52 protein-coding genes (1 of these 52 running past the window's edge) are annotated in these 57,671 nt (G+C 41.7%); 32 read left to right on the top strand and 20 right to left on the bottom strand.

The genetic code is table 11. The features are described from left to right. The coding region (locus tag B3Q63_RS00005; RefSeq protein ID WP_296172280.1) for an AMP-binding protein at window positions 1–1,092 on the top strand (1,092 nt) is incomplete at its 5' end. Window positions 1,093–1,823: 731 nt separating this feature from the next. Then, window positions 1,824–3,524, top strand: coding sequence for an AMP-binding protein (locus B3Q63_RS00010; protein ID WP_296172282.1), 1,701 nt, complete (start codon window positions 1,824–1,826; stop codon window positions 3,522–3,524). Between the two features lie 118 nt (window positions 3,525–3,642). On the opposite strand, the gene B3Q63_RS00015 is transcribed toward B3Q63_RS00010, so the two are convergent. The 5 genes from B3Q63_RS00015 to sohB all read right to left on the bottom strand — a co-directional run bounded on the left by B3Q63_RS00015 (window position 3,643) and on the right by sohB (window position 9,520). Then, window positions 3,643–4,512, bottom strand: a complete 870-nt coding sequence (locus B3Q63_RS00015) for an SDR family oxidoreductase (RefSeq protein WP_296172283.1) — start codon at window positions 4,510–4,512, stop codon at window positions 3,643–3,645. Window positions 4,513–4,775: 263 nt separating this feature from the next. Then, window positions 4,776–5,531, bottom strand: a complete 756-nt coding sequence (locus tag B3Q63_RS00020; RefSeq protein ID WP_296172284.1) for a histidine phosphatase family protein — start codon at window positions 5,529–5,531, stop codon at window positions 4,776–4,778. 78 nt (window positions 5,532–5,609) lie between these two features. After that, entirely contained in the window at window positions 5,610–6,893 is a 1,284-nt protein-coding gene (locus B3Q63_RS00025) for a phosphotransferase family protein (RefSeq protein ID WP_296172286.1), read from the bottom strand. Window positions 6,894–7,004: 111 nt separating this feature from the next. Beyond that, window positions 7,005–8,255, bottom strand: a complete 1,251-nt coding sequence (locus B3Q63_RS00030) for an acyl-CoA dehydrogenase family protein (protein WP_414706288.1) — start codon at window positions 8,253–8,255, stop codon at window positions 7,005–7,007. 278 nt (window positions 8,256–8,533) lie between these two features. Continuing rightward, a complete protein-coding gene (sohB, locus tag B3Q63_RS00035) occupies window positions 8,534–9,520 on the bottom strand; it encodes a protease SohB (protein ID WP_296172288.1) in 987 nt (328 codons plus the stop codon). Between the two features lie 465 nt (window positions 9,521–9,985). Between sohB and aspS the strand changes: the two genes are divergently transcribed. From aspS to B3Q63_RS00065, 6 genes are all read left to right on the top strand, one after another. Then, window positions 9,986–11,812 (top strand): aspartate--tRNA ligase, encoded by a 1,827-nt coding sequence (gene aspS / locus B3Q63_RS00040; protein ID WP_201563576.1) that lies wholly within the window; start codon window positions 9,986–9,988, stop codon window positions 11,810–11,812. A gap of 67 nt (window positions 11,813–11,879) precedes the next feature. Next, complete coding sequence (locus B3Q63_RS00045) at window positions 11,880–12,806, top strand: lysophospholipid acyltransferase family protein (RefSeq protein WP_296172289.1); 927 nt, start codon at window positions 11,880–11,882, stop codon at window positions 12,804–12,806. A gap of 269 nt (window positions 12,807–13,075) precedes the next feature. Beyond that, a complete protein-coding gene (locus tag B3Q63_RS00050; RefSeq protein ID WP_414706289.1) occupies window positions 13,076–13,792 on the top strand; it encodes a glycosyltransferase in 717 nt (238 codons plus the stop codon). A 78-nt stretch (window positions 13,793–13,870) separates the two neighbouring features. Further along, window positions 13,871–14,635 carry a glycosyltransferase family 25 protein gene (locus B3Q63_RS00055; protein WP_296172293.1) on the top strand — a complete coding sequence of 255 codons (765 nt, stop codon included), beginning with the start codon at window positions 13,871–13,873 and terminating at the stop codon, window positions 14,633–14,635. Window positions 14,636–14,653: 18 nt separating this feature from the next. Beyond that, window positions 14,654–15,427 carry a glycosyltransferase family 25 protein gene (locus B3Q63_RS00060; RefSeq protein ID WP_296172294.1) on the top strand — a complete coding sequence of 258 codons (774 nt, stop codon included), beginning with the start codon at window positions 14,654–14,656 and terminating at the stop codon, window positions 15,425–15,427. 55 nt (window positions 15,428–15,482) lie between these two features. Beyond that, entirely contained in the window at window positions 15,483–16,100 is a 618-nt protein-coding gene (locus B3Q63_RS00065) for a YrbL family protein (protein WP_296172296.1), read from the top strand. A 97-nt stretch (window positions 16,101–16,197) separates the two neighbouring features. Here B3Q63_RS00065 and B3Q63_RS00070 read toward each other — a convergent pair whose 3' ends face one another. After that, window positions 16,198–17,076, bottom strand: a complete 879-nt coding sequence (locus B3Q63_RS00070) for a glycosyltransferase family 2 protein (RefSeq protein WP_296172298.1) — start codon at window positions 17,074–17,076, stop codon at window positions 16,198–16,200. A 153-nt stretch (window positions 17,077–17,229) separates the two neighbouring features. Between B3Q63_RS00070 and B3Q63_RS00075 the strand changes: the two genes are divergently transcribed. The 10 genes from B3Q63_RS00075 (at window position 17,230) to B3Q63_RS00120 (ending at window position 27,446) form a co-directional block, all read left to right on the top strand. Beyond that, a complete protein-coding gene (locus B3Q63_RS00075) occupies window positions 17,230–18,156 on the top strand; it encodes a hypothetical protein (protein WP_296172299.1) in 927 nt (308 codons plus the stop codon). Window positions 18,157–18,462: 306 nt separating this feature from the next. Beyond that, window positions 18,463–19,488 (top strand): hypothetical protein, encoded by a 1,026-nt coding sequence (locus B3Q63_RS00080; RefSeq protein ID WP_296172302.1) that lies wholly within the window; start codon window positions 18,463–18,465, stop codon window positions 19,486–19,488. A 103-nt stretch (window positions 19,489–19,591) separates the two neighbouring features. Next, window positions 19,592–20,656 (top strand): dTDP-glucose 4,6-dehydratase, encoded by a 1,065-nt coding sequence (rfbB, locus tag B3Q63_RS00085; protein ID WP_296172304.1) that lies wholly within the window; start codon window positions 19,592–19,594, stop codon window positions 20,654–20,656. Between the two features lie 44 nt (window positions 20,657–20,700). Continuing rightward, complete coding sequence (rfbD, locus tag B3Q63_RS00090; protein ID WP_296172674.1) at window positions 20,701–21,609, top strand: dTDP-4-dehydrorhamnose reductase; 909 nt, start codon at window positions 20,701–20,703, stop codon at window positions 21,607–21,609. Next, on the top strand, window positions 21,606–22,496 hold the full coding sequence (rfbA, locus tag B3Q63_RS00095; RefSeq protein WP_296172306.1) for a glucose-1-phosphate thymidylyltransferase RfbA: 891 nt from the start codon (window positions 21,606–21,608) through the stop codon (window positions 22,494–22,496). Before rfbD ends, rfbA begins: the two co-directional genes overlap by 4 nt. A 27-nt stretch (window positions 22,497–22,523) precedes the next feature. Next, on the top strand, window positions 22,524–23,096 hold the full coding sequence (rfbC, locus tag B3Q63_RS00100; RefSeq protein ID WP_296172308.1) for a dTDP-4-dehydrorhamnose 3,5-epimerase: 573 nt from the start codon (window positions 22,524–22,526) through the stop codon (window positions 23,094–23,096). Between the two features lie 237 nt (window positions 23,097–23,333). After that, complete coding sequence (locus tag B3Q63_RS00105) at window positions 23,334–24,887, top strand: glycosyltransferase family 39 protein (RefSeq protein ID WP_296172311.1); 1,554 nt, start codon at window positions 23,334–23,336, stop codon at window positions 24,885–24,887. 62 nt (window positions 24,888–24,949) lie between these two features. Next, a complete protein-coding gene (locus B3Q63_RS00110; protein WP_296172313.1) occupies window positions 24,950–26,044 on the top strand; it encodes a glycosyltransferase family 2 protein in 1,095 nt (364 codons plus the stop codon). An 8-nt stretch (window positions 26,045–26,052) separates the two neighbouring features. Next, window positions 26,053–26,517, top strand: a complete 465-nt coding sequence (locus tag B3Q63_RS00115; RefSeq protein WP_296172315.1) for a GtrA family protein — start codon at window positions 26,053–26,055, stop codon at window positions 26,515–26,517. Further along, window positions 26,514–27,446 (top strand): ChbG/HpnK family deacetylase, encoded by a 933-nt coding sequence (locus tag B3Q63_RS00120; RefSeq protein ID WP_296172316.1) that lies wholly within the window; start codon window positions 26,514–26,516, stop codon window positions 27,444–27,446. Before B3Q63_RS00115 ends, B3Q63_RS00120 begins: the two co-directional genes overlap by 4 nt. A gap of 119 nt (window positions 27,447–27,565) precedes the next feature. Here B3Q63_RS00120 and B3Q63_RS00125 read toward each other — a convergent pair whose 3' ends face one another. Next, window positions 27,566–28,495, bottom strand: a complete 930-nt coding sequence (locus B3Q63_RS00125) for a branched-chain amino acid transaminase (RefSeq protein WP_296172318.1) — start codon at window positions 28,493–28,495, stop codon at window positions 27,566–27,568. 283 nt (window positions 28,496–28,778) lie between these two features. After that, window positions 28,779–31,628, bottom strand: coding sequence for a bifunctional [glutamate--ammonia ligase]-adenylyl-L-tyrosine phosphorylase/[glutamate--ammonia-ligase] adenylyltransferase (gene glnE / locus B3Q63_RS00130; protein ID WP_296172319.1), 2,850 nt, complete (start codon window positions 31,626–31,628; stop codon window positions 28,779–28,781). Between the two features lie 327 nt (window positions 31,629–31,955). Between glnE and tusD the strand changes: the two genes are divergently transcribed. The 4 genes from tusD (at window position 31,956) to B3Q63_RS00150 (ending at window position 33,624) form a co-directional block, all read left to right on the top strand. Next, the gene (tusD, locus tag B3Q63_RS00135) at window positions 31,956–32,399 is read left to right on the top strand and encodes a sulfurtransferase complex subunit TusD (RefSeq protein ID WP_296172321.1); all 444 of its coding nucleotides are present in this window, start codon (window positions 31,956–31,958) and stop codon (window positions 32,397–32,399) included. Between the two features lie 111 nt (window positions 32,400–32,510). Further along, window positions 32,511–32,834 carry a hypothetical protein gene (locus B3Q63_RS00140; RefSeq protein ID WP_201618608.1) on the top strand — a complete coding sequence of 108 codons (324 nt, stop codon included), beginning with the start codon at window positions 32,511–32,513 and terminating at the stop codon, window positions 32,832–32,834. Window positions 32,835–32,920: 86 nt separating this feature from the next. Beyond that, window positions 32,921–33,274, top strand: a complete 354-nt coding sequence (locus B3Q63_RS00145; protein ID WP_296172331.1) for a hypothetical protein — start codon at window positions 32,921–32,923, stop codon at window positions 33,272–33,274. Then, a complete protein-coding gene (locus tag B3Q63_RS00150; protein ID WP_296172334.1) occupies window positions 33,271–33,624 on the top strand; it encodes a TusE/DsrC/DsvC family sulfur relay protein in 354 nt (117 codons plus the stop codon). Before B3Q63_RS00145 ends, B3Q63_RS00150 begins: the two co-directional genes overlap by 4 nt. Window positions 33,625–33,717: 93 nt before the next feature. On the opposite strand, the gene B3Q63_RS00155 is transcribed toward B3Q63_RS00150, so the two are convergent. Further along, entirely contained in the window at window positions 33,718–34,290 is a 573-nt protein-coding gene (locus B3Q63_RS00155) for a tRNA (cytidine(34)-2'-O)-methyltransferase (protein ID WP_296172337.1), read from the bottom strand. 275 nt (window positions 34,291–34,565) lie between these two features. Here B3Q63_RS00155 and B3Q63_RS00160 point away from each other — a divergent pair, with 275 nt between their 5' ends. Next, window positions 34,566–34,706: an entericidin A/B family lipoprotein gene (locus tag B3Q63_RS00160; RefSeq protein WP_144296920.1), complete on the top strand. Its 141-nt coding sequence runs from the start codon at window positions 34,566–34,568 to the stop codon at window positions 34,704–34,706. Window positions 34,707–34,776: 70 nt separating this feature from the next. On the opposite strand, the gene hemW is transcribed toward B3Q63_RS00160, so the two are convergent. Beyond that, a complete protein-coding gene (gene hemW, locus B3Q63_RS00165) occupies window positions 34,777–36,159 on the bottom strand; it encodes a radical SAM family heme chaperone HemW (RefSeq protein WP_414706283.1) in 1,383 nt (460 codons plus the stop codon). Between the two features lie 266 nt (window positions 36,160–36,425). Between hemW and B3Q63_RS00170 the strand changes: the two genes are divergently transcribed. From B3Q63_RS00170 to accC, 5 genes are all read left to right on the top strand, one after another. Then, on the top strand, window positions 36,426–36,917 hold the full coding sequence (locus B3Q63_RS00170; RefSeq protein ID WP_296172341.1) for an EVE domain-containing protein: 492 nt from the start codon (window positions 36,426–36,428) through the stop codon (window positions 36,915–36,917). 136 nt (window positions 36,918–37,053) lie between these two features. Further along, window positions 37,054–38,094: a hypothetical protein gene (locus B3Q63_RS00175; protein WP_296172343.1), complete on the top strand. Its 1,041-nt coding sequence runs from the start codon at window positions 37,054–37,056 to the stop codon at window positions 38,092–38,094. A 351-nt stretch (window positions 38,095–38,445) separates the two neighbouring features. Continuing rightward, the gene (locus B3Q63_RS00180; RefSeq protein WP_296172346.1) at window positions 38,446–39,813 is read left to right on the top strand and encodes an MATE family efflux transporter; all 1,368 of its coding nucleotides are present in this window, start codon (window positions 38,446–38,448) and stop codon (window positions 39,811–39,813) included. Between the two features lie 251 nt (window positions 39,814–40,064). Then, window positions 40,065–40,493 (top strand): acetyl-CoA carboxylase biotin carboxyl carrier protein, encoded by a 429-nt coding sequence (gene accB / locus B3Q63_RS00185; RefSeq protein ID WP_296172350.1) that lies wholly within the window; start codon window positions 40,065–40,067, stop codon window positions 40,491–40,493. Window positions 40,494–40,651: 158 nt separating this feature from the next. Beyond that, window positions 40,652–42,013 carry an acetyl-CoA carboxylase biotin carboxylase subunit gene (gene accC / locus B3Q63_RS00190; protein ID WP_183617923.1) on the top strand — a complete coding sequence of 454 codons (1,362 nt, stop codon included), beginning with the start codon at window positions 40,652–40,654 and terminating at the stop codon, window positions 42,011–42,013. Between the two features lie 155 nt (window positions 42,014–42,168). Here accC and B3Q63_RS00195 read toward each other — a convergent pair whose 3' ends face one another. After that, window positions 42,169–42,786 (bottom strand): hypothetical protein, encoded by a 618-nt coding sequence (locus B3Q63_RS00195; protein WP_296172356.1) that lies wholly within the window; start codon window positions 42,784–42,786, stop codon window positions 42,169–42,171. A 307-nt stretch (window positions 42,787–43,093) separates the two neighbouring features. Further along, entirely contained in the window at window positions 43,094–44,878 is a 1,785-nt protein-coding gene (gene leuA / locus B3Q63_RS00200) for a 2-isopropylmalate synthase (protein WP_281491340.1), read from the bottom strand. Between the two features lie 229 nt (window positions 44,879–45,107). On the opposite strand from leuA, the gene B3Q63_RS00205 reads away from it, so the two are divergent. Next, window positions 45,108–45,596, top strand: a complete 489-nt coding sequence (locus B3Q63_RS00205) for an Lrp/AsnC family transcriptional regulator (RefSeq protein ID WP_201563473.1) — start codon at window positions 45,108–45,110, stop codon at window positions 45,594–45,596. 43 nt (window positions 45,597–45,639) lie between these two features. Here the strand turns inward: B3Q63_RS00205 and B3Q63_RS00210 are convergent, their stop codons facing one another. The 5 genes from B3Q63_RS00210 to B3Q63_RS00230 form a co-directional block, all read right to left on the bottom strand. After that, window positions 45,640–46,995, bottom strand: coding sequence for a YbfB/YjiJ family MFS transporter (locus B3Q63_RS00210; protein ID WP_296172365.1), 1,356 nt, complete (start codon window positions 46,993–46,995; stop codon window positions 45,640–45,642). A 133-nt stretch (window positions 46,996–47,128) separates the two neighbouring features. Further along, window positions 47,129–48,484 (bottom strand): ABC1 kinase family protein, encoded by a 1,356-nt coding sequence (locus tag B3Q63_RS00215; RefSeq protein ID WP_296172367.1) that lies wholly within the window; start codon window positions 48,482–48,484, stop codon window positions 47,129–47,131. A 67-nt stretch (window positions 48,485–48,551) separates the two neighbouring features. Continuing rightward, window positions 48,552–49,346, bottom strand: a complete 795-nt coding sequence (locus B3Q63_RS00220; RefSeq protein ID WP_296172369.1) for a HesA/MoeB/ThiF family protein — start codon at window positions 49,344–49,346, stop codon at window positions 48,552–48,554. 108 nt (window positions 49,347–49,454) lie between these two features. Next, window positions 49,455–50,360, bottom strand: coding sequence for a peptide chain release factor N(5)-glutamine methyltransferase (prmC, locus tag B3Q63_RS00225; protein ID WP_296172371.1), 906 nt, complete (start codon window positions 50,358–50,360; stop codon window positions 49,455–49,457). A gap of 66 nt (window positions 50,361–50,426) precedes the next feature. Continuing rightward, a complete protein-coding gene (locus B3Q63_RS00230; protein WP_296172373.1) occupies window positions 50,427–52,349 on the bottom strand; it encodes an AmpG family muropeptide MFS transporter in 1,923 nt (640 codons plus the stop codon). 475 nt (window positions 52,350–52,824) lie between these two features. Between B3Q63_RS00230 and B3Q63_RS00235 the strand changes: the two genes are divergently transcribed. The 3 genes from B3Q63_RS00235 to B3Q63_RS00245 all read left to right on the top strand — a co-directional run bounded on the left by B3Q63_RS00235 (window position 52,825) and on the right by B3Q63_RS00245 (window position 55,300). Further along, complete coding sequence (locus B3Q63_RS00235; RefSeq protein ID WP_296172376.1) at window positions 52,825–53,754, top strand: LysR substrate-binding domain-containing protein; 930 nt, start codon at window positions 52,825–52,827, stop codon at window positions 53,752–53,754. A 343-nt stretch (window positions 53,755–54,097) separates the two neighbouring features. Further along, window positions 54,098–55,099 (top strand): LLM class flavin-dependent oxidoreductase, encoded by a 1,002-nt coding sequence (locus B3Q63_RS00240; protein WP_349676418.1) that lies wholly within the window; start codon window positions 54,098–54,100, stop codon window positions 55,097–55,099. A gap of 48 nt (window positions 55,100–55,147) precedes the next feature. After that, complete coding sequence (locus tag B3Q63_RS00245; RefSeq protein ID WP_296172379.1) at window positions 55,148–55,300, top strand: hypothetical protein; 153 nt, start codon at window positions 55,148–55,150, stop codon at window positions 55,298–55,300. A gap of 113 nt (window positions 55,301–55,413) precedes the next feature. Here the strand turns inward: B3Q63_RS00245 and B3Q63_RS00250 are convergent, their stop codons facing one another. The 3 genes from B3Q63_RS00250 to B3Q63_RS00260 all read right to left on the bottom strand — a co-directional run. Then, the gene (locus tag B3Q63_RS00250) at window positions 55,414–56,433 is read right to left on the bottom strand and encodes an ornithine cyclodeaminase family protein (protein ID WP_296172382.1); all 1,020 of its coding nucleotides are present in this window, start codon (window positions 56,431–56,433) and stop codon (window positions 55,414–55,416) included. Between the two features lie 93 nt (window positions 56,434–56,526). Continuing rightward, entirely contained in the window at window positions 56,527–57,486 is a 960-nt protein-coding gene (locus B3Q63_RS00255) for an AEC family transporter (RefSeq protein WP_201618630.1), read from the bottom strand. 160 nt (window positions 57,487–57,646) lie between these two features. Continuing rightward, a protein-coding gene (locus tag B3Q63_RS00260) for a ChaB family protein (RefSeq protein ID WP_296172388.1) crosses the window boundary here: on the bottom strand, window positions 57,647–57,671 show its final stretch. It continues 182 nt past the right edge of the window; only the last 25 of its 207 coding nucleotides appear in the window; its start codon lies beyond the right edge, outside the window; it ends in the stop codon at window positions 57,647–57,649.

Raw genomic sequence — 57,671 nt, forward strand, 5'->3', positions numbered from 1 at the left:
CAAAAGCCAAAGATGTCATTGGATCAAAAAGCCTTTTTGCAATATACCGGTGGTACGACTGGACTTTCTAAAGGTGCGATTTTATCTCAGCGTAATATCGTCGCAGGAGCCATGCAGTCAGAAGCATGGACGCGCCCTATTACGTCAGAGATTAATGAGGTTTATATTAATATGGTCATGGCGCTCCCGCTGTATCATATTTTTGCCTTTATGCTAAGCTCGCTTGGTATGCGTGCAGGCTATACCTTTATCCTAGTACCCAATCCACGTGATATCCCAGGATTTATCAAAACTTTATCTAAACAACCGTTCCATATCTTCCCTGCGGTTAATACCTTGTTTAAAGGCTTGCTTGATAATCCAAACTTTAAAGACCTTGATTTTAGCTCGCTACGTATCTCACAAGCAGGCGGTATGGCGGCGACCGAACAGACGGCAGCACGTTGGCTTGAAACCACGGGTTGCGCCATGATTGAGGGTTGGGGCATGACTGAGGGCGTAGCTGTCGGCACTGCCAACGTGATTACTGACCGTAAGTTTAACGGCACCATTGGCGTTCCTGTCCCGAGTGTCGATGTCATCATCATAGATGATGACGGCAAGCGCGTCGGTGTCAATGAAGCTGGTGAGATGTGTGTTAAAGGTCCCAATGTCACCTCAGGCTATCTGAATAGAGATAGTAGTGATGACTTTACGAAAGATGGCTATTTCCGTACCGGCGATATCGTCAGCATGGATGAAAAAGGCTACTTTAGACTATTAGACCGTAAAAAAGACATGATTTTGGTCTCAGGATTTAATGTCTTCCCGAACGAGATTGAATCCGTCATGCTGGATTGTGAAGGTATTATTGATTGCGCTGTGATTGGCATTCCTGATGAGCGTCAAGGCGAGGCCGTCAAAATCTATGTCATTCCTGCCGATAATAACGTCACTAAAAACTCGATTAAAGAGTTTGCTTTAGATAATTTGACCGGTTATAAATGCCCGCGTCATATCGAATTCGTGACTGAATTGCCAAAAAGTAATGTGGGTAAAATTCTGCGTCAAAAGCTGCGTGAGAAACATATCGCTGATAATCCACAGCGCTAATTAAGGTAGAATTTCAATATCTTAGTCATAAAAAAGCGCCCTATCTTCACTATAGGGCGCTTTTTTTATGCTTTAATTATTCTTCTTTACTACTGCAACCTTACGCTTTGTAACTATTCAGTTAGCTAAACTAAGATGACATTAATAATGTTTTTAGTACCGTCTTACTGAAATTAATGACTTATATTTGTAGTACTATGTATTATATGATTTGACTGCCCTTTCATCTTACATTAATAACCACTTGTCTATTTTAGCTTGCAACACAGTTTTTTTATTTTATCAAACTGAATTATAAACTAACAAGTTCTTGTATAGGAATAACAGACTCAATTGCAGTTATGTTAATGTATTGCCAAAATATGTTACGCTATTATTTATTGAATGATATTAGATATTGATAGTCTCTTCAACTGAGGTTAATCGACTAACCTTGTCTGGATGCGATATTTTTTCAGTACTACCTTTTGCAGTACTACCTTTAGCATCAACAGCACTCACTAGCCATTTAATCTACTTAGGAGCTAATGCTTGGTAGTTAAATATTTTTTAATTAAATAATCTTGTAATCCATGATATTTGTATAAAGGTCACCGTATTTTAGCAGTCTGTGAATAAATAGGATAACACTCGGCAATCCATCGATTATAGGGCGATGATGGTATTGTTGACAGGGACGTGACTACTTTTTTATAGAACCTTAACTTATCGCACATTTAAGGACGCTAAGTATGACCACTGATAAGCCTTGGCTTGCTCAATATCCAGCAAACGTACCAAATACCATCAATCCTGATCAATACGAAAGTCTTATAGAGCTCTATGAAGAGTGCTTTAATCGCTTTCGTATGCACCCTATGACGATCTGTATGGGTGTGACCCACACGTATGGTGATGTTGATCAAGCCTCGCTTGCCGTTGCCGCATGGCTACAAGCGCAAGGTATTCCTAAAGGCAGTGTCGTGGCACTTATGATGCCAAACGTACCGCAATATCTGCCGACGATGATTGGTATTTTGCGTGCAGGCTACGTTTGTACGCCTATCAACCCTCTCTATACTGGTCGCGAGCTGCGCCATCAATTAAATGATTCCGGCGCTCAGGTTATCTTTGTGGTTGATAACTTTGCGCAAGCGCTTGAGCAAGTCATTGAAGAGACAGATATCAAGCGTATTGTCCTATCAAAAATGGGCGATATGATGGGTTTAAAAGGTATTTTGGTAAATACCGTTATCCGTCAGGTCAAACGCTTGGTGCCGAAGTACAATCTTAACGATCCTAAATACAACGTCACCAAATTCCCTGATGTGCTAAAAAAAGGCAAAAACTTACCTTTCCAAGCACCAAAAACGGCTTTGCAACACAAAGCTATTTTGCAATATACCGGCGGTACGACAGGCTTGTCTAAAGGTGCGATATTAACTCAGCGCAACGTCGTTGCCGCTGCGATGCAGTCGGAAGCTTGGTTTCGCCCGATTACCTCAGATATTAACGAGGCTTATATCAATATGGTGATGGCGTTACCGCTATATCATATTTTTGCCTTTATGCTGAGCCTGCTCGGTATGCGTTCAGGTTATACCTTTATATTGGTACCCAATCCACGTGACATGCCTGGATTTATCAAGACCTTATCAAAACAGCCGTTCCATATTTTTCCTGCGGTTAATACCTTGTTTAAAGGGTTGCTTGATCAGCCGAACTTTAAAGACTTAGATTTTAGCTCGCTACGTATCTCACAGGCAGGCGGTATGGCAGCGACCGAACAAACAGCAGCGCGCTGGTTAGAGGTGACTGGCTGTCCAATGGTTGAAGGTTGGGGTATGACGGAGTGTGTGGCAGTTGGCACCAACAACGTTATTACTGACCGCAAGTTTAATGGCACTATTGGTATCCCAGGTCCTAGCGTCGACATTATCGTGGTCAATGAAAATGATGAACCGGTCGGCTACAATCAGGCGGGTGATATGTGTATCAAAGGTCCGAACGTCATGTCAGGCTATTTTAATAAAGACAATACCAATGACTTTACCAAAGACGGTTACTTCCGTACGGGCGATATTGTGAGTATGGATGAAAAGGGTTATATCACCCTACTTGATCGCAAAAAAGACATGGTTTTGGTCTCAGGCTTTAACGTCTTTCCTAATGAAATCGAGTCGGTCATGCTTGATTGTAAAGGGATTGTTGAATGTGCAGTCATCGGCATTCCTGATGACCACCAAGGTGAGGCGGTTAAAATCTATATCGTGCCTGCTGATAACAATGTCACTAAAAGTGACATCAAAGAGTTCGCTATTGACAATTTAACGGGCTATAAATGCCCACGCCATATCGAATTTGTCAGTGAGCTACCAAAGAGCAATGTCGGCAAAATACTACGCCAAAAACTGCGTGAAAAACATATGCTAGACAATCCACAAACCTTGTAGCATTGAAGACTTAAAAGTTTCAAAAGTAATAAAAGCCCGCTATATAAAATGTAGCGGGCTTTTTGTTATTTTAATTCTGTCTGTACTGTTTTTAGCATAACCAGCAAAATAACTGATATCAGCTGACCTTATTAACCACTTGTAACGGCAAATGCTTCATGGCTTGACCGACAATCGACCACGGTAAACTTGGTACACAAGCTTCGTTTACTCTTGCCTCAATCGCGGCAACGATTGCTGTCGTGCCTGTCTCTGCATCGACTTCAAACGGTAAAGGTTTGGCATTTTCATTGATTTCGGTGCGCACATAGCCTGGATAAATGGTGGACACTTGAATCGGCAGCTTGGTTAAGAGCATATCAGCCCGGATACCCTCTGCTAAATGCGCCAAGCCCGCCTTACTTGCGCCATAAGCGGTCAAATGCTTAGGCAAGCCGCGCATCGCTGACATACTTGATATCACCACTAAATGACCGCTATTTTGTGCACGGAAGATATTCATCGCCGCTTCACATTGCGCGAGCGCAGAGACAAAGTTAATCTCAACGGTACGGCGGTTGGTATCAAAGCGCCCTTTACCAATACGGCGACTGTCGCCGATACCGGCATTCACCACCACGCGATCGATATGACCAAAATCCGCTGCAAAGGCATCAAACACTGTAAAAATCGCATCGTAATCGCTGACATCTAAGACTCGATATTCGATACGAATATCAGGATATTGAGCCAATAATTCTGCTTTTAAATCTTCTAAACGCTCGGTACGGCGGGCACAAATCGCAAGGTTATAACCGAGTTTAGCAAACAATCTTGCCATGCCCTCGCCCAATCCTGAGCTGGCACCGGTGATTAAAATCGTTTTACCACGTCCAACTTGCTGCTTATTTAAGCCTTTTAAGTAACGAGCTGGTTGAATCGCACTAAATAGCTGATTTTTACTTTGTTTGGCGCTGTTGGTGACCAAATTTATCAATGTATTTTTCATGGACTATCCTATCCTGTTGGTATCAATACAAAATGACGTCGATTGTCTATCATAGCGTAAATTTATATAATAAGTTTAGCACTTATACCGTAAACCAAACACGCAATCAATTTACAGCGCCATAAAACTAAAGCATTTTAACGATGCTACTTAATGATTTTAAATCCAAGCCATAAAAAGCGACTACCTATTTAAAGTAACCACTTTATGATGTTTTTAATTGGCTTTTTAATGATGGCTTTAATATTTTACTCATTTCTTTTTTATCGCCACGTCACAAAGCGCTTGCCTTCAGAAAACAGATGACTGTATTCATTGACAGACAATAAGCGCGTACGCTCATTTTTCATTGTAAGAGACGTTACGCCAGTATTGACCAAGCTTTTATTGATTTGATAAGCGGTTGAACTGCCTTGTTGCAATAACTGCGCGGTGATAGCAGCGATGATACCGCCCGAGGTAAAGACCAGCACTGTATCATCACGACCCAACTGTAAGTTAGCAACCTGTAGACGCACTTGCTCAAGCGCTTGCTTTGCTCGCTCACTAAACTGCACCCAGCTCTCGATATAGTCGCTGTCGTTATCACCTGCATGCCAGCGCTGCATCGCCGCATCAAACAGCTCAGCTAATCGCGTAGAGGGCACTTCTGCTTGCGCAATCTCAGCCGCGATTGCCGCGCGATTGCCAAAAGCCGGATTGGATTTTATTAACACATCTTTATGATTAAACTCATCAAATTGTGGCAGCACATAACTATCAGGCTGATTCATATCAATTGCAGGCGTGCGAAGCGTATCAGTATCAGCCACAGACGACTGATAACGCTCCCAAAAATGCCGTGCTGAGTCTTGTTGCCTAACCAAGCTACCAGTAAAAATCGCATTGATGCGGCGCTGCGTGCTTGCATAGTGTTGACCGAGCATTTGCGCTTGTATACCGCCAAGCTTTGAGAGCTGATCGTAATTTTCTTGTCCAAAGGACGCCTGACCATGACGGGCCAGAAGGATGGTTGTCATAAAACACTGCCTTTTATCATAATTTTTACATGCCGTTTTCTACCGCTTCTCTACAGTTTATTTATAAAGAATAAACTGTTACTCATCTGATGATTGCGGCGCTTTAGTAAAATAGCCTTTTGGCAAAATACCTTTGACCACTTTTTGTACGGGAGTTGGTAATTGCTCAATCGTAGCAGCGTCGATACCAATCTCTTTTAATTGTGGCTGTACATAAGTATTGAATAACGCCTCACCTTCGTACTGCGCAATCAGCTTGAGACATTTGGCATGTAGTACATGGACGATGAGCCAAAAGTTCTTAAACGCTGGATTGGTGGTTTGTTTATTATAATAACGATAGTAAATTTGCTGCACGATACCCGCTAGACGGAACAGACCGAACACTTCATAAAACGTCCAATTGTCTATCTTAAGACCCGATTGCTTCAGGTAGTAGTCAACCACTTCATCACGGGTCATCATACCTTTTAAATGCGTTGGCTGACGGCGTGACTGCTGCATGATGATGTTGTCATCTTCTTCGACCCAATAAGCCAATGCACTACCCAAATCCATCAAAGGATCACCCAAGGTTGCCATTTCCCAATCGAGTACACCAATGACCTTGGTTGGATCAGCAGCATCCAAAATCACATTATCAAAGCGCCAGTCATTATGAATGAGGCAAGTCTTACTATCAGCAGGCGTATGCTTACTTAGCCATTGACGAACTAAGCCAAAGCTTGGCACGTTTGGCGTTTTGGCTTTGATATAACGCTTATCCCAACCAGTTACTTGGCGCTCGCAGTAACCTTCACCGCGTCCAAGGTTGACCAAGTCAGGATGCTCTTTATAATCGACTTGATGTAAGTCAACCAACGCATCAATGACATTGGTACATAAGGCGCGCGTCTGCTCTACATCTAAATCGATACCTTTTGGCAAATTGGCACGAGGAATGATGCCTTCCATGCGCTCCATGACATAAAAGTCCGCACCGATGACATTTTCATCAGTACATAGCGCGACCATTTTTGGTACGTACGGATAAGCATCTTTTAAGGCTTTTTGCACGGTATATTCACGTACCATATCGTGCGCTGACTTAGCCTTAGTGCCTTTTGGCGGACGGCGTAAAATAAGGTCTTGGCTCTTACCTTCGCCTTCATATTGCAGCCGGTAAGTCCAGTTTGAAGCACCGCCAGAGAATTGAGTAACCGTTGGCTCGCCTTCTATATCAACACCTTGCTCGCGTAGCCAATTGCTGACTGCTTTTGCATCAAGCTCTTCGCCCTCTCGCACTTCGCCGCCTTTATCTAAGACTTTATTAAGTGTTTGATCGTTATTGTCAGTGTTGTTGGCATGATTGTCAGTTGCCATAAGATATTCCTTATCGTGTGGTCAGTTATTTTTATCAATAATTACAGTGATGAAAAATTCACTATTAACTGATTAATAGTGAATTTTTAGAGATGGTATTTTAACGTTATATTACGATTTAGCAGGTTTCAACGAACGGCTAAAACCTTGACGCTTAAGCTCTAGTTTCGCAATCATGGTTTTATGTACTTCATCAGGACCATCGGCTAGACGTAGCGCTCGAGCTTGAGCATAAAAGGACGGCAACATGGTATCTTGGCAAACGCCCATGCCACCATGGATTTGAATCGCCATATCGACCACTTCTTGTAATACAGTCGGTGCAACGACTTTAATCGCAGAGATTTCTGTGAGTGCTGCTCTGGTACCTTGGGCGTCCATTTTCTGCGCCGCGTATAGTGTCAATAAGCGTGCTTGGTCAATCTTAATACGCGCCTCAGCGATACGCTCAAAGTTACCGCCCAATTGTAGCAGTGGCTTACCAAAAGCTGTACGCTCCATGCCGCGTTTGACGGCCAGCTCTAGCGACTTCTCAGCAGCGCCAATACAACGCATGCAATGATGAATACGACCTGGCCCTAAGCGACCTTGCGCAATCTCAAAGCCCATACCTGGGCCACCGATAAAATGACTGACGGGCACACGTACATCATTAAAGCTGACTTCGCCATGACCGTGCGGCGCATCATAATCGCCAAATACTTTTAGCATACGCTCAATATTGACGCCTGCCGTTTTTGCTGGCACTAAAACCATCGAGTGCTGATGATGACGGTCTTTAGTGTCATCAGGGGTATAGGCCATGACAATCAAGACATCAACCGCAGGATCACCCAGACCTGATGACCACCATTTGCTACCATTGATGATAATCTCGTCACCATCGACGACAGCAGTCGCTTGCATATTGGTTGCATCACTTGAGGCAACATCAGGCTCAGTCATACAAAAGACTGAACGCGTTTTACCTTCTAATATCGGCGTGAGCCACTTGTCCTGCTGCTCCTGTGACCCATAACGCCATAGCAATTCCATATTGCCGCTATCAGGCGCATTACAGTTGAATACGTAAGGGGCAAGTAAGCTGCGGCCAGTCAGCTCAGCAATCGGTGCATAATCGGTAACCGATAACCCCGCGCCTAGCGTGTCATCTGGCAAAAATAAATTCCAAAGACCCGCTTCGCGTGCTTGTTTACGCAAGCTCTCATATTTTTCTGGCCAGTGCCATTTAGTCCAATCGCCGTCAGGATTTTGCCCATGACAATCCGCCCAAAACTGCGCTTCGATTGGCTCGATATAGGTTTCGATAAAGGCTTTAACTTTGGCATGCATGGCTTGACCATGTTCGGTGGCGGTAAACATTAATATATCGGTAGACATAGCTGACATCCTTTTCTGTTCTGCTGGTTAATTATTTTCATCACGCTCATACAAAGCTTTTATAAAAAACGCAATGAAATTCTTATAGTGTACGTGCGTATACTCTGTTCTGTATGCCACATTTATAACACAGCGTTTATCAATAAACAGCAAAAAGGCGCGACCCACTAGGACACGCCTTTTACAAAATACAAACAATGCACGATAAAAAAATGCAACGCCAAAACATCATCGACTAGATATCATGATGATATTTAAGATTATTTGAGGATATTTAAGCGACTGTTTAAATCGAAACGTGCCAAGGCATCTGGCAATTTATCAATCGCTATGCTGAGTGTCGCCTCTGCTGCTTGTGACAGCCCTAACTTTTCTGCAAGGGTTGGTTTTTGGCGTGAATGCAGCGCATACACTTCATTATTTTCCATACGCTCTAAAATATAGCTGTCTGAGGTTTGCAGGCTATCAATTAAATTAAGTTTCAGCGCATCTTCACCATACCAATGCTCGCCAGTTGCGACTTTTGCAACATCCAATGTTGGGCGATAAGTATTAACGAAGTGCTTAAATAACTCGTGTGTTTGCTCAAGTTCTTCTTGGTATTTGGCGCGGTCTTCAGCATCATTTTCACCAAATACGGTCACGGTACGTTTGTAATCGCCAGCGGTAAACATCTCATAATCGACATCATGGTTTTTCAGCCATTTATGGAAGTTTGGTAATTGCGATACCACACCGATAGAGCCAATCACAGCAAAGGGTGCCGCGACGATATTGTCGGCGACGCAAGCCATCATATAACCGCCGCTTGCTGCCACTTTGTCAACACAGACGGTGAGTTTTAGACCCGCGTCTTTTAAACGGGCTAATTGTGCAGCGGCCAAACCATAGCCATGAACCAAGCCGCCACCTGACTCTAGGCGCACCACTACTTCATCGCCTTTATTGGCAGTACTAATGAGCGTACTGATTTCTTCGCGGAGATGCTTCACCGCCGTGGCTTTGATATCGCCATCAAAATCAAGCACAAAAACTTGTTGCTTATCATCGCTATTATTCTTTTTCTTTTTGCTTTTACTTTTTACTTTTAATGCTTGTTTGGCCTTTTTAGCCATGGTTTTTTTCAGTTGTTTAAGCGCCGCTTTACCTTGCGTCGCCTCCATCAGGTCTTCACGACGTTGCTCTTGGCTTTTATTCAGGTGGATAACTCTTAGCTCAACAGGGTTTTTAGAAGGATGAAAAAGCATGAGCGGAATTCCTTGTTAGTGAAAATAGATAATCGAAATTGTTTTAATAAGGTTTTATAAGTTAGCCTGATATGTGCACAGTGGCTAGTATTTTCAAGCAAAATGACAATATTTAACTGACGCTCAATGTTATGGCATGAATACCATAAACAATGATGAACATCTTATAAACACCACATGCACACACAACGAACCAGTAAGATGCCATATTTGCTGAGCATTGCTTACTCTCAGCGCTTTGTATCGCAACCGCTGGTTGTATAACAAAGGCAGATTAGGCATAATATGTGTTTACACCAAATTTTCTGCAGCCAACGTGATGACCATTTGTCTTATATCGCGTTATTTGTGCTTTTTTAGCTAAAGGCTTGAATTGCACGGCGCTTGTATCACACGCTAGCGGCTGTATTATTGTATTTCGAATTGGGCTGACAACTGGATAATTATATTATGACGCAAAGCACTATGACGCATAGCGAATACCGAGACGAATATTGCGGCGCTGTAACCGAAAGCTTACTTGAGCAAACCATTAGTATCGTAGGTTGGGTACATCGTCGTCGCGATCACGGTGGCGTGATTTTCTTAGACATGCGTGACCGCGCAGGTATCTTGCAGGTCGTCGTTGACCCTGATACGCCAGAAGCGTTCGCTCTTGCTGATGCGGTACGTCCTGAATACGTGCTAAAAATTACCGGTCGCGTACGCCGCCGTTATGAAGGCACGGAAAACGCCAATATGACCAGTGGTCAGATTGAGCTATTGGGCAAAGAGATTGAAGTATTGGCGAAATCTGAAACCCCGCCTTTCCCATTGAATGATGAGAAAACCACGGTATCAGAAGACTTGCGTTTAAAATATCGCTACCTTGATATGCGTCGTCCGCAGATGCAAGAGCGTATGGTTTTCCGTGCTAAAGCCACTTCAACGATTCGTCGTTATCTAGATGATCATGGTTTCTTAGACGTTGAAACCCCTATCTTGACTCGTGCGACCCCAGAAGGCGCGCGTGACTATCTTGTGCCTTCACGTACTCGCCCGGGTAACTTCTTTGCTTTACCGCAGTCACCGCAGCTGTTTAAACAGTTATTAATGGTGTCAGGATTTGATCGTTATTATCAAATCGCTAAATGCTTCCGTGACGAAGACTTACGTGCTGACCGTCAGCCTGAATTTACCCAAGTCGATATTGAAACTTCTTTCTTAAATGAAGAAGAAATCATGAATATCAACGAAGGTCTTATCAAGCATCTATTTAAGACTATGATGGATGTTGAATTTGAGCAATTCCCACGCATGACTTACGCAGAAGCGATGCGTGACTATGCCTCAGACAAGCCTGACTTACGTATCCCATTAAAATTGGTCGACGTAGCCGATTTAATGAAAGACGTTGATTTTAAAGTGTTTGCCGGCCCTGCGAACGACCCTAAAGGTCGCGTTGCTGCCCTACGCATCCCTGGCGGCGCTTCATTAAGCCGTAAACAAATCGATGCTTATACTAAGTTTGTGAGCATTTATGGTGCACGTGGTTTGGCTTATATCAAAGTCAATGACGCCAGCAACATCAATAACGGTGTCGACCAAGAGTCTGGTCTACAGTCTCCTATCATCAAGAACATGACTGATGACGTATTGGTCAGCTTGATTGAACGTACTGGTGCCCAAAGCAACGATATTATCTTCTTTGGTGCGGATAAAGCCAGTATCGTCAATGACGCAATCGGCGCACTACGCCAAAAGATTGGTCTAGATTTAGAAATGACGACTTGTGAATGGGCGCCACTTTGGGTCACTGACTTCCCAATGTTTGAAGAAACTGACGATGGGAAATGGACGTCAATGCACCATCCGTTCACGAAGCCAAAAGGTTCTGTTGAAGAATTAAAAACCAATCCTGAAGCGGCACTTTCTATCGCTTATGATATGGTACTAAATGGCACAGAAGTTGGCGGTGGTAGCTTACGTATCAATACCTATGATATGCAGCAAGCCGTACTCGAAGCGCTTGGTATCGGAGAGCAAGAGGCTCAAGATAAGTTTGGCTTCTTACTTGACGCCTTAAAATTCGGTGCGCCTCCGCATGGTGGCTTAGCCTTTGGTTTAGATCGCTTAATTATGCTCATGGTAGGCGCAGACTCTATTCGTGATGTCATCGCCTTCCCAAAAACCAAAACGGCTGAGTGCCCACTAACCCAAGCACCTGCTGAAGTTGATAGCAAGCAGCTACGTGACCTTGGTATCCGTGTGCGCGAAAAAGCACAGGCTGACACCAACAAACCTGCGCAATAAATAGTCAGATAATGCTTAGTTACTTATTATCTGACTGGTTACGTGATTCATCACCGTGTGAACGGTCATGAATCCGTATCATATCTTTAAATTCGTGCCACTGTCTGTCTTACAGATGCTGGCACGTTTTGTTGCTTGGGTAATATTACGCCTACCAAATGCTAGCATTATGCGTACTGTCAGTATCAATATGGCACTGATTGCGCCGTCGTTATCTGAGCGACAAAAACAAGCCTTAACCAAAGACATTATTTATCATCAATGTTTAACCAGTATTGAGTCTATCAAGAGTTGGGCGATGCCACCTGAATGGAGTATTGCTCAAATTCATGACGTTTATAATAAAGATTTTTTATTAGAGGGGCTTGCCAATCCTAATGGCATGCTGGCGATTGTCCCACATCTTGGCACGTGGGAGATGATGAACGCTTGGCTTAATCAGTTTGGTTCGCCAACGATTATGTATAAGCCTGTTAAAGGCGATATTACCAATGACTTTGTCCTGCAAGGTCGCTCGCGTCTGAATGCAACACTGGTTCCGACCGATGGTAGCGGCGTAAAAGCCGTATTTAAGACCCTTAAACAAGGTGGCTTTAGTATTGTACTGCCCGATCATGTTCCCGATCCATCAGGCGGTGTGGTCGTACCTTTCTTTGGTGTTGAGACCTTAACCAGTACATTGGCATCCAAACTCGCTAGCAAGACCAAATGTGCGTTGGTCGGCTTATCCTGCATTCGCCGTGATGACGGGCGCGGCTTTGATATTTACTGTTATAAATTAGATGACCCCGCCCTATATGATCGCAATACTGAAACCGCTGCTTATGCGCTTAATCTGGCCATGCAACAGATGATTGAAGATAAATGCAGTCATTATATGTGGGGTTATCGCCGTTTTAAGCACATACCCGTTTTAGACAATCCTTATATCGCTGATAAAGAAGCATTAGCAGCGTTTATTCGTAATCAAAACTCTAAGCATACAAAATCGTAAGCTATGAATAATCAATAGCTGATAATAAGTAAAACAATACCAAGATCTAACCTCTAATACCTAACACTTAAGAAATAATGTGAATAATAGGTGTGTTAATATCAGTCAACGTTCGTATTATTTACATCCTTTTAAGTTCTAGTTTTTTAACATTCGTTCTTCATTTATATCAATATGAGTGCATGATGGCAACTGACGTAAAGCAAAACTTATCAATAGACTCAGCTCAAACAGACGGCAAAGACTATGCGCAACGTTATATTATTTGTATGAAATGGGGCGATAAATACGGTGCAGAATATGTCAACCGTCTTTTTAATATGGTTAGTCGGCATCTGACCTTAGATTTCCAAATGGTCTGTCTTACCGATGATAGCACCGGCATCGACCCTGCCGTTCAATGTTACCCGATTCCAGAAATGGATTTACCAGCAGGCCCTGAACGTGGTTGGAAAAAACTGACGACTTTTAAGCCGGAATTATATGACCTAAGAGGCGTTGCATTATTCTTAGACATCGATATCGTGATCGTCGATAATATCGATGCTTTTTTCACTTATAAAGCTGAGTATGAAGACAGCGTCGTCATCATTCGTGACTGGAAAAAGCCATGGCGCATGATTGGTAATAGCTCAGTTTATCGCTTTAATATTGGTATGGGCACTTATCCTGATTTGCTCGCAAATTTTGAGCGCAACTTCGACAGCATTCGTCAGCAAGTCCGCCACGAGCAAGCTTATCTCTCTAATTATCTGCGTGAGCATCATCACTTAGAATACTGGGATAAGGACTGGTGTGTCAGTTTTAAATATCAGTGTATTGCCCCTATCCCATTTAACTTAGTGCGCGCACCGACGTTGCCTGAGGGCGCAAAAATTGTTATTTTCCATGGCGAGATTAATCCACCAGATGCCATTAAAGGCGGCGGCGGTAAGTGGTATCGTCATGTAAAACCAAGCCCTTGGTTGAAGGAGCATTGGCATTGACATTTTCGAATTTTTACATAACATTTCAGGCTAAAAAACTGCAGATAGAAACCTTATCAATACTAGAGATAAAAAAGCATGAAAGTACAGACTTACCTAATTAATCTTGATGGTAGTGATGAACGCCTAAAAAGTGCCAAGCAACAGCTTAATAGCATAGGTTGGGATTTTGAAAAATTTTCGGCATTTGATGGACGAGGAAAAACACTATCTAGTTTTGAGAACTATGACGATCAGCAAGCGAAAAAGCTCTTAGGACGTAGTTTATTAAACTCTGAGATTGGCTGCTACTTAAGTCACTATAATTGTGCCCTGAAATTTTTAGAGAGTGATGCAGATTACTTAATCGTTTTAGAAGATGATATGCAGTTATCTGCTGATTTTAAACAAGTTATATCTCCACTATTAGATTACTTATTCTCTAACACACGCCCAGAGTGGTATCTGATAAATATTGCAGCAAATAAGAAGAAACTTGCTAAAGATATTACGGAGATAAATGGTCATACCTTATGGCATGCTTATTACTTCCCAGTGCTAGGATTAGGTTTGATATGGTCAAGAAAAGGAGCAGAAGCGTTCATTGAAAAAGGCAAGACTATTACAATGCCAGTGGATGTTTTTTTTCAGCGATGGTTGAGCGATAGTGGTAGAGGTTTAGGAGTTTGGCCGCCTTTGGTCACGCCTATGGGTTTGGATAGCGACATTTTGGGTACCGTAGCCTCCCAAAATATAAAGCGTAAAGATAAAGAAAATAGAGATTCTACTTACTTTATTAAAAAGCAAAAAAGAATGTTGCAAGATAAAGTATCTGCCATCAAAAACTTACTTACCATTAAATAGACCTTGGTTATCTAAATTATGAAAAACTTTGTCATCAGCTTACAGTCGGCTAAAGAGCGCAGAGAGCATATCAATAATGAGTTTGATGAGCATAATGTCAATTTCGAGTTTTTTGACGCTTTAACGCCAGACAGTGCTAAAGACTATGCTAAAAGTTTGGGTTTAAATATAGACGATGCTAGCCTAACACCAAGAGAGCTAGCTTGTATGATGAGCCACGTCGCAATATGGAAGAAGGCCATTGATGAAAATATTCATTACATCACTATTTTTGAAGATGATATCTATTTAGGTGAAGACGCCGAAAGCTTATTAAATAGCTCTGAATGGATAAAGCCTGATTGGAACATCATAAAGATAGAAGCTTTTTCAAAAAAAGTTTTTCTCTCTACTACTAGATACAACGTTTTATCAAATAAACGTCAAATCGTAGAACTCAGAGGAAAAAACTTAGGTGCAGCTGGTTATACTATTTCTTTGAAAGGCGCAAAATTATTTTTAGATTATATTGTGACTCATAAGATTCAACCAATTGATGAGATTATATTTGATATCTTTGTTAATAAAAAAATTGAACCGGTATATCAGATGATACCTGCACTGTGTGTACAAGAAATGATTCTTAAAGAACGCCAGAATGTATTTTCTTTACCTAGTTCACTAGAATGTGAACGTAGGGCTCGCATGAAGTTAGATAAGAAGAGAGGCTTATTTAAAGTAAAAAGAGAGGCGAATCGACTCATCTTACAAACAAAGGCAGCTCTATTTGCTAAAGAAGTATTCTTCAAATAAACATAGAAAAGCCAAGTTAAATATAAACTGATTTCAATTATAAAGGCTAAATAGCATGGTTTTAGTTGAGAAGCTTAAGTTTTTAGGTCAAGGGACTCAAAAACTCGTCTATGAGCATCCCGACGACCCTCAAAAAGTCATCAAAATAATGAAACCTGAGAACGCTACAATTGATGGTGGTAGAGCCAATCAACATCATTTACGCTCGCATCGCTCTCAAGGTATTTATAGACATTTCCGTCGGGAATTACTTCAGTATTTACAGCTATGTAAAAACAACTATAAAGATAATAATTTTACTTTCCCTATCGAAACGGTGCATGGCTTTATTGCTACCAATAAAGGCTTAGGATTGGTCACTGAAAAGATAACGAGCCCAAATGGAAATTCACTAACCTTAGAACACCTTCTCATTAATGGCGATTTCAGTACAAAGCAAAAAGAGGCACTTAATACTTTCTTTAATGAGTGCTGTAGATACCATGTAGTTTTTGGGGAAGTGAATATTGGCGGTATTATGTATACTGAACATCGTCAGGGACGTCCAGAATTCGTATTGGTTGATGGTATTGGTGAAAAACTCATTATACCTTTTAGATCTATGAGTAAAAGAATCAACACTCATAATGTTAGAAAAGTTGAGAAGAAAATAAAAAGTCTAATAGATTTCTAATATACAAAGTCTTTTTTTATGATCAATAGAATATATCTATTATGGTCCTTCTGGTATGAGAGTAGAGTAAAAAAAGCAATGATAATAAAAATACTTGTTAATATAGACAGTTAGCTGAGCTATCAATAGTTTCTCTAATTATATCTAACATTACCTGATTTTTTAAGACTTTATGTTTATATTTTTTAGAAAAAATACCTAGAGCTATATAGCGTATTTTTTTAATCTTTAAACTCCTTTCCAGACTTTTAATGAAACTATCAAACTGATTGGCATTATAGTGCTTATGCATAAATAATATTTTTGACTTATACCAACGATGATAAAAAGCATAGTCCTTATTAGGCTCGCTTGATCCACCTTTATGATATACGCTTAAGTCACTATTCTTTATTAAAGGAAAACCCTGTTTTCTTATTCGATAACAAAGATCTACATCCTCACAGTACATAAAAAAATCATTATCAAAACCTTCTAGCTTTTCAAACAACTCTTTTGTTATAAAAATTAATGACCCTTCAAACCAACAAATCTCATTATTATAGCCAAAATCTTCTGAAAATTCGTAACTATAGTATTCACAGCCATCATGATGATTGTCATTTAATATTTTACTACTAATTGCTCCATAATTAGGATTACTCAGAATAAAGCTATACATCGAATCTAGATATTTTTTATCGGTCATCAAGATATCTGGATTAACGATTAATAGATGCTTTGCTATAGAAATCTCAGCTGCAGCATTCGTAGCACGCCCAAACCCAATATTATCATGTATTTGCACCATTTTTATATTGAAGACGTCACGAAAGTTATTACTTTCTATCATTTCTTCAAGTTTATCATTTTGCACGTTGTTACTGATAATTATTTCAAAATCAGATTTAGACATTGTTTGATCTAGCAGACTATCTAAAAGAGCTTTGATATAGTTTTCTGTATTATAATTCACAATTAATAAAGAAAATTTCATATGAAATCCATAAATAATGACTTTAGGTTTTTATAAAAACTTAGAATAGCTTATAATGAAAGATTGTAATTATACTTAATATTTACCACAACAAAGTATAATAAACACATAATTTCTATTAAATCTTTTACAGCAACATCTTGAGATTACGATATGCATCTACATCTTTACCAAATCTGGTACGATGAAAGCTCAAAACCAGCTCAAAACTCTGGTGTGGAAGCGTTTGACTGTAGGAATAATCCTGAATTTCTTAAGCGTGAGATCGCTCACCTTATTAGGTTTTATGACGAAATAGTATCTAATTCAGATGATGATAGCTACTTTGCATTACTATCTCCACGCTTTGGTGAAAAAACCGGATTAACAGTTAGCGAAATAAAGGATTTTGTGTCAAGCAATCCTAATCATGACATATACTTATTTAACCCTTTTCCTACTCATACTTATGTAGATATAAATGTGTGGGAAAACGGTGAATCAAGACATCCAGGACTTAAGCAACTAACTCAACACTTACTTGATACTACAGGTATTGATTTCGATATTTACGCTCTGCATAGGAATAACATCTTAAATACTGTTTATTGTAATTACTGGGTAGCGTCTAAGCCTTTTTTAGACGACTTTATTAGTTTAATAAAAAACATTGACGCTACTATAAATACAATGCCTAAACATGAAAGAGATAGATACTTCTCTACTGCTCGGTATAATACCGAAGCAAGTTACTATCCATTTATTTTCGAAAGATTGATTTGCACCTTTCTTTTAATGAATCCAAATTATTCATCGAAACCATACATTTACACTTATCCATTCTTAGGATGTCATAAGTTAAAGCCATTAGAAAGCAAGTTTTATTTTTCCAGTCATAGACCTTATTTCGATGAATGGGAAACCAATCCTAATAATGTTAATATTATAAACCAAGGGTTTAGTATAGTTCAAAATAGGTTACGACCAGATGTTAGAATTAGTAGTAATAAGGTAGTTAATCGTCTATCTAATTCGCTCCTAAAAAAATTATATAACATAATTCCAATTCATATTAAAAAAGATATAGAAACTATTACATAGATCGATCTCAATACTTTCCCGAGACTATTAACTTAGCTAAAAATTCTTATATGTTCAAAAGGATATAATTCTAGAAATTTTTTCGTTATAATAGAAGTATTCCATAGTATTATGTATTAAAGAAATATATAGTAAATTCATTTTAAAGTCGATACAGTGCGACTGATATAGATGTTCATTGCTTACTATTATCACAGCAGCTACAAAAAATCTATCCCTGTCGTACATCGATATTAACGCATTGCTTCTAATTCGCATATGACTATACAGATCTAACACATTATAAATTATATAGAAAACATACCAATGAATACTAAAAAATCTATAATTTTAGCCTTGCCTGAAGATGTTGGTCTTAGTGAGTTAATAGTCAAAAATTTTGAATATCATGGTTTCGATGTAATCTCCTATCGTAGTCAACCATACCAATATAAAAGCTTCGGTGAAAGACTGACTAACTTCTTTAGAAAAAACTTTCTTAGTGATAAAAGCTATAAAAAGAAACAGCAGGATAAAGAAGCTTTAGAGAACTTGCAGCGCGAGATTTTAGAACGAACGACAAAAATAGATTATGCTTTATTTATTAGACCTGACATATTCCCTATTGATTTTATTAAAAAAATTAAAAGTTATGCTAATAAGACTATTGGTTATCAATGGGATGGATTAAGTAGGTTTCCAGAAGTTTTTGACAGGATAGAAAATTTCACTGAATTCTATGTTTTTGATTCCAAAGATATTTTTAACTATCCAGAATACAATTTGAAACTTGCGACTAATTTTTATTTTGACATGGATGAAAATCCGGTTTTACTGAACAATCGAGGCCAGAAAACAATGTATTTCATAGGCTCACATCTACCTCAAAGGGTCGCGGTAATAAATCAATTTATTAAATTAGCTAATAATTTAAATCTTCGAATTAATTTTATAATTGGATTAGATAAAAAAAACATACAAAATAAAAACCTTTATGATAGCGAGTGTATAAGCTTTATTAGCAATGGAATTAAATACCAAGAAAACCTAAATAATGTAAAAAAATCTGACGTATTGATTGATTTTGTTAACAACATTCATTCTGGTTTATCATTCAGAATATTTGAGTCTATTTTTTATCAAAAGAAGCTAATTACCAATAATGCTGAAATAACCAATTATGATATATATCATGAAGATAATATCTTTATATGGGATGGAAAAAATATTGATTTTGAGTCTTTGAAGAGCTTTTTAGAAAAACCATATCATATCCTTCCATCTGATATAGCAAACAAATACTCTTTCAAAAATTGGTATAGTTTGATATTAGGTATTGATAAATATCAATAATAATTTACCACTTGACGAAAAAAATAAAGATGCAAATTAAACATTTGATTATATCCACTTGTTACAACAAGTTTATATAATTATCAAAGAAATGGGTTTCAATATGAACATATTAATCACAGGCGGAGCAGGGTTTATCGGCTCAGCTGTTATCCGCCATATTATAGCCAATACCACCGATAACGTTTTAAATATAGATAAGCTTACTTATGCGGGCAATCTTGAGTCATTAGCTAACGTAGCTGACAGCACACGCTATCAGTTTTCACAAACAGATATTTGCGATCAACAAGCTCTCGAAGCACACTTTGCTGATTTCCAGCCAGATATCGTGATGCACTTAGCAGCAGAATCGCACGTTGATCGCTCTATCACAGGCTCAGCTGCCTTCATGCAAACCAATATTATCGGTACCCACACCTTGTTGGAAGTGGCTAGACATTATTACCATACCTTAAGCGCCGACAAAAAAATTAGCTTTCGTTTTCATCATATATCTACTGATGAAGTCTATGGTGATTTAGAAAACGATGACGGTTTGTTTACTGAGACTACATCTTATGCGCCAAGCTCTCCCTACTCAGCCAGTAAAGCCAGCTCAGACCATCTCGTACGTGCTTGGAATCGGACTTATGGCCTGCCAGTTGTAATTACCAACTGCTCTAACAACTACGGTCCTTATCATTTCCCAGAAAAACTAATACCGTTAGTAATTCTAAACGCATTAGCCGGTAAATCTTTACCTATATATGGCAATGGGGAACAGATTCGAGATTGGTTGTACGTTGAAGATCATGCCCGCGCCTTATACTTAGTCGCTACCGAAGGTGAAACAGGTGAAACTTATAATATTGGTGGGCATAACGAGCATACTAATATTGAGGTCGTGCAAACGATATGTGAGTTATTAGAAGAACTAGCACCAAATAAACCTCATGGTATTATACGTTATGCTGATCTCATTACGTATGTCAAAGATCGCCCTGGACATGACTTGCGTTATGCCATTGACGCTAGCAAAATTCAGCAATCATTGGGATGGACACCACAAGAAACATTCAGCTCAGGTTTACGCAAAACCGTACTCTGGTATCTGAATAATTCAGAATGGGTTGAACATGTACAAAGTGGCGAATATCAACACTGGGTAAATCATCAGTACCAATAATAGATAAAGCCAATAATAAAACCAACAAAAAGACTGAAAAATCGATTATGAATATTATTTTACTTGGTAAGAATGGCCAAGTGGGCTGGGAGTTACAACGTGCCTTGCAGCCATTAGGAAACGTTATTTCTTTAGATCGTCACATAAATACTAATGGATTATGTGGTGATATAACTAACTTTACGGCTATAGAACAGCTCTATGCTGCGATAAAACCTGATGTAGTCATCAACGCAGCCGCTTATACTGCTGTAGATAAAGCTGAAAGTAATTATGAAGAGGCTGATTTAATCAATCACTTAGCAGTTATGCATTTAGCTAATACGTCTAAGCACTATAATAGCCTGCTCATTAATTACTCTAGTGATTATGTGTTTGATGGTACGCTAGATGCGCCGTGGTCAGAAACAGATAGTAGAATGCCCATAAATAGCTATGGCAAGACTAAGTATGATGGAGAAATTGCTTTAGAACAAAGTGGTGCAAGATTTATTAACTTTCGCACCAGTTGGGTATATGGTACCTATGGTAATAACTTTATCAAAACCATGCTAAAACTTGCTCAAAGTAAAGAAGAGCTTAATATTATTGCTGATCAAATCGGTGCACCAACCGGGGCAGCTTTGATTGCTGATATTACTGCACAAGCATTACGTTATTACTTAATACATGAATATCCTGATAGTCTTCATGGACACTATAACTTAGCAGCAAAAGGTGAGTGTTCGTGGTTTGATTATGCTGAATTTATCTTCGCGACCGTGCAAAAAGAAATCGGTACAAAATTACTCATAAAACAGCTGAACCCTATTCCAACATCAGAATATCCTACCCCTGCAAAACGTCCGCTCAACTCGCGTTTAAATACTAAAAAACTACAAACCCAATTTCAATTGCATTTGCCGCATTGGCAACAAGGTGTTGCTCAAGTATTAGGAGAGTTATTGTTATGATTCAAACTAACCGTAAAGGTATTATTCTTGCTGGGGGCTCTGGTTCACGCTTGCATCCTATCACGCTGGGCACATCCAAACAGCTTCTTCCGATCTATGATAAACCAATGATTTACTATCCCTTGTCAGTTTTGATGCTTGCAGGTATTCGAGAGATTTTAATCATATCCACTCCTGAAGACTTACCAAATTTTAAAAAACTACTCGGTAATGGTGATGATTTAGGGATTGAACTATCCTATAAAGTCCAGCCATCACCTGACGGCCTAGCTCAAGCATTTATCTTAGGTGAAGAGTTTATTGGCGATGATAATGTCTGTTTAGTATTAGGAGATAACATTTTCTACGGGCAAAGCTTTAGCCAACAATTAAGTCGAGCGACCGAACAAGAAGTAGGAGCCACAGTATTTGGTTATTATGTGAGTGATCCTGAGCGCTTTGGTGTAGTAGAGTTCGATCAAGATGGCAAAGCACTCAGTATTGAAGAAAAACCAAATCATCCTAAGTCGAGTTACGCAGTGACTGGTTTATATTTTTATGACAAACAAGTTGTCGACATTGCTAAAAATGTGCAACCATCTCATCGCGGTGAGTTAGAGATTACTGACATTAACAATGCTTATTTAGAACGACAGCAACTTAATGTCGAACTACTAGGACGTGGCTTTGCATGGTTGGACACGGGAACTCACGATTCATTACTAGAGGCTGGTCAATTTGTACAAACTATTGAGCATCGTCAAGGCCTTAAAGTAGCCTGTCTTGAAGAAATCTCTTATTACAACGGTTGGCTTAACGATGCACAATTGTTAGAACGTGCCAATTTTTTCAAAAAAACAGGTTACGGGCAGTATTTATTAAAATTACACGAAGAGCATCAACACTAAATTCATAACCACATTAGTATATTCATTATGAACATAATTGATACCAAGATACCAGAGCTATTAATCCTTGAGCCTCGCGTTTTTGAAGATGACCGCGGCTGGTTTATGGAAAGCTTTAATCAAAAAAATTTTACCACTCTTTTAAACGAACGTGGGTTCGAAGCACCAAACTTTGTCCAAGATAATCATTCCAGCTCTCAAAAGGGAGCACTGCGCGGCCTACATTATCAGTTAAACCCTTTTGCTCAAGCTAAGCTGGTACGTGTGGTACAAGGAAGAGCTTGGGATGTAGCAGTAGATATTCGTCAGCGCTCACCTACTTTTGGACAATGGGTAGGTGTAGAATTGACCGGATCTAACCATCGTCAGTTTTGGATACCTGCAGGATTCGCGCATGGGTTTGTAGCACTCGAAGACAATACTCAGTTTCTATATAAAACCACCAGTTATTATAATAAAGAGAGTGAAAGAACTATTCTATGGAATGATAAGGATTTAGAAATTAACTGGCCAGTTGAAGGTTTGGAGCTCAAATTAACTGATAAAGATCGTGAAGGAGCTACCTTCAAACAAACTATAGAAAGTGGCGATAATTTTTAACTAGAAGCAGCATCTATATCTTTTATTTTCTCAATTCTTCTTTTTATTAGGCCAGTTCGTGAACTATTAAGTTAATAAACTAGTAATGAAAATGAGTAACTTTTTGAATCTATATCTAGCAACACTCAAATTGACAAACAATTGTGGAAGGTAAGCTTACTAAGCTTGCCGATAATATTAAATTAAATACAATTACACGTCTTAAGCAGTATTCATACTACATTTAAGAGCTTATCCATGCCCGCTTCTACTGAACCACAAAATATTTTAAAAAAATGGCGACCATTTTTTGTATTTCTATGCTTGTATTTTATAGCTTGGAGTGTATTGCCTGCATTTCTTTCTAGCAGCGTACCTTTAGATGTGAGTGAAGGTATCAGCTGGGGCAGCGAATGGCAATGGGGCTATTATAAGCACCCCCCACTATCGTCATGGGTATTATACAGCTTTTACCAGCTATTTGGACATGTAGGCCCCTATTTACTCAGCCAAATATATGTCTTACTTACCTTAGTCATAATTTATCAGTTGGGTAAAAAAATCTGGTCACCGACCACTGCTTTGATAGGCAGCGCATTAACCTTAGCGATTCTTTATTACACCTATCCTAGTCTTGAGTTCAATCATAACGTTGCTCAATTCCCTATCTGGGCAGGACTGTATTTAGCGTTTTATCAATCCATGACTCAAAATCGTCTCAGAGATTGGATATTACTGGGTGTACTCGGTGGACTGGGTATGCTAACCAAGTACACCGTGATATTTTTACTGATACCGATGGCATTATATTTAGTGTTGCCGAGACAATGGCCATTATTAAAACAACCAAAACCGTGGATAGCAGCTTTTTTCATGCTGGGAATTTTCGCACCACATTTATATTGGCTAATAACCCATGATTGGTTGCCGCTGAGTTACGCAAGTGAACGCTCACAAGCAGTTGATGCAGGCACATACAACATCAAACGACACTTTAGTTGGATAGGATTTATAACTGCGCAACTTGTCGCTCACATTCCACTATTCATCATGTTTGTTTTCAATCGCAAACATTTAACCAGTATCCACAGCTATAAGCACAGTTTGCCAAATCATGCAGCCCTACTGTGGTATATGTGGCTATCGCCAATCGCTGTACTGGTCACTTTAAGCTTAGTATTTGGCGTGGGTTTACGTGATATGTGGGGTATGCCAATGTGGGCATTGTCGGGGTTACTCGCTGCCTCTTTAATAGCCCCTACTACTCAAGTATTGACCGCAACTAAGCTACGTAAAGCACTTATTATTTGGTTATCTCTTGTGACTATACTAATGATAGTATATGTGGGTTTTGGCGATAAGATTCGTCATAAACCTTCTCGTATGCAATGGCCAGAACAGGCTTTAACCACTCAAGCACAAGATACTTGGCAAACCGTGAGTAGTTGTAATCTTGATAGCGTTTCAGGCGATCGTTGGCTTGGGTCATTGGTGGCAATGAATAGCGGCTTTCCATCACAAATGATCTCAGGACCTTCAAGCCATTCACCTTGGATGAGTATTGAGCGCCTTCAAGAGCATGGTACTTTAGTGATGTGGCAAGAGGGTGAAGAAGATATTGTACTGCCTTTGCTTGATGATGTCAGTGTCATTACAGCCACTGAACTAACTAGCAATCACGCCAATAAAAATACATTGGTCAAACAACAAGGGCAATGGCAGATTGAGTGGCGTGACGACAAGATAGAGAAGCCGTTGTTAATAAACTGGATAGCTTATGTTCCAAACCATTGTTTCCAGCACTCCAAATAATTCACGATCTATAAATGGTTATTTAACGATCGTTGTTATCGAATAAAATAATTGAGTTTCTTATGTCACATCATCCATCACCACCTTGCCCTTATTTATCTATTATCATACCTGCGTATAATGATGCTGATGCTTTGCAGGCCTTTTTACCAGAGGTTTTTGCATTTACGCAAACACTACGTGCTCCTGTAGTAGATACCTCATCGACAGAACAAAACAGTGAAATGACAATAGCAACTTGTGAGATTATTATTGTCGATGATGGCAGTCGCGATCACTCCATTGATGTGGTTACACGTTTGATGATCAATCGTCCCTCAAATACAGAGTTAACAATCATACGTTTATCACGTAATTTTGGTAAAGAGCCTGCACTCAGTGCTGGGCTAGCAGCGGCAAGAGGGAGCATGGTCGCTATGATCGATGCTGATGGACAGCACCCTTTACCTGTACTGGCGCAAATGCTAGCGATGATTGAACAATCCGACATCGACATGGTCGCAGGTATTCAGGCCAATCGTCCGCATGAAAGCCGACTGGCAAAAACGTTAAAGAGCAGCTTCTATCATTTTATCCAAGACAGCCAGCGCTACGAGATACGACCTAATGCTGGCGATTTTCGAGTGATGAACCGCAAGGTACTAAATGCTTTACGCTCACTACCAGAGCGTCAGCGCTTTATGAAAGGTTTGTACGCTTGGGTTGGTTTTAATACTGTTTACTTGCCTTTTACCGCTGCCAACCGTGACACTGGTGAAAGTAAATTTAACTACGGCAGCCTTTTTGAATTGGCACTCGTGGGCATTACCTCATTTTCCCAACGACCATTAAGATTAATATCACGTATGGGTTTTGTCGTCTCTGCATTGGCTTTTTTATACGGCTTATATATCGTAATAGATACGTTGATATTTGGTAGTGATGTCGCAGGTTGGGCAACTGTCGCCGCAGGGATTATGTTCTCCACTGGCATTCAACTGGTTTGTATTGGCGTGATTGGTGAGTATGTCGGTAGGCTATATGAAGAAGTCAAACAGCGCCCACTATATTTAATCGATGAAGTCATTGAGAGTAAACCTTCTAGTATGCATCCTCAATACGCTAATGATGACTCACAAGCTACTATCGATACTACGATAGATAAACATGATGGATAAACAAGCTGATGAATAATGCAGCAGAGACAAAGCCAAGCTCTATGCAAGCACTTTGGTTTTTAGCAGTCGGTGCCAGCGCAGCTTTGGTGCATTTTTTGGTACTGGTGAGTATTGTCAACTTCACCACCATAACGCCAGCGTGGGCAAACGTGGGAGCTTTTTTAATCGCTTTTGTCGTGAGCTTTTTTGGACACTTTTATCTTACCTTTAAGCCATCACATACCTCAAATAACAGTAGCTATAATAGCTCTACTTTCAAAAACAACAGTATTAAAAATAAAAGTAAGTATCTATCTGCACTAATCAAATGGTTTAGTAGTTCAGCAGCCGGCTTTATTGCCAATCAGAGCTTATTTGTACTGGGTTTACGTTGGTTTGGCGAGCAGTATTATATGCTGATATGGTTACTAGTCACTGGCGTTATTACGGTGATGACCTTTGCTTTGGGCAAGTTTTGGGCGTTTAAACCATGAGCCATCCTAATTATCAAAAACAAGCATCGTCGCCAACCGATGATGCACGCCCTATTATTATTAATGTTGATGATTTAGGGTTGTCTACTGCAGTAAATGACTCAGTCCTTCACCTTGCTGAGCTTGGTCGCATTGGCGCTAGTAGTTATATGGTCGGCGGTACGATTACAGATAACGATATAAGTCACTTAAAAAACTTCAAAGTTGATCTTGGCTTGCATTTAGATTTGACGGGCATATTTCCCTCTCTCCTACGTGGTTCATTAAAATCTATCATCGTCGCAAGCTACTTACGTCGCTTTAATCATATGCAAGTAACCGATATTATTAAACAACAATTGGATGGGTTTGAAGATCGCTTTGGACAGGCACCCGTGTTTATTGATGGGCATCAACATATCCATCAGTTCCCGATTATTCGTCACTGTCTAATTAAAGAGTTGACCAACCGTTATAGTAATGAGATATCAAAAGGTGCACTGAGTGCACGGGTGACAACGCCACTTATTAACGATGTAAAATCCTGGATAATCTATGCATTGGGCGGCTATGCGTGGCGTCATTCTTGTGAACACAATCACATTAAAACGAATAATAAATTCGGTGGGGTGTATGGTTTCGATGTTGACAGTCAGCAATTAGCTAGCTTATGGGAGCAATGGCTACAAAGTGCACCGCGCAATGCAGAATTATCTTCAGGGCCACTCACGCCAAAAGCCAAACTACCGATAATACCTGTTAACGTATCACCTACTTTGATTATGTGTCATCCTGCTGTACCTGAAAATGGTCACAATGGCTGGGAAGATGAAATCAAAGCTGCTCGAGAGATTGAGTATAAGTGGTTAATAAGTGATGATTTTGGATATTTATTGCATAAGTATAATGTGAGATTACTACGATGGTCAGATATAACCTCGGCTTATTGAGCTTGTAATAATTTACCAAACCTATAATAAGAACAGTTAAATACCAAATAACAGAGATAAAAAAAGCTAAGACTTAAAACAGTCTTAGCTTTTTACTTCATACAATACAGCTTTTAAAATTAATCAATAAAGCTTAACCAATCCATATACTGCTCATTACGGCCATGTACCACATCGAAATATAAGGCTTGCAATTTCTCAGTGAGCTCACCACGGCCACCATTACCGATAACACGATCATCGTATTCACGAATAGGCGTGACTTCAGCTGCCGTACCTGTCATAAAGATTTCATCCGCCAAGTAAAACTCATCACGAGTGATACGGCGCTCAACGACTTTGATGCCCAAATCTTCAGCAAACTGAATGATAGTACGACGCGTGATACCATCAAGCGCACCGCCACCCAAGTCCGGTGTATGCAGCACACCGTCTTTGACTAAAAATAAGTTCTCACCAGCGCCTTGGCAAACATAACCTTGTGGATCCATCAAGATAGCTTCGTCATAGCCATTACGTGTAACTTCTTGGTTGGCCATGATAGATACTGGATAGTTGCTAGATGCTTTGGCTTTACACATGGTCACATTGGTCATGTGATGCGTAAATGACGACGTCTTCACACGGATGCCGTTTTTGATACCGTCTTCACCAAGATATGCGCCCCAGTGCCAAGCAGCAACCATTGCATTGATACTATTGTCACGTGATGACAGACCCAATTTTTCTGCGCCAACCCAAATAAGCGGACGAATATAGGCTTCTGCCAAGTTGTTTTGCTTGACCACATCTTTTTGCGCTTGCTCAAGTGCCGCTGCATCAAATGGTACATTCATTTGAAAGATTTTTGCAGAACCCAATAGGCGATCGGTATGGTCTTTTAAGCGAAAAATCGCCGTACGATTGTCAGCAGTTTGGTAAGCACGTACGCCTTCAAACACCGCCATGCCATAATGCAGGCTATGCGTAAGCACATGAACCTTGGCATCTGGCTGTTCAATCATCGTGCCATTCATCCAAAGCTTACCTTCTTGTGTTGCCATATTCATTTAATAGTCCTTATGCTAGCGCTGACGTCTAACTTTTTTTGTTGAGTGTTAAGTAGATATTTTAATTAAAATTGCCTGCTGACACTTAGTGCCTATTTTTAGATGCAATGTTTCTATCTGCAAATTTAAGGTGCCAGTGATTATAGCACCGGCACGAGAGGCAAATACAATATTTTAGTTTATCACTGCATGGCTTTTATTCATATACCCTTGAGCACAATGGCTATCAAAGCGCTATACTTATCGTCATATCATCTGGCCGCATCATTATAATGCAGCAACTTTACTCTGCGGATTCTACGCCCATCAGATGCTGCCACTGCGCTTGTACCAGTGCTCGCGTTTCTGTCCATAATGACTCATCAACCAATAACGACTGTTCGGATAATGCCAATTGGTGCGTCGCGGCGCGGATGCGTAAGTAAGCATCGGTCAAATCCTGACAAACCTGTGCCTCCCAAATACCCAAAGTCGCCATCTCTTCAAAAATACGCACGTTGTCACTCCATTTAGTCAAGCTTGGATGTTCATGCGAATAGGCTAATACCGCAAACTGCGCGAGAAACTCAATGTCTACAATTCCGCCAGCATCTTGCTTAAGATGGAACTTGCCCGCTTGCTGCTGGTGCTGACTGGTACCCAAATGCTTTTGCATTTTAATACGCATGCTGGTGACTTCGATACGGACTTGCTCAATCGTACGCGGTAATGCCAAAACAGTACGACGAATATCACAAAAACGGGCGGTCACGCGTTTGTCACCGCAGATTGCCCGCGCCCGTACCAACGCTTGATGCTCCCAAGACCACGCTTTCTCAAGCTGATAAGTCTCAAACGCATGACAAGAAACCACCATCATGCCAGCATTACCCGACGGTCGCAGCCGCATATCGACTTCATAAGCGCGGCCATCACGGGTTTGGGTATTAAGATAAGTCATGAGCTTTTGCGCCAAGCGAGCCGCAAACTTCATACCGCTGACTGATTTTTCGCCCGTGGTCATGCCTTGCTCTTTTATTTTATGCAAAAATACCAAGTCTAAATCTGATGAATATGACAACTCCAACCCGCCAAGCTTGCCATAGCCAATGATGGCAAAGCCGCAATCTGCTTCCGTAACCGGATCGCCATCTTGACCAATCGGATAGCCATAACGTTTGACGATTTCGGCAAAGGCACGTTCAAGCGCGGCCTCGAGTACCACAGCGGCAATATAAGTCAGTGAGTCTGACACTTTCATAATTGGTCGTTCTGCCAACACATCACTGGCAGCCACTGCCAACACTTGGTTCTTTTTAAATAAACGCAGTACGCTAAGTAACTCCTCTTCATCGTTAGGCTCTACGCGCAATAACTGTTGACGCAAAATGTCCCGCAGCTCACGCTTGTCTGGCAAATGCCGGTAACGCTGCTGTAAGAAGGTATCTAAAAGTACCGGATACTGCGCCAATTCCTTAGCAATCCACGGGCTGGCTGATAACATTGGAATCAGCTCAACGGTAGCATTGGGATTTTCTGCAATCATCACTAAATAGATAGAGCGGCGGCAAATGGCTTCTAGCAAAGTAATTAAACGTGGCAAGGCGGTATTAGCAAGTTGCTGCTGTTCTTCATGGATAAGTAGCGCGTGTACAATCACAGGATAAGCATCATCCAAACGCTCACGCGCTTCATCGCTCAAATTGGCGACCATTTTTGACTGCCAAAAACCTTGTAATAACGCACGATTTTCTTCGGTTAATACCGCATTTAAACGCGCTATCTGCTCATTTAACTGTTCAGGCTCAAGCTCGTCATCCTCTTGATCGGGTATCTGCCGTTCGGTGACCATACGCTCAAACGGTACATTGACATGATAGCGATGCTGATTAAGTGTCGCTAATAATCCTGCCCAATCATCAAAGCCAAGGGTGACTGCTAGATTATGCTGCCACTGTGTGTCATGCGGTAGGCGCTGCGTTTGCTGATCATTAATTGCTTGAATACCGTGCTCAAGGCGACGTAAAAAACGATAAGCCGCTTGTAGTTCTTGATAAGTGCTCTGCTCTAGATACTCAAGCTGACACAGCGCCTGCATCGCCGCCAAACAAGACTTGACCTGTAGCTGCGGATGCCGACCACCATAGATTAACTGAAAGGCTTGGACGATAAACTCAATATCTCGAATACCACCCGCGCCAAGCTTGATATTATCTAAATCTTCACGCTGAGCGACTTGATTCTGAATAAGAGACTTCATCTCTCTGAGGGCTGAAAAGGCACTATAGTCAACATAATAACGAAATACAAAAGGCTTAATCAGCGCTTGTGTTTCATCATAAAACGGCTGCTCTATATGCCCAACCACGCGGGCTTTGAGCCAAGCAAAACGCTCCCATGCCCGCCCATGCTGGGCAAAATACTTCTGTAATGCTGATAAATGAATCGCCAAATCGCTGCCATCGCCCCACGGACGCAAACGCATATCAACCCGAAACACAAAGCCATCAGCGGTATTATTATCGAGCAATCTGATAATGCCTTGTCCAAGCCGCGTCATAAAACGCTTATTATCAATACTGCGTGTGCCTTTTGCTTTATCTCCATCCGTTTCACCGCGCGCCTGATGGACGAAAATAAGGTCGATATCACTGGATAAATTCAGCTCATGCGCGCCAAGCTTACCCATTGCCATAATCGCCATGTCATCCACTTGCACATTACCTTTAGCGTTAATAAAGGTCGGTTGCCCATATTGCGCCATCAGCTGCTGGTAGGTATAGTCTTTGGCAAATAAAATGCAGCCATCCGCAAACTCAGACAGCTCATCGGTCAATTGCTCAAGCTCAATGACGGCCAAGGCATCTTGCCAAATCCAGCGCATCATCAGTAGCATACGCAAATGCCGCAAGCCGATCATTACTTTGTCTTCATTGGCGAGCTGATAATTCTCATCCAACGTATAATCTTGAATCAAATCATCAATTTGCTGGCGCGTTAAAGTGCTCTGTAATGGATAACTGCGCAAAAACGTCTGGCAAGCGCCCGTTCGACTTTGCCAAACCTGATAAGCAAACTCGCTGGCAGTCTGTAGCACTTGTAGCTGCTCTGGTGTGGGCTGAAAGCCTGTACCACTAGGTACGGTAGATAGCATAACGACGACAACTCCTTGCAGCATAAAGCTATAAAAACCACATGAATTGGAAAAATTATTTTTAGAATATTAAAGCGTTTGTACATCTTCTAATTTGTGCGTTTTATAGTAGCATAAATCCTCAACCATGCTACTGACAGCCCTATACTAACTAACAACTGACGAAAACAAGAAAAATTCGTGAATAATGCTACAATAGCCAATGCTTGAAAGGCTTAAAAAACTTGATTCTTAAGTGCTTGATTCTTAAAAACCTTGAGTCTTAAAAAAATTAAGGCGTTGCGCTTTTTTTCTTCATACTCATTCATCATAAGTGACACCGCGATTATGACGACCACAACCCCGCTATTATTAATTACTGCTGATCCTAGCCATCCGCTGGCACATCTTGCGCTACGCTATGCTCGTACTTATCTAGCAAGCACTGACATAAATAATAATGATAAGACCAATAACAGCGACGACCTTGAAAACCCGCCCGCGCCATTGAATATTTTTTTCTATGCCGATGCCGCCAATACAGCCAATCGATTACGCTGGCAGTCAGCAGACCAGATGAATATCACCCAAGCGTGGCAAAACCTTGCTGAGCAATATCAATTGGCGCTCCCCGTTTGCGTCAGTACGGCGCTCAGCCGTGGTATTTCAGATAGCGAAAATAGCACTCGCCATCAATTAGATAGCGAAAATCTGGCAGCTGGTTTTAAGCTGGTTGGACTGAGTGAGCTTGCGATGATGATGCAAGGTGACTGTCGTTTGCTACAGTTTTAATTAGCATTGGAATTATAGTTCGCTCTGAAAATGACCAGCCTATAAATAGTTAGCCCATAAAAAACCAGCTTAGCAATAACGACTAGCGATACCTCAGATTAGGGATACATCATGAAATTACTCATTCGCTTGCACACAGCTACCGAGATGGCAAGCTATGAAGGCTGCGCGCTGGCTTTAACTTTAGCGACTTTTGGTCATGAGGTGCAGCTGTATTTGGATGCGCCTGTATTTGGCTTTTTAATGCAGCCTAACTCACGTCTACATGGCATGATTCAGTCGCTTGAGTTATATGATATGCCAGCCGCTTGGTTACCTGACGATGTGTTTAGCGGTTGGATTACCGGTATGCTACCGGCTGATTTGGCGACGCAATTAACCTTGATTCCAGAGGTAGTAAATTCGCAAGATTTTGACCAGATTCTGGTTTTTTAGTAGCTGCTTTTAGTACTAGTACGACTCTTCACTCTTAATATTTAGTTTGATATAACAATAAATACAGTAAGCAAGCGGACACGATTATGGCAACTTTATACCAATTACATTGCAGCATGGATACGCTCAGGCGCGCTACAGAACAGATGGCATCGACGTGGCGTGCGGGTGATAGCATTATATTATTAGGCTCAACTGTGGCTTTTATTGACTGGTTTAATGCCTACTTAGGTGACCTTGAGAGCATCGAGATAGAAGATATCTCTGCTATTTATGCCCTCACCGATGATGTGGCGCAGCTTAGTGTTGATACAACCGCTAAGCTAAACCTTACTACGAAATTAACCGCTATTTTAAGCGATAGTGACTGGGTTGCCTTAACTCAAAATACTCATGCTAATGGTGCTAAGTTTGATAAAGTGGTGACGATTGCTCTATGAATAATGACAATACAATCACTCCTATCACAGCAGCGCTCAACGTTGAATTAGATCAAGACGGACATTTATGCGACCATACGATTTGGACGCCTGCGATTGCGCAGCAACTCGCTAACACTCTAGATGTGACTCTAAATGCTGAACATTTAGCAGTCTTGCAACAGGTGCGCGCATTTTTTGTCAAATTTAATCACGCCCCTGCTACCCGCCCGCTGATTAAATGGCTACAGCAAACTTTACCTGAGCATGACATCAGTAATCAAAAGCTCCAGCAGCTATTTAATACTGGCTTGGTCGCCCGTCACGTCAATCGTCTTGCAGGTTTACCAAAACCGCCTAATTGTTTATAAAAAACGTGGTTTATAAAAAAAGCAGTAAAAAAGAGGTTAAAGAAAATCATTAGTTTAATTCTCTTTAACCTGTTTTTAACGTAACTATCTTCTTTATTTCGGATCATAAACCGTCAAGGTGTCATAACCAATACTTCGACCTTCATCGCCGTCAAATTCTTGTTGTCGCCAGACTTCATACAAGCATATTGCTACGCTATTAGACAGATTTAAACTGCGCGAATCAGCGAGCATTGGTAAGCGTAGCCAATTATTAGCACCAATATCTGCGCGGATATCATCTGGTAGCCCTGCCGTTTCAGAACCGAAAACAAGCGCAACATGATTTGATGATGGGCTAGTAGTCGACTGATTGTCTGATTGGTCAGTCGTTTGTCCGCTAAAATCATAGTCATAAAACGGTTTGCTAAGCTTGGTCGTCAGCGCGGTAATAATATCGCAACCAGCAGCTTGCAACGCTTGCTTAGTCATTGCCCAATCGTCATGTACTTGCAGATGGGCATATTCATGATAATCCAAACCTGCGCGGCGTAGCTTTTTATCGTCGAGCTCAAACCCTAACGGTCTAACCAAGTGTAGCTGCGCCCCACTGTTGGCACATAAGCGAATAATATTACCAGTATTGCTAGGCATCTTTGGCGCTACCAACACGATATGAATGGTCATACGAACTCCGTCAATGGTTTGGACTTTATATTTGGCTTATATAGCAGGTGTAATCAAAAGTTACAGTTTACTGCCAATAATTACATTTTGATACTGTGCTCTGATTTTAACTTTGATTATGATGGCTGTAACGGACAACGAGATGGCTTAAAAACATTGTTATCCTATCTTGCAATGTTATCGTATCCTGCAACCCCTCAGTAAAACTTAAGCAAAACGCTAAGTTTTACTGTTATTACTTATAAAACAACCCTGTCTTTTTTGAGGAAAAAATTATGAAAAAATTGGTTATCGCATCTTTGACTGCTATGTTTGTACTAACTGGTTGCAACACTTTTAAAGGTCTAGGTCAAGACGTTTCAAGTGCTGGTGGCGCCGTAACTGGTACTGCACAAGAAGTACAAAACAAAATCTAAGTCTGAATATTGTTAGACTTATTTTAAAGAGGCTTATCATTTGGTAAGCCTCTTTTTTTATCTTCTAATTTTACAAAAACTCTCTTAAGATTTGATTCAGATACCTTTTACCCAATGCGGTCGGCTGTAAATGCTCATTATCATCTATCAATAGCCCTTGTTTAATGAGTTTATTTACTTGTAGAGCAATACTGCCATAGCGCAGTCCCGTACGAGCCTCAAACAACGACCACGCCACGCCATCATGTAAACGTAACGCATTGAGCATAAACTCACTGACCAGCTCATCACTTGCAATGGCTTGCCAACCTACCATTTTTGGCGGTATTGGCGTCTTTGGTATGGTGACCATTTGGTGGTTTTGGCTTATTTCATTCTGCTGAGCCTGGTCTTGGTATTCCATATAGTCTTTGGGCAGACGTGATTTGCTAAAGCGATAAATACCTGACTCGCCTACTGTCTCCTTTAATGCCTCTTTTGACACCTTCTCCGCAGTCCACTCTTTAATCGCGGCGTCATCAATGGTAACTTTACCGTGAGCACCTGCACCAATCGCCAAATAGTCACCAAACTGCCAATAATTGACGTTGTGACGACAAGGTTTATCGGACGCGCCTGCCCATGCCGATACTTCGTAATTGTAATAGCCCAAACTTTCAAGCAATGCCTGACCCGCTTGCTCGATATCTGCCAAGCTATCTTCATCGGGTAAAATCGGCTGACTGCGATAAAACACGGTATTTGGCTCAATGGTCAGCTGATACCATGAAATATGCGTAGCACCTGCGTCATGTGCCATTTGAATATCGTTCAATGCTTCACTCATCATTTGCTGCGGTAACCCATGCATCAAATCCACATTGACGCGCTCAAATCCAGCGCTACGAGCCGCTTTAATTGCTGATATCGCTTGGGCTGGATTGTGAATACGCCCCAGTGTGGTGAGCTGCTCAGCAGCAAAGCTTTGTACGCCAATCGACAAACGATTGATGCCTACCTTTAAATACTCCGCAAATGGTGCATGCTCAAGGGTGCCTGGATTGGCCTCCATCGTTACTTCAATGTCACCGGCAAACCTAAAAATCTCGCGCAAACTGTTAAATAAGCGTTGATACTGGGCAATGGGCAGCAGCGAGGGAGTACCGCCACCGATAAATACTGAGCTGACTTCTCGCCCTTGGGTTAACGCTTGCTGCGACACTGCATCGAGTAATAACGCATCAACATACTCATCATACATAGACAGCTGACTATCAACCGGCAGCTCATGCGAGTTAAAATCACAATAAGGGCATTTTTTCACACACCACGGAATATGAATATAAAGTGCCAACGGAATATCTCTGACATCGAGCGCACTTATACTGTCAGGACTTGTATTGTCATGATTGAAATTATCACGATTAACGGCGCCAAGGTTGTTGGAAAAATGAGATGATTTGATATTTGACATAAGCGCACTTATCTATAAAGGGGTAGCTGCTATCATAAGCAGAAAGTAGCGCTAGGATAACGGCTGCGCGAGCTAAAGAAAAGCCTAATCAGCATAAATTAGACATAAAAGCAGTGACACAAAATGGTGTTTAAGCTGATAGCTCATAGCTAGAATACAAAAAAGCTCAATGACCATATAAGATGAGAATCTATGATGAGCAGCTTTTAAACTCATCACTATTAAACCGTTATTATTACACTAATAATTTTACAAGGATAAAGACCATGGCATATTGGCTTATCAAATCTAATCCCCGCTGTTTTAATATAGAAGACTTACAACGTGCGGGCACGGAGATGTGGGATGGCGTGCGTAACTACCGCGCCCGCAACTTTATGCGTGACGACATGAAAGTCGGTGACAAAGCGTTTTTCTACCATTCGAGCGCTAAACCTTCTGGCGTCGCTGGCATCGTGACCATTAGCAAGGCCGGCTACCCTGACAGCACCCAGTTTCATCCTGAGCATCGCCATTATGACCCTAAAGCAACTGAAGATAAGCCGCGCTGGTATATGGTAGATGTGACTTTTGAGCAGGCTTTTACGGATATATTGCCCTTAGCCCAACTTAAGTTTTTGCCGGCGCTTGAAGATTCCTTGTTGCTGAGAAAAGGCTGTGAGCAGCTGACCATTCTTCCGCTTGAACCCAAGCATTGGAACACGATTATGGATATGGCAGAAGAGCTTAATCTGTTGCCAGAGAATACTAGTCTTTGACGGTAACGATGGTGTAAGAATTTTTATGTCATGAGTGCACATTTATCCACGTACATACCTGATAGATTTTGCTATATTTATGCACAGAAATTATTTTCGCTTCTCTAAAATAGTAATCAAACATCAGGACTCATTTATGAGCGCACCCAAGCTACTACTATCTGTATTAACGGCCAGCATCCTAAGTCTAACCCTCAGCGCCTGTGGCAGTGATGGCGACAAAGTGAAGAAAGAATATGATCGCGTAGAAGATCAAGTAAAAGATGAATACGATCGCGTGGAAGATAAAGTCAAAGAGAAATATAAAGAAGTCGAAGATAAATTGAGCGATGATGAAAAATCTATGGCTGAGATTTTGGAATCGGTCTTTTTACCAGAAGAATCGCTTGATAAGTTCTTGGATAAGCTAACGCCAGAAGGCGGCCGCGGTGGTCTTTATGCGGGGCACTTTGTCGAGATTGGCGATGGTGACAGCAGCGATATTGATATCGGTGCGGTATACTTTGATATCAGTAAAGATGGCGCAGGCAGCGTCGATGGTAGCTTTAGTTATCAACAGCAAGCTTGCCAAGAAAACAATGTGTTAGGTATCAATTCAGCAATCAAAGTAGACAATTATATCGCTGGTAAAGTGACGGGCAGCCTTGATACATTAGAATTTTTAGACATTAAATATGTCAGTGATTTAGGGATAGAGACACCAAACTTATTAACGACCTTTGCTGGTAGCTTTGCAAAAAATGAAGCAGGGGCGCCTTGGAAAGGCAGTTTTGAATATCAAGATGGTCTAGGTGGTAAAAAGCTATCGAGTGGTCAAGATAATTGTAATGTTACTTATACCATTAGTGACCGCTCTAACTTTAAGACTTACCCACTCGACTATCAACTTGGCAACCTCAATCTTGATATTATCGGTAATGGTAGTCAAAAAACCGTCACGTGGCAAAACCCTAGCAATGCTAAGCATGTCTTAGTGAGTCAAATTGATGTTAATAAAGCAGAATCGGGTGCTAACGGTTATGTACAGAATCTGATATTGAGCAATCTTGAGACCCAGTTTGCTCCTGTTATTCCCGATAGTTCAACCAATTATGCCATTGTCGTACAGGCATTTGACGCCAATAACACCTTGATTGGCTATCAAGCACTGGTGCAAGACTTACCTGAATCCTTATAAATAATTAATTTTATCTGTTTTGCTACACTAGCAAACCTTAGACCATTAGACGAGTATAAGTATTAACAAACGCGTCTAGAACGTTGACATCAGACTTAAGCTTGTTTACCATTATTTTTAATAATAACCTGTCGATTCTGCTTGCGAATTGACGGGTTATTTTTATTTTAGGGCTACCATTTTTATTTTTATACCTAGCCGGCCTATTGTTACTCAGATTGCACTTGCTCATATTATTTATCGGAGTATTATCGTCGCACCAATCCTATTTTACTGTCTTGCTATTAACTTGTTGATGGCAGCATTTGCTCATCTACAATCATTACCGCAAAGAATAAAAAGTTGCTTATTATGGTTTTCCCATTATCTTTCAGAGATTTTAAAAGTTACAGCTTACGCCTAGGCGTACTTGCACTGCCTATTTTAATTACCCAGTTTTGCCAAGCCGCGCTGGGGGTTGTCGATGCCATTATGGCCGGTCAAGTCTCTGCCCTTGACCTAGCCGCCGTCGCTGTTGGTTCCGGTATTTGGCTGCCATTATTCTTATTGGCGACCGGTATTTTAATTGCCACGACGCCGCTCATTGGTGAAGCAATCGGGCAAAACAAACACAGCCAAGTACCACACATCACCCAACAGTCTTTATGGACGGCAGGTGTCATCGGTATTCTCGGTTTTGTTATCGTCAATCTGGCACCCAATATACTTGGGGTGATGGGTGTGCCTGAAAACATCCAACCTATCGCTTCCCAATATCTACGAGGGGTATCGTTCGGTTTCCCTGCGATTGCGGTCTATGCGGTACTGCGTAGTTATTGTGAGGCGCTTGGTCGACCGGAGCCTGTGACAGTTATCAGTATCATCGGGCTGCTTGCCGATATTCCGCTTAACTATATCTTTATCCATGGTCTATTTGGCATGCCTGAGATGGGCGGCGCAGGTTGCGGGGTTGCAACCGCAATAGTCCTTTGGATTAATGTCATACTATTAGCGACTTATACCAGTTTTACTAAGCGTCAACAGTTTGCCAGTACGCGCTTCTTTTATGCTTTTGCCCGTCCCAATCGCGCGCAAATCAAAAAACTATTAAAGCTTGGTATCCCGATTGGCATTTCTATCTTTTTTGAAGCCAGTTTATTTAGCTTGGGAGCATTGGTAATCAGTCCCTTAGGCGAGCTTGCAACCGCCTCGCATCAGGTGGCGCTATCGGTGACCTCGCAGCTGTTTATGATTCCTATCTCAGTCGCGATGGCGCTGACGATTATGGTGTCCAACCGCTTTGGTGAGAAAAACCTGATGGCATTACGTCAGGTACAAGCCACAGGTTTGATATGGACGGTAATCATTGCCCTTACTTGTATGCTTGGCATTTGGTTATTTAGACCGCAATTGGCCGCGGCCTTTACCGACAATCCCGACGTCACAGCCCAAGCCATGCACCTACTTATCTTTGCCTTAGCCTATCAGTTATTTGATGGTTGGCAGGTCAATGTCGCCGGTATATTACGCGGTATGCAAGACACCACCATACCGATGTGGGTCACGCTATTTTGTTATTGGCTCGTGGCCCTACCACTTGGTATTTATCTGGTGCGCTTTACCGACGTTGGCGCGCAAGGTTTCTGGATAGCACTTATCACCGGCTTATTCCTATCTTCCATCTTGCTTACCGTACGTTTGCGCTATCAGCAAAAACGCTTAACCATGATGTGGGCTTAATGTTGTCATTACCTTTATCCAATCGTAGCGTCTAGTAACCATTACTAGCGCTACCTTGTCACATAGACTATGATAAATCATTAAGTATTTCTTACTCTATAAGATAGCTTACGTCATAATATGTAAAAAAACTCAGTTAACAACTGTACATCGATTGCTCATTGGCGTGAATATAGGTATCATTAGCAATTACCAACACAATATTTAGTTACACTATTTTCTCGAATTTAGTACAAGGCAAAATTAAAATTATGGATATTGAAAAAATACGCACCCTGATCGCACTCATGGAAGAAAGTGAACTGGTTAATTTAGAAATCAGCTCAGACGACGAACATATTAGCTTAACTCGTCACTATGATGCGCCTGCACCAACGATGATGGCCGCTCCAGCTGTTGGCGCTGCGCCAATCGCTGCTGAAGCCACAGCCGCTATCAAAGCTGGTAGCGTTGAGACATCACCGATGGTTGGTGTTTTCTATTCAGCCCCAAGCCCTAACGATCCACCGTTTGTAAAGGTTGGACAAAAAGTACAAGCGGGTGACACGCTTGGTATTATTGAAGCCATGAAAATCATGAATCCTCTTGAAGCGACTCAAAGCGGTATTGTGGATGAAATCTTAGTAAATAACTCTGAAGTTGTGCAGTTTGGTCAGCCGGTCATACGCTACAAAGCGTAACGCTATTTCCAACCTTTACTTTGTAATGATTGAGACCTCGTTATTATTGATACGGCATCAGCGCTCAATTTACCTAAATGAGTTGTATCGTCATTTATTTTTATGATGTCTAAAATAGCGACTTTATCAATGACTGCCGCTTCAACAAGGATGACCCCATGATAAAAAAACTGCTCATCGCCAATAGAGGTGAGATTGCCCTACGTATCGTTCGAGCTTGTAAGGCGCTTGGCATAGAGACTGTCGGCGTCTATTCTACCGCTGATGCAAATTTGATGCATTTACGCTTTGTTGATGAAGCAATCTGTATTGGCAAACCCAATGCCAACCAAAGCTATCTTGATATCAATACGATTTTGACCGCCGCTGAGATTACTGGCGCTGACGCCATTCATCCCGGTTATGGTTTTTTAGCTGAAAATGCTGAGTTTGCTGAGCGTATCGAAGAAGCCGGATTGACCTTCGTCGGCCCTAACGCCGATCATATTCGCTTAATGGGCAATAAAGTTTCTGCCATCAATGCCATGAAAAAAGCAGGTGTGCCAACGGTACCCGGTTCAGTGGGTGCGGTGACCATGCACAATGCGGAAGAGCAAGCACGCAATATTGGCTTTCCGCTTATTATTAAAGCAGCTGCAGGCGGTGGTGGTCGTGGTATGCGCGTCGTTGAGCGCTTTGAGGAAATTATTGGTCAAGTGCAAGCGGCAAAGCAAGAGGCTGAATTGTGGTTTGGCGACGATACGGTCTATATGGAACGCTATCTACAAAATCCGCGCCACGTAGAAGTACAGGTACTTGGCGACGGCAATGGTAATGCGATTCATCTTTATGACCGTGATTGCTCTTTACAGCGCCGCCATCAAAAAGTATTAGAAGAGGCTCCTGCCCCTGATATCCCTGATGATGTACGTCAGCCTATCCTCGATGCCTGTGTCAAAGCCTGTAAGCTGGTCAAGTATCGCGGTGCTGGGACATTTGAGTTTTTATTTGAAAACAATGAATTCTTTTTTATCGAGATGAATACCCGTGTACAGGTTGAGCATACCATCACCGAGATGATTACAGGTATCGATGTGGTCGTTGAGCAGCTTAAAATCGCAGCGGGCTACGGTTTATCTTATCGTCAAAGCGAAATTGAAGTTCAAGGGCATGCGATTGAATGTCGTATCAATGCTGAAGATCCAGTGACCTTTATGCCATCACCCGGTACTGTCACTCAGCTGTACTCACCTAGTGGCGCTGGCGTTCGCTTTGATTCACATCTCTATCCCGGCTATGAGATTCCAAGCTACTATGATTCTCTGATTGGCAAGCTTATCTGCCATGGTCAAACGCGGCAGCAAGCAATCTCTAAAACCCTACACGCACTTGATGAATTGGTGATTGAAGGTATTAAGACTAATATACCGATGCATCGTGATGTGATTTTGGCTGATGATAAATTTGTCCATGAAGCACAAAATATTCATTATCTTGAAAGAGAGTTATTAACGGCTAATAAAGACAAGGCTGATTCATAGTCTGTCTAAATGCTATTGTTTTACAAGAAAATTAATAAAAAAACCGCTATCCAAATAGATAGCGGTTTTTTATTGTGTCAGTATTTTATAAATGAAGATTTTAAATTTTATAGATAACAATTTACAGACGACAGTTTATAAATGATAATAAAATATTATGGTAATACTCTAGTGAAATTCATAAAGCATTCGGTACCATCAGGGTCGGCACACCACTGCATTTGATTACCGTCATGGTTTAAAAACGCAATCAGCGCCTCATCAGTCTGATCTATCTGATTGCCTGAGCAATCTACCTCATTGTTATCATAGACCGTTTTGAGAGCAATAATCGGCAAACCCTCTTCGCGGTGAGTGACTAGGTAGCGACCATAGGTCCATTCTTTACCGCTGACTGCCCACATCTCATTATCCGCAGCAAAGTTATATAACTCACGGCATTGATTGGATTTTGCTGCTGAAGCCATCAGTTTTTGACTGGTACTCGGCTTGATATTAACGATACGTTTTTCATCTTGGCTCAGTAGCCCATCTTTCGTATCAGCGCTTACTCTTGGCTCAACACTTTTTGCTTTTTGCTGCTTGGACGCTGCTTGTCTGGCCTCCGCTTCTTTAGTCATTGTGATACTACTGTCTAAATCTATCTCCCACTGTCCGGCAATGGCGGGACTGATATGCGTGGTAATCGTGGGCTTACTGACGACTTCACCATTCGCTGGCAGTGAAGCTAAAATAGATGCCAATGTAAATGAAGCAAATGATATAGGTTCCATAATTAACCTTGTTTTTCTACTATTATAATAATGAATGATATATACATTAGCGTAAGTCTTAGACACCAAAAACACAAGTAACATTATGCTATCACTCGTAAAGACGTCGCTAAGCACGCACTCAGTTATAATTATTTCAATATAAAAAAGGTACTTTTAAAATAGCGTTCTGCTAAGTTAAATTCTTACATAAAAAATAACGCCATGGCTAACTTGCTGGTTGCAAGAGCCATGACGTTATAGATTGCTGTCTTAAATAAACTGTCTTAATGCTAATACCTTTTTAATATTAATATTATAAATTTTATTAAGCAGCGGCAGTATTTACTGCCTGAGCAAAGGCAGATAACGCGCCTTTAAGCATGGCCGATACGGTACTACTACAAGTGCCAATACCTGAATAAACCTCACCGTCGACATTTAGCTGAATGTAAGCGGCAGCGTTGGCGTTGGTTTTGTTATCATTATTGGTATCATCATCGATGCCATTACCGCTATTGTGCTGCGGATTAATCGCATGCTCAGCGTAGTTGATGACATGGATAGATTTACCCGTATGCTGGGCAAGTCCGTCAATAAACGATGATAAAGGACCGTTACCCGTACCATCAATAGTAATAGCGTCACCATTCATCTGTACTTGACCGTTAAAATACACCTCACCGCCTTTATTATTGACACTATAATCTAAAAGCTCAAAGCTGCCTTGCTGCAAATAAGTGTCTTCAAAGGTTTGTAAGATTTCATCGTTCTGCAATTCACGGGCAGCGCTTTCCGCTTGTTTTTGTACCACACCGCTAAAGTCAATCTGCATCCAGCGTGGCAAATTAAAGCCATAGTTACGCTGCAAGATATAAGCAACGCCGCCTTTACCAGACTGGCTATTGATACGTACCACGTCTTGATAGCTGCGACCGATATGCGCCGGATCAATTGGCAAGTACGCCACATCCCAAACATTTTCGGTCTGCTCGGCATGCTTTTCATTATAATCGAGGCATTTTTTGATGGCATCTTGATGCGAGCCACTAAAGGCGGTAAAGACCAACTCGCCAACGTACGGATGACGAGGATGAAGTGGCAAGTTATTACACTCGCTCACCACCTGTACAATCTCACTCATATTACTAAAATCAAGCTCTGGATCAACGCCTTGGCTGAACAAGTTCATTGCCATGACCATGATATCCATATTACCGGTACGCTCACCATTGCCAAGCAAAGTGCCTTCAATACGATCGGCACCAGCAAGCACGCCAAGCTCAGCCGCCGCTACCGCACAGCCACGGTCATTATGGGTATGCAAACTGATAGTCACATGCTCACGTTTGGCAAGATGACGGCAGAAATACTCAACTTGGTCGGCAAATACGTTTGGCGTTGACGCTTCAACCGTCGCGGGCAAGTTTAAAATCACTTCTTGACCGTTTTCAGGCTTCCAGACATCACAAACCGCATCACAGACTTCGACCGCATATTCCGTTTCAGTTTGGCTAAAGCTTTCAGGTGAATACTGGAACACCCATTCTGTTTCTGGATATTTGGCCGCGTATTCGACCAATAAATTAGCACCGGTAATGGCAATCTCTTTAATTTCAGCTTTATTTTTACCGTAAACTTTTTCGCGTTGGATACGGCACGTTGAGTTGTAAACGTGGACGATGGCACGCTTCGCCCCTTTTAATGACTCAAAAGTACGGGCAATCAAATGCTCACGCGCCTGCACCAACACTTGCAAGGTGACATCAGCAGGCACATGATTTTCTTCGATTAATTTGCGCGCAAAATCAAACTCAACTTGCGCCGCTGACGGGAAACCAATTTCAATTTCTTTAAAACCCACATCGACCAAGGTTTTAAAAAAGCGCATTTTTTGTTCAATCGTCATCGGATCGATTAACGCCTGATTACCATCGCGCAGGTCCACGCTTGCCCAAATTGGTGATTTCTCAATCGTTTTGCTCGGCCAAGTGCGATCTGTCAGCACAGGTGCAAACGCAAATGGACGATATTTACGGAAATCGAAAGCGGCATTTTTTGGGGTAACTTTTGCAGAGGTGTTGTCTGCATGGCGTGTTGCTTGATTAGGCATAATCAATCCTTAGATAACATAAAGAGCTGAGTTGAAGTGTAGATTTTAGCTGGGCAACTAATGACCAAATCATTCTTTATCATACGAGATAATAAAAGTTTATGCCATTATAATAACAAAGTTTCTGCGTTAGAAATCAGCTTTATTTCACCGAAATTTATAGTAATTTAGTGAAAAAATGCACAATTATGATTATAATTGCTGTAATTCACCAATAAGGCGATATTCGATGTTAAATAACCATACAGAAAACTCTTTAGCCATAGATATTGACGATACTGACAAACAGATATTACGCTTATTACAAACCCAAGCACGTATGAGTATTACCGAGCTTGCCGAACGGGTTAACTTATCGGCGACCCCTTGCGCGCGCCGTATCAAACGCTTAGAAGATTCAGGCATCATCACCGGCTACCATACCCAAACCGATGCGCAAAAACTCGGTTATCCTCTGGCGGTATTTATCGCGATTAGTATGGATCGCCATACTGCAGATCGCTTTGAGCTTTTTGAAGAAAAAATTCAAAGTTTCGATGAGGTAGTTAGCTGTAGTATCGTCACCGGTCGCACCGAAGATTACTTAATTAAAGTGCGTGTACGCGATATGGCGCATTATGAGGAGTTTTTATTGCATAGGCTCAATCGCATCGAAGGCGTCGCCCAAGTGCATACCAGCTTTGAGCTACGAGAAGTATTTAGCCGTAGCGTGGTTTAGTTTGACGGTTAATGTGGCTGTTTCCTTTCATTAACTCTAATTATCAATTAAATGAGGACTGAGACTGGCGCTGAGTTTGACGCTGAAAAAAGAAAACTAAAACCAACCCTAATAATAAACCACTAGCCGCGACCAATAAACCGGCGTTAAAATTGTCCTGTTTTCCTGCCAGCGCCACCGTGACCAACGGCCCTATGAACTGCCCTATTGCATACGCCAAAGTTGCCAGCCCAATTAATAAATTTGAGTAAGCGGAATTGATATTTTTAATCAAATTAAGTGTCATTGACACCATACCGACAAAGGTTAAGCCCAAAATTACTGCATTACCGTATAAGCCAATAGCACCATCAGACCATATTGGCAAACACATACCAAACGCTTGTAATAAGGTCAAACCCATCAAGGTTTTGGTCTCGCCAATGCGCTTGGCAAGTGCGCCCCAAATAGGGTTCGATAGCATGGCAAAGATACCAACCACGAGCCAGACCAGTAATCCTGCATAGCTTTGCGTCGTCAGGCGCTGCGTTGCCATCACTGGCAAAAAAGTCGCTGAAGTAATATAACCAAACCCCGCCAACACATAACTTGCCGACAGTAATACAATCGCCTTGGTATGACCTGCCACCGCTTCATATAAAGAACGTTTAAAATTAAGATAAGTTTGCTGTATGGATAGGCGCTGATTGCTACGGTTTAATTTAACAGGCTGTGATTTAAGGGATGATAGCTTAGAGGATTGTCGCTTAGGGAACTGCAAGTTAGAGGACGATAATTTAGATGATGATAAATCAGCTGAAATCAGGTTTTGCGGTCTAATAGCATAAAGCAGCCATAATAACGGTAGACTGATAATCCCTGCTACTAGCCAAATGATATCGAAATGATAGCCGAGTGTTAATAACCACCATGTCAAGACGGCAGAGGCGCTGATACCGACGCCAATACCCGCATAATGCAAGGCTGAGAGTACCGAGCGGCGCTCATCACTAAAGCTTTGAATCACTAGCGATGAGCTTAAAATCATCGCCACCCCACTGGCGATACCAGATAACAAGCGGATGACATACCAAAGATTTAACGACAGATTTGGCACCACCAATAGCATGGTGGTAACGATGCTGACTGCTGTCCATGCTATGAGCATTTGCCATGTCAAACGTTGGGGCACAAACATCGCAATCAGCGCGCCAATAAAATAACCACTATAATTGACCGAGGCCAGCCAACCTGCAATGACCGTCGATAATGATAATTGTGTCATAATATCAGGTAAGGTTGCGGTAAATAAAAACCGCCCAAACCCCATAACCACCGCCAGACAATATAACCCTATACAAGCAATCGCCGTTTGATTGGTAATAATAGTAGCAGCACGGCTTTTAGAAGCAGTCATCATGACAGAGCCATTTTGTGGCAAGAAGCACACAATCCTTTGTGTTAAAAGCAGTCAAAAGCAGTGATACATAACCAATTAAAAATAGAATAAAAGAGTTCTAAATATAACGCTTACTACTATCATGTACTTACTATTAAGAGATATTTCGGATTGGAGGACTCGCCTGCTCGGCTGTTTCTGCTTGACCTAACATTTGCACGCGCTGATCGCTAAACATATCCATATCAGGGGCAAGCGTGCGCATAAAACGATCAAAATAGAGCATTTGCTTGGTCAATAAGGCAAAGTCACGTGGGAAATGAATACCATGACGCTTGCCGACCTCAACAATCTCTAACATCATTTTATTTAATTCATCGGCCTGCTCTTTGCTATTGAAAGGCACGCCGCTGGTAAAGGCTTTGTCTTCTGCCATAATGGTTTTCATCATACGCTGCAAATCATTGCCCAATGCCACGACGTCAACTTGGTTGCCGCCATGGGTCATCTCCATATCAATCATATGGCGCGCCATTGCTTGATAATCGCTGTCTTGCATTGCTTGCATCATACCCATACAGGCGCGCCAGCTCTCAGCTTTTAATTTACCAACGATACCGAAGTCCAAGAAACCAATACGCCCATCGGTTAATAGCATCAAATTACCCGCGTGTAAATCTGCATGGAAGCTATTACAGAGCATGAGACTGGCAAACCAGGTATTCAAAGTATCTGCCATCACTTGCGCAGGGTCAGTACAATACTGACGCATGACGGATTCATCTACCATAGAAACGCCGTATAAGCGACTCATGGTCAGCACCCGCTTGCTGTTCAGCTCTTCATAGACGGTCGGCGCGACGACGCGTGTATTTCCTGATATCGCTAAAAACTGCTGGAAATCGCGGATATTTTGCGCCTCAGCGATAAAGTCCGTTTCAGCAAGCATGCGCAAACGAATTTCATCGATAATAGGCGCAATACTGGCAAAGCGCATCGAAGGCATTAGTAGCTCAACCAATTTGGTCACGCCATGTAATACGCCCAAATCCGTTTGCATAATGGTTTCAACGCCCGGTTTTTGTACCTTTAATACCACTTCATCGCCATTATGCAAACGCGCGGCATGTACTTGGGCAATAGAGGCTGATGCTAACGGTTTTGTGTCGATATGAGCAAACATCTCCTCAAGCGTCAGGCCATCAACGGCCAGCTCTTCTTTTAATACCTGTTCAATATAAGCATAGGATAATGGCGTCGTTTGATCCAAACAGCTTTGGAATGCTTGAACATATTCACGCGGGAACAATGATGGCGTACTGGCGATAAACTGCCCAATTTTGATGTAAGTCGTACCTAATTGTTCAAAGGTTTCCTTTAGCAGCATGGCATCAGGTTTTTCACCTTTTGCAATTCTAAGCGCTGACAAACCAGCAACGCTTGCAGTTTGGCGAACACGATTAACGACATTAAAGGTATGCTTTAATAAATGCGGGCGATGAATTTTCATAAGACACAACTATGGTAATAAAAAGGAGATTATGAGGATACAGAGACTGAAAAAGGTTTAGTATGTGCTAATCTTTAGTACAAATCGGACAATGCGCATCTTTGCGATAGCCCATCAGCCGTTGCTGCATCTGGCTACCATCCCATATTAACAGCTTGTTTGTCAGTGGATTTTTGGTTAATCCTAGGTATTGCAGCGCAGCATTGGCTTGTAAGTTACCCATGATAGCTGTCGTACTAGCAAGTACCCCTGAATTGGCACAAGTACGTTCATCCGCCTCTGCATCAAGTACCACAGAACCAAAGACGCAATGATAGCAGCCTGTATCCAAGTGCGGCTCATATAATGCCAACTGCCCTTGCATCGCTATCGCTGAAGCAGATAACAACGGAATCTGATAGCGAACACTAATGCGATTGATGATATCCCGGGTGGCAAAATTATCAGTACAGTCTAAAAGCAGGTCAGGCGTGCCAGATGCCATATCAAGCAGCTCATAAGCATTGTCTTCGCTCAACCTTGCCACTGTCCCACCGGCACTAATCAGAGGATTAATTTTGCTGAGCATCTGCGCCGCTGTAAGCGCTTTAGATTTGCCGATATCTTCAGGTAAAAATAGCGTTTGCCGTTGCAGATTACTGGCTTCAATCATGTCATCATCTATTAGATGCACTTGCCCCAATCCTGCCCGCACGAGCGTTTCAGAAGCTGGGCAACCAAGACCGCCTGCGCCAATCATAACGACGCGCGATGCTTTTAAGCGTAATTGAGCATCGATATCCCAGCCATCAAGCAATATCTGCCGTGCATAACGCAGCAGCTCTGCATCCACTAGCTGCCCTGTTTCTTTTGACTGCGTCATACTTTCCACCACAATTTTTCACCACGATTTATAATCAAAAAACGTATTACTAAAAATACCTGCTATTAAAATAATGGGGGTCTAAAACCCATTCACTATAATAACCAATTATGACAGCTGACCCAAAGTCACCCTGTCATTCCCACCAAAATCCTGAACCGTATGGACAGAATCAAAGCTATTGTCTAAAAACAGCTGACGAACTGCTAAACCTTGATCAAAGCCATGCTCAATTGCTAAAAGCCCACCTACATTCAAATGTTGCGGCGCCTGCTGGACAATATGCTCGATATCGGCAAGTCCATGATTGGGAGCACTTAAGGCGCTAATCGGCTCGGCAACTAATCTTGATAAATGCTCATCTTCTTCATCAATATAAGGCGGGTTAGACACAATCACATCGAATAATGGCTCATCCTGAGTAGCCAGCGCGTCATACCAACTACTTTGGATAAACTCGATATCAACAAGCTCATTTACCATTGCATTGTGCTTAGCGACTTTTAACGCCTCTAGCGATAAATCAACGGCAACCACTTGCCAGCTCTCTGTTGAACTATTTTGACAGCTTTGTTTTAACTCATGCGCCAAGCTAATAGCAATACAACCTGAGCCAGTGCCTAAATCTAATAGGCGCTTTGGTTTTTTATTATTATCGACACTTTTCGGTTGAGAGTTTATCCACGTTAATACTTGTTCAATCAATATCTCAGTATCGGGTCTCGGTATTAACGTATGCTCATTCACTTTAAAGTTCAGCGACCAAAACTCTTGCTGTCCCGTTAAATATGCCAAGGGTGTACCCTGCTGCATCTTGGTCACACCCGCATGAAATTGCGCAAGCTCGCTATCGGTCAGTTGATAGTTTTCATCTGTTATTAAAAATGAGCTTGGTTTATCAATGACAAACAACAACCAATCAGTGAACCAAAATGAAGGTATATTGCTATTTTCACTCTCGTTTAACCACTGCTGAACTTGCTGTTTTATTTGACCAATGGTAGCTGCTTTCATAAATAACTCGTAAAATTACTGTTTACTAAATAAGCTTGTCGAACTGGTTATATTTTATTGTCTTAACTACTCTGATGCCCGTGGTGGCTCTTTGGTATCTGTTAGATTTGGATTGGCTTTGGTTAACTTATCACCAATACCTTTGCCGCCTTCACCATCGCCATTATTGTCATTGTCGCCATAAATATCATCGTTATCACCAATGACGATATGTTTATCGACAAAGTAAATCAGCGCTAAAATTGGAATACCAATCGCAAAGGTAAAAATAAAGAAGAACGGATAGCCCATACTATCTACAATAGAGCCTGAATAGCCACCCATAACCTTAGGAATAAGCGTCATTAACGAAGAAAAAATAGCGTACTGTACCGCGGTAAAACGTATAGAAGTCAACGCCGATAAGAAAGCAATAAATACCGCGCTAGCAAGACCTGCGGCTAAATTATCAAAAATTACCGCCATATACATGATTGGCAGACTGCCCGGATTATAGGTCAGCACCACAAATAATAAATTGGTCGCACAAGCGAGAATAGCACCAATCATCATGGCATGCATGATACGAAAACGCTGCGCCAACAGCCCACCTAAGAAACCACCAGCAATGGCCATAATCACGCCAACCAATTTTACCGCATTGGCAATATCGGTTTTACTAAAGCCCATATCTTGATAAAAGACGTTTGATATCACCCCTGCCACAATATCTGAGATGCGGTACAAACCAATCAGCGCTAATAACAATAATGCCTTTTTACCATAGCGTCTAAAGAAATCTAAGATAGGCTCAATCCACGTCGCCATCGCAATTTCTTTTTTGACTAAACCTACTTTTACTAATGCATAACCTGCTGCCAATGCTGCGGCTAAGCTTATCAGTAAATGCAATGTCTCACTAATAAAGCTGACAAACACGCCTTCAAACTCAGGCAGTATCTGCCCTATTAATACATAGGCCGCGATAAATGCGACGACGGCAAACACAAACAATAAAACCAATCTGACATAGTCTTCGCGGGTTTCAGCCACCAATGGCGCTTTATTGATAATTTTGGGTTGATTAATCATAAAGTACAACAGCAGCAGAGGCGCGCACACCACCAGCGCTAAAAAGTAAAACTTAATACCTGGCATTGCCATTAGCGGTATCAGCGCGATGGTACTATCAAAGACCTTATTAATAAGGATATTGATAAGGTATATAACGCCGAACAATAAAGCTGGTATTAATAGTAACGCTGAGTAAATTAGGAAAACTTTCAGGTTGCTTTTTTGCTTATGACTTTGCAAAATTTCAGCCGTTGGCTCATAACTGGCAAAGGTGGTCAATATACCCAAAGTCATGACCCCAGCCATAATATAATAGGTATTGCGCCACGCTTCATAACTATAAAAGCTTTCTGTCGAACCGAAATAATCTGCTAAATATAGCGCGCCTGCCCCAGCCACAATCATACCAACGCGATAACCTGACACATAGATAGAGGACAAAATAGACTGCATCGATGGCGGTGCCAGCTCAATACGGTAAGCATCAATGACGATATCTTGGGTGGCAGAAGAAAAGCCCAGCAAAACCGCCGCACCCGCCATATAAACCAATACGTCTTCGCTAACAGGATTGACCGTCGCCATCAAAAAGATAGCCAATACAATAAGCAGCTGTGATACCACCATCCAACTACGGCGGCGACCCAACCATTTGGTCAAAAAAGGCACCGGCAGCGCGTCGATTAATGGCGCCCAAATAAACTTAAATGAGTATCCCAATGCTGCCCAACTGAACATGGTGACAACACCACGGTCAATGCCTGCCTCTCTTAGCCATAATGACAGACTGGAAAAAATAAGCAGAATGGGAATACCGGCTGAAAACCCTAAAAACAGCATGATAATGACACGTGGGTCTAGATAAGCTTTGGCGGCTTCTCCCCATGATTTTTTGGCAATCGGTTGATCAGGCGTTACAGGTTGGACAGCAGACATAATAACTCACCAAAACTTGAGACAAAAGAACACAACTGCGCACAATTTTTATCAATCATTTCTTATTGATTATAGATAAAAAGGATCGATAAAAATTGCTCAGCGTTGCACAAAACTATCATTAGCACAAAATTGAATTATGGTACTTGAGAACGCTAACCTTGACTAGATGTTTTTGCATTAACTTAATAACCACAGCATTTGGCCACCTTATTTATTTCATGACGGTAACGTCGTGTATCAAAAACTCACTTAAATATTAAAATGACTTTCTCTAACCGTATCTTGTTTTCAAATCAACTTGTCCATTTAAGTTAAATAAACTATTCTATATTCCTAATTAACATAAATTCATAGCTATTTATTATATACAAGAATAATAGCTTTGATTTACACTGGTGACTTACTGAGTATTTGTACGTTTTTATTTTTATATACAGACAGGGTTTGTATATTTATACAATAGGGTTAAGTGATGGCAATCGACGTAGTGGTCAATCAGCGGCATCTACAAATCCAACTTAAGCAGTTGGAAACAGTGTGGCATACGGTAATTAATGGCTATAATTTAAGTCAAGCAGCAACTGTGCTGCATACCAGCCAATCGAGTCTATCAAAACATATTGCAGCACTTGAAAACCAGCTTAAAACCGAAGTGTTCGTGCGCCAAGGCAAACGCCTGACGGGTCTGACAACCATGGGCACAGCACTCATGCCGCACATCGAATCTATCTTTGCTGAAATTCGTACCATTGAAAACCTCAGTCTGGATTTTAATAATCCCAATATTGGCACGTTAACGATTGCCACCACGCACACGCAGGCGCGTTATGTATTGCCAGAAGTGGTCAAAGAATTTAAAGAGCGCTTCCCCAAGGTTAATTTAATCCTGCAACAGGCAGATCCTGAAACCATCGCCCAGATGGTCATTCGCGGGCAGGCAGATATCGGTATTGCCACTGAATCGTTATTACACAATAACTATTTGCGTTGTTACCGCTATTATGACTGGACGCATCGGGTCATTGTACCAAGCGACCATGAGCTTGCAGGATTGGAATCGATTGATTTACCAACGCTTGCCAGCTATCCGATTGTGACTTATCACGGCGGCTTTACGGGACGCGGCGCGATTGATAAAACCTTTAGCGATGCAGGCCTTGAGCCTGATATCGTACTCGCCGCCCTTGATGCCGATGTGATTAGCACTTATGTTGGATTAGGATTGGGTATTGGTATTATCGCTGAAATGGCATTTGAGCCAAGCCATTATCATAATTTAACCGCCATTCCTGTCGATCATTTTGGGCGTTTTACCAGTTGGATGGCGGTACGTGATGATGCAGAAATCCGTCAATACGGACGCGCCTTTATGGAGCTATGCCAAAAGCAATTTAGTCAGTAGTTATTAACTGAGCCAGTAGCTTTTTAAGGAGTAGCTTTTTAAGGAGTAGCTTTTTAAAACTCAGCGCTTAAGCAATTCGTAATAACTTCAAGCACTTAGCTTAATCATCGTTTTTCTCATAAATACAAACGGCACCGTTCTCAATAGATAGCGGTGCTTTTTTGCTCTTATATACGCCGCAAATTATTATGATTTGTTACTATCTTAAGTGCTGACCTTTATATTCTCTATAACTGCCCCATCATATGAGCTATTGAATCATCAGCCTGCTTTTCATTCCTGATATTTAAAAACTAACTATAAAAACGTCGTTACAAGGCGACAACTTAAAAATAGGTGAATCATGAGCAACACAATTCCATTATCATTTTTAGATTTAGCACCCGTACCCGAAGGCAAAACCATCGCTGAAGGCATTGCCCAAACCGTTGCTATCGCGCAGCAAGCAGAAAAATCTGGTTTCAACCGCTATTGGATGGCCGAGCATCACAATATGCCGGGTATCGCTAGTGCAGCGACATCGGTGCTATTATCGCACATCGGTAGCCAAACCAAGCGCATACGTATCGGGGCTGGTGGCGTCATGCTGCCCAATCATGCACCGCTTATCATCGCTGAGCAGTTTGGCACTTTACAAGCGTTATACGGTGATCGTGTCGATTTAGGTCTAGGCCGCGCGCCAGGTACCGATGGTGCAACATTTCAGGCGCTGCGCCGTCAAATGCAAGATGCTGATCGTTTCCCGCAAGACGTCCAAGAGCTCATGTATTTCTTAGGTGATGGCACCGATGACAGTCCTGTGCAGTCATTCCCAGGGGCGAAATCAAACATTCCTATTTGGATATTGGGCTCGTCACTGTTTGGCGCGACCTTAGCGGCACATTTGGGGCTACCATACGTCTTTGCCTCACATTTTGCCCCGCAGATGCTTGGTCAAGCCATCACTGCTTATCGCGAACAGTTCAAACCATCAGCGTATTTGGACAAGCCTTATGTGATGCTAGCGGCAAACTTATTACTTGCCGATGATGATGAAACCGCACAATATCACTTTACCTCAGCGCAGCAAAGCTTTGTGCGTCTACGCCGAGGCGAGCGCGGACAAATGCCAATGCCAACTTATGATATGGATAGCATCTGGAGTCCTGCTGAGAGAATGATGGTAGACAATGCTTTATCCGTGTCATTTATCGGTTCTGTAGAAACGGTCAAATCGAAACTTGCGAAATTCCTTGCGCAGTATCAGCCAGATGAATTGATTGTCACTGCCAACGTTTACGACCAAGCAGCGCGTTTACGTTCACTGGAACTTGCACCTGAGCTAAACTTGTTTACTTTACAATAGACCGCCCCGCTCGCATAATTATTGATAAGCCCTAATGAGATTACGGTCATGGAACCCTCTACTTTTATCGGTTCATCAATATTTTTATATATCGTGGCATTTATTGCGGTGATGGTTATGGGCAGCTATTTAACCTATCATATTAGCCCCAAGCGCAAACAGCGTCTTGCAAGCAAACGCCGTAAAGACAATATTAAATAACTATTCTCGATGTTAAAAGCCCCCTTTTCTAATTTGAAACGGGGGCTTTTTTAATGATAGTAATGATTAAGATAGCAAAGCTTAGTTGTTAGCTTTATACGCTATCAGTCGTCTCACCAATCAACTGCCGCGCCAAAAGCTTTTTGCTTGGCTTGTTTTGCTACATATAAAGCCACGGCCGCATCAAAGCTTGCCGCGCCGACTGACTTAAACAAGGTAATGCCCGGCTCTGATTTTACGATCTCTTTGGTGACGAGCGCTTGCAAATCACCACTAAGGTCACTCCACGTCCATGTACAATCCTCGCTATCGTGCGCTTGAATTAAGTCACCGGCTTCATGGCGACTACATACCAAGTCATCAACCACCACCATATCACTGTTGGCGATAACCTCATTGCTTATCTCTTTCATCGACGGCTGATATGCTCCAACCGCATTGATATGAACCTCAGATTTGATATGTTCACTATCAAATAAGCCTTCCGTCGCCCGTGTCGCCACGTTGATAATATCGGCATCACAAATAGCGTCATTGATATCTTTGCAAATGCTTATGTCAACCTTCCACTGGCTATAATCACGCTCAAAACGCGTTTTAAATTGCTCAGCGCCTTCACTGCTTCTATTCCATAAATAGACCGTTTTAATTTCAGGACGTACTGTCAATACCGCATGCAATTGCTCATAAGCCATGCCGCCGCAGCCAACCACTGCCACGCTTTGACAATCAGGCTTTGCCATATATTTGGTTGCGATACCTGATAACGCCGCCGTACGCACTTGGGTAATATAAATGCCATCCATAATCGCTAATATGGCGCCCGTATCATTATCGGATACGGTAATAAGGGCGGTGGTGGTTGGCATATCGCGGCTAGGATTATCAGGGCAAATGGTCACCAATTTCACGGCGGTATATTCTTTTTCCCCATCATAAATCGTCGCTGGCATCGATAAATGCGAGCCTGAGCTGTGTTTATCATCTTCGCTAAACGTCTCAATGACCAAACGCTCAGGGGCTTTAACCCATTCAGGGTGCACAGCTTGTTGATGTAACATTGCTTCGATAGCGTCAATAGCCGCTTGCATATTAAGATGTTCGGTCACGACCGCTTGATTTAATAACTGCACGTTGAGTGCTCCTTTTTATCAGTTTATTATTTACTTTATATCCATCATTTAACACGACGATTTAACACAATGATTGGCGCTATATCTACCCTGCTACATCCATCCTAAAACACGTAGTATCGCCGCACCAATCGCCATACCAAACATTCCTACTACCGTTGTAAATGCTAAAATGTTGGCAGCCAATATATCATTCCCGCCCATGGCCTTTGCCATCACATAACTGGCAGCCGCCGTCGGTGACGCCGCCATTAAAAACAGCACACCCATATGCATGCCCGATAAACCAAAACTTAACCCAACGGCGATGGCCACAAAAGGCGCAATAACGATACGGCCAATACTAGCCTGCATCGACAGCCCCGACGGATGCAACATCGACTTTAAATCAATACTCGCCCCAGCGCAAATCAGTGCTAACGGTAATGCTACCGCCGCCAGCAAATCGCCCGTCTTATGAATCACACCGGTAATCGGCGGCAGCGGTAACGCTTTATAAGCAAATGCCGCAACCAATGCAATGATTAAGGGGTTGGTAAACAGTTTTTTGACAATCATTATGCTGCGACTGAGCCACGTATCGTCTGCGCTTTTGGACACACGACTCAGGGTAATGACGGCTAAGATATTAAATAATATCGTCACCACCCCCATATAGACGGCGCCAATACTTAAGCCCTGCTCTCCGTAAGCATTGGCGACAGTTGCCAGCCCGATAATCGCCATATTACTGCGAAAGATACCTTGTACAAACACGCCTTGGTCGGCAGGCTTACGGATAAAATAACTGGCATAAATCTCGGCGCCGATAAATAGGATAAAGGTCACCAAAATACCAGCCATGATTAAAATCATTTGCTTAGCATAATCGACCTCACTATCAACGACGCTAAAAAATAACAAGCAAGGCAAACAATAATTAAAGACAAAGCTGGATGCTTGATCGATAAAAGCTTGACTCGCCTCACCGCGCCGCTGCATAAAAAAACCCAACCCCATCAAAAAAAGGTTAGGCAATACAATGGTGATGGCAAAAATAATAGCAGCGGTCATAAATAAGCTCAGGTTAGCAGGGTATCCAAAGCTGTATTGTTAAAAAAATAAAGAACAATGACTAGCAGTTGGTTAAAATCAGTGAGTTTGAATCAGTAAGTTTAAATAATAAAAGGCTGTTTTATTATAGAGTATCTAACGTCGTTATTGATGATTTGAATTAGGACTCTGCTTTTTTTACCCAT

The sequence above is a fragment of the Psychrobacter sp. UBA2769 genome, from assembly GCF_002352555.1.
In the GTDB taxonomy this organism is placed as follows: Bacteria; Pseudomonadota; Gammaproteobacteria; order Pseudomonadales; family Moraxellaceae; genus Psychrobacter; species Psychrobacter maritimus.

Coding starts and splice junctions, on each gene's coding strand:
- accC (WP_183617923.1), top strand. CDS start 40,652: ATGATAAAAAAACTGCTCATCGCCAATAGAGGTGAGATTGCCCTACGT.
- B3Q63_RS00115 (WP_296172315.1), top strand. CDS start 26,053: ATGAATAATGCAGCAGAGACAAAGCCAAGCTCTATGCAAGCACTTTGG.
- aspS (WP_201563576.1), top strand. CDS start 9,986: ATGACGCATAGCGAATACCGAGACGAATATTGCGGCGCTGTAACCGAA.
- B3Q63_RS00110 (WP_296172313.1), top strand. CDS start 24,950: ATGTCACATCATCCATCACCACCTTGCCCTTATTTATCTATTATCATA.
- B3Q63_RS00140 (WP_201618608.1), top strand. CDS start 32,511: ATGAAATTACTCATTCGCTTGCACACAGCTACCGAGATGGCAAGCTAT.
- B3Q63_RS00010 (WP_296172282.1), top strand. CDS start 1,824: ATGACCACTGATAAGCCTTGGCTTGCTCAATATCCAGCAAACGTACCA.
- B3Q63_RS00045 (WP_296172289.1), top strand. CDS start 11,880: ATGAATCCGTATCATATCTTTAAATTCGTGCCACTGTCTGTCTTACAG.
- B3Q63_RS00210 (WP_296172365.1), bottom strand. CDS start 46,995: ATGATGACTGCTTCTAAAAGCCGTGCTGCTACTATTATTACCAATCAA.
- tusD (WP_296172321.1), top strand. CDS start 31,956: ATGACGACCACAACCCCGCTATTATTAATTACTGCTGATCCTAGCCAT.
- B3Q63_RS00020 (WP_296172284.1), bottom strand. CDS start 5,531: ATGACAACCATCCTTCTGGCCCGTCATGGTCAGGCGTCCTTTGGACAA.
- B3Q63_RS00105 (WP_296172311.1), top strand. CDS start 23,334: ATGCCCGCTTCTACTGAACCACAAAATATTTTAAAAAAATGGCGACCA.
- B3Q63_RS00205 (WP_201563473.1), top strand. CDS start 45,108: ATGTTAAATAACCATACAGAAAACTCTTTAGCCATAGATATTGACGAT.
- B3Q63_RS00145 (WP_296172331.1), top strand. CDS start 32,921: ATGGCAACTTTATACCAATTACATTGCAGCATGGATACGCTCAGGCGC.
- B3Q63_RS00080 (WP_296172302.1), top strand. CDS start 18,463: ATGAATACTAAAAAATCTATAATTTTAGCCTTGCCTGAAGATGTTGGT.
- B3Q63_RS00180 (WP_296172346.1), top strand. CDS start 38,446: ATGGTTTTCCCATTATCTTTCAGAGATTTTAAAAGTTACAGCTTACGC.
- prmC (WP_296172371.1), bottom strand. CDS start 50,360: ATGAAAGCAGCTACCATTGGTCAAATAAAACAGCAAGTTCAGCAGTGG.
- B3Q63_RS00160 (WP_144296920.1), top strand. CDS start 34,566: ATGAAAAAATTGGTTATCGCATCTTTGACTGCTATGTTTGTACTAACT.
- B3Q63_RS00215 (WP_296172367.1), bottom strand. CDS start 48,484: ATGAAAATTCATCGCCCGCATTTATTAAAGCATACCTTTAATGTCGTT.
- B3Q63_RS00235 (WP_296172376.1), top strand. CDS start 52,825: ATGGCAATCGACGTAGTGGTCAATCAGCGGCATCTACAAATCCAACTT.
- B3Q63_RS00050 (WP_414706289.1), top strand. CDS start 13,076: ATGAAATGGGGCGATAAATACGGTGCAGAATATGTCAACCGTCTTTTT.
- leuA (WP_281491340.1), bottom strand. CDS start 44,878: ATGCCTAATCAAGCAACACGCCATGCAGACAACACCTCTGCAAAAGTT.
- B3Q63_RS00195 (WP_296172356.1), bottom strand. CDS start 42,786: ATGGAACCTATATCATTTGCTTCATTTACATTGGCATCTATTTTAGCT.
- B3Q63_RS00015 (WP_296172283.1), bottom strand. CDS start 4,512: ATGAAAAATACATTGATAAATTTGGTCACCAACAGCGCCAAACAAAGT.
- accB (WP_296172350.1), top strand. CDS start 40,065: ATGGATATTGAAAAAATACGCACCCTGATCGCACTCATGGAAGAAAGT.
- B3Q63_RS00240 (WP_349676418.1), top strand. CDS start 54,098: ATGAGCAACACAATTCCATTATCATTTTTAGATTTAGCACCCGTACCC.
- B3Q63_RS00075 (WP_296172299.1), top strand. CDS start 17,230: ATGCATCTACATCTTTACCAAATCTGGTACGATGAAAGCTCAAAACCA.
- rfbA (WP_296172306.1), top strand. CDS start 21,606: ATGATTCAAACTAACCGTAAAGGTATTATTCTTGCTGGGGGCTCTGGT.
- B3Q63_RS00255 (WP_201618630.1), bottom strand. CDS start 57,486: ATGACCGCTGCTATTATTTTTGCCATCACCATTGTATTGCCTAACCTT.
- B3Q63_RS00030 (WP_414706288.1), bottom strand. CDS start 8,255: ATGTTTACCGCCACCGAACATGGTCAAGCCATGCATGCCAAAGTTAAA.
- rfbC (WP_296172308.1), top strand. CDS start 22,524: ATGAACATAATTGATACCAAGATACCAGAGCTATTAATCCTTGAGCCT.
- B3Q63_RS00025 (WP_296172286.1), bottom strand. CDS start 6,893: ATGGCAACTGACAATCATGCCAACAACACTGACAATAACGATCAAACA.
- hemW (WP_414706283.1), bottom strand. CDS start 36,159: ATGTCAAATATCAAATCATCTCATTTTTCCAACAACCTTGGCGCCGTT.
- B3Q63_RS00125 (WP_296172318.1), bottom strand. CDS start 28,495: ATGAATATGGCAACACAAGAAGGTAAGCTTTGGATGAATGGCACGATG.
- B3Q63_RS00065 (WP_296172296.1), top strand. CDS start 15,483: ATGGTTTTAGTTGAGAAGCTTAAGTTTTTAGGTCAAGGGACTCAAAAA.
- B3Q63_RS00060 (WP_296172294.1), top strand. CDS start 14,654: ATGAAAAACTTTGTCATCAGCTTACAGTCGGCTAAAGAGCGCAGAGAG.
- B3Q63_RS00175 (WP_296172343.1), top strand. CDS start 37,054: ATGAGCGCACCCAAGCTACTACTATCTGTATTAACGGCCAGCATCCTA.
- glnE (WP_296172319.1), bottom strand. CDS start 31,628: ATGCTATCTACCGTACCTAGTGGTACAGGCTTTCAGCCCACACCAGAG.
- B3Q63_RS00150 (WP_296172334.1), top strand. CDS start 33,271: ATGAATAATGACAATACAATCACTCCTATCACAGCAGCGCTCAACGTT.
- sohB (WP_296172288.1), bottom strand. CDS start 9,520: ATGCTTTTTCATCCTTCTAAAAACCCTGTTGAGCTAAGAGTTATCCAC.
- B3Q63_RS00120 (WP_296172316.1), top strand. CDS start 26,514: ATGAGCCATCCTAATTATCAAAAACAAGCATCGTCGCCAACCGATGAT.
- B3Q63_RS00070 (WP_296172298.1), bottom strand. CDS start 17,076: ATGAAATTTTCTTTATTAATTGTGAATTATAATACAGAAAACTATATC.
- rfbB (WP_296172304.1), top strand. CDS start 19,592: ATGAACATATTAATCACAGGCGGAGCAGGGTTTATCGGCTCAGCTGTT.
- B3Q63_RS00055 (WP_296172293.1), top strand. CDS start 13,871: ATGAAAGTACAGACTTACCTAATTAATCTTGATGGTAGTGATGAACGC.
- B3Q63_RS00220 (WP_296172369.1), bottom strand. CDS start 49,346: ATGACGCAGTCAAAAGAAACAGGGCAGCTAGTGGATGCAGAGCTGCTG.
- B3Q63_RS00170 (WP_296172341.1), top strand. CDS start 36,426: ATGGCATATTGGCTTATCAAATCTAATCCCCGCTGTTTTAATATAGAA.
- B3Q63_RS00230 (WP_296172373.1), bottom strand. CDS start 52,349: ATGTCTGCTGTCCAACCTGTAACGCCTGATCAACCGATTGCCAAAAAA.
- B3Q63_RS00155 (WP_296172337.1), bottom strand. CDS start 34,290: ATGACCATTCATATCGTGTTGGTAGCGCCAAAGATGCCTAGCAATACT.
- B3Q63_RS00245 (WP_296172379.1), top strand. CDS start 55,148: ATGGAACCCTCTACTTTTATCGGTTCATCAATATTTTTATATATCGTG.